49 protein-coding genes and 1 other RNA gene (2 of these 50 cut by a window edge) are annotated in these 55932 nt (G+C 69.0%); 18 read left to right on the top strand and 32 right to left on the bottom strand.

What is annotated here, in order from left to right; translation table 11 throughout:
• Positions 1-1514, top strand: the 3' portion of a protein-coding gene (locus EZ216_RS02630; protein WP_135248016.1) for a transglycosylase SLT domain-containing protein. Its footprint begins 10 nt before the window's first position; only the last 1514 of its 1524 coding nucleotides appear in the window; the start codon falls outside the window, past its left edge; its stop codon occupies positions 1512-1514.
• Between the two features lie 128 nt (positions 1515-1642).
• On the opposite strand, the gene EZ216_RS02625 is transcribed toward EZ216_RS02630, so the two are convergent.
• From EZ216_RS02625 to dnaX, 8 genes are all read right to left on the bottom strand, one after another.
• On the bottom strand, positions 1643-3103 hold the full coding sequence (locus tag EZ216_RS02625) for an MFS transporter (RefSeq protein ID WP_135248015.1): 1461 nt from the start codon (positions 3101-3103) through the stop codon (positions 1643-1645).
• Between the two features lie 185 nt (positions 3104-3288).
• The gene (locus EZ216_RS02620) at positions 3289-4128 is read right to left on the bottom strand and encodes an ABC transporter permease (protein ID WP_135248014.1); all 840 of its coding nucleotides are present in this window, start codon (positions 4126-4128) and stop codon (positions 3289-3291) included.
• A gap of 3 nt (positions 4129-4131) precedes the next feature.
• Positions 4132-4965: an ABC transporter ATP-binding protein gene (locus tag EZ216_RS02615; protein ID WP_135248013.1), complete on the bottom strand. Its 834-nt coding sequence runs from the start codon at positions 4963-4965 to the stop codon at positions 4132-4134.
• Positions 4966-5094: 129 nt separating this feature from the next.
• Positions 5095-6120: an ABC transporter substrate-binding protein gene (locus EZ216_RS02610; protein ID WP_135249095.1), complete on the bottom strand. Its 1026-nt coding sequence runs from the start codon at positions 6118-6120 to the stop codon at positions 5095-5097.
• Positions 6121-6234: 114 nt separating this feature from the next.
• Positions 6235-6648, bottom strand: a complete 414-nt coding sequence (locus EZ216_RS02605) for an MAPEG family protein (protein WP_135248012.1) — start codon at positions 6646-6648, stop codon at positions 6235-6237.
• A gap of 22 nt (positions 6649-6670) precedes the next feature.
• On the bottom strand, positions 6671-7258 hold the full coding sequence (recR, locus tag EZ216_RS02600; RefSeq protein ID WP_135248011.1) for a recombination mediator RecR: 588 nt from the start codon (positions 7256-7258) through the stop codon (positions 6671-6673).
• A 7-nt stretch (positions 7259-7265) separates the two neighbouring features.
• Positions 7266-7598 carry a YbaB/EbfC family nucleoid-associated protein gene (locus tag EZ216_RS02595; RefSeq protein ID WP_135248010.1) on the bottom strand — a complete coding sequence of 111 codons (333 nt, stop codon included), beginning with the start codon at positions 7596-7598 and terminating at the stop codon, positions 7266-7268.
• Positions 7599-7632: 34 nt separating this feature from the next.
• Positions 7633-9483 (bottom strand): DNA polymerase III subunit gamma/tau, encoded by a 1851-nt coding sequence (dnaX, locus tag EZ216_RS02590; protein ID WP_135248009.1) that lies wholly within the window; start codon positions 9481-9483, stop codon positions 7633-7635.
• A gap of 75 nt (positions 9484-9558) precedes the next feature.
• Here dnaX and ffs point away from each other — a divergent pair.
• Together ffs and EZ216_RS02580 are read left to right on the top strand one after the other, a co-directional pair.
• An RNA gene (gene ffs / locus EZ216_RS02585) (signal recognition particle sRNA small type) lies at positions 9559-9655 on the top strand.
• A gap of 202 nt (positions 9656-9857) precedes the next feature.
• Positions 9858-11099 (top strand): S1C family serine protease, encoded by a 1242-nt coding sequence (locus EZ216_RS02580; protein WP_135248008.1) that lies wholly within the window; start codon positions 9858-9860, stop codon positions 11097-11099.
• 162 nt (positions 11100-11261) lie between these two features.
• Here the strand turns inward: EZ216_RS02580 and EZ216_RS02575 are convergent, their stop codons facing one another.
• Genes EZ216_RS02575 through EZ216_RS02565 form a run of 3 tightly spaced genes read right to left on the bottom strand, consistent with a single transcriptional unit; the run spans position 11262 to position 13905 of the window.
• Complete coding sequence (locus EZ216_RS02575) at positions 11262-12299, bottom strand: NAD-dependent epimerase/dehydratase family protein (RefSeq protein WP_135248007.1); 1038 nt, start codon at positions 12297-12299, stop codon at positions 11262-11264.
• Positions 12296-12850, bottom strand: a complete 555-nt coding sequence (gene rfbC, locus EZ216_RS02570; RefSeq protein ID WP_135248006.1) for a dTDP-4-dehydrorhamnose 3,5-epimerase — start codon at positions 12848-12850, stop codon at positions 12296-12298. Before rfbC ends, EZ216_RS02575 begins: the two co-directional genes overlap by 4 nt.
• Positions 12847-13905, bottom strand: a complete 1059-nt coding sequence (locus EZ216_RS02565) for a hypothetical protein (RefSeq protein ID WP_135248005.1) — start codon at positions 13903-13905, stop codon at positions 12847-12849. The genes rfbC and EZ216_RS02565 overlap by 4 nt, the downstream gene beginning before the upstream one ends.
• A gap of 198 nt (positions 13906-14103) precedes the next feature.
• Here EZ216_RS02565 and EZ216_RS02560 point away from each other — a divergent pair, with 198 nt between their 5' ends.
• The 3 genes from EZ216_RS02560 to EZ216_RS02550 are packed head-to-tail and all read left to right on the top strand — an operon-like array spanning position 14104 to position 17464.
• Positions 14104-14832, top strand: a complete 729-nt coding sequence (locus EZ216_RS02560; protein WP_135248004.1) for an SDR family NAD(P)-dependent oxidoreductase — start codon at positions 14104-14106, stop codon at positions 14830-14832.
• Between the two features lie 20 nt (positions 14833-14852).
• Positions 14853-16139 carry a class I SAM-dependent methyltransferase gene (locus tag EZ216_RS02555; protein WP_239024256.1) on the top strand — a complete coding sequence of 429 codons (1287 nt, stop codon included), beginning with the start codon at positions 14853-14855 and terminating at the stop codon, positions 16137-16139.
• Positions 16136-17464: a DUF4910 domain-containing protein gene (locus EZ216_RS02550; protein ID WP_205959608.1), complete on the top strand. Its 1329-nt coding sequence runs from the start codon at positions 16136-16138 to the stop codon at positions 17462-17464. The genes EZ216_RS02555 and EZ216_RS02550 overlap by 4 nt, the downstream gene beginning before the upstream one ends.
• Here EZ216_RS02550 and EZ216_RS02545 read toward each other — a convergent pair.
• Both EZ216_RS02545 and EZ216_RS02540 read right to left on the bottom strand, forming a co-directional pair.
• On the bottom strand, positions 17434-18093 hold the full coding sequence (locus EZ216_RS02545; protein ID WP_135248003.1) for a PIG-L deacetylase family protein: 660 nt from the start codon (positions 18091-18093) through the stop codon (positions 17434-17436). The genes EZ216_RS02550 and EZ216_RS02545 overlap by 31 nt on opposite strands.
• Positions 18094-18102: 9 nt before the next feature.
• Positions 18103-18945 (bottom strand): glycosyltransferase family protein, encoded by an 843-nt coding sequence (locus EZ216_RS02540; protein ID WP_135248002.1) that lies wholly within the window; start codon positions 18943-18945, stop codon positions 18103-18105.
• A gap of 496 nt (positions 18946-19441) precedes the next feature.
• On the opposite strand from EZ216_RS02540, the gene EZ216_RS02535 reads away from it, so the two are divergent.
• The 5 genes from EZ216_RS02535 (at position 19442) to rho (ending at position 30764) form a co-directional block, all read left to right on the top strand.
• Positions 19442-26617 (top strand): HAMP domain-containing protein, encoded by a 7176-nt coding sequence (locus EZ216_RS02535; RefSeq protein ID WP_439126705.1) that lies wholly within the window; start codon positions 19442-19444, stop codon positions 26615-26617.
• 7 nt (positions 26618-26624) lie between these two features.
• Positions 26625-28376 carry a response regulator gene (locus EZ216_RS02530; RefSeq protein ID WP_135248001.1) on the top strand — a complete coding sequence of 584 codons (1752 nt, stop codon included), beginning with the start codon at positions 26625-26627 and terminating at the stop codon, positions 28374-28376.
• 163 nt (positions 28377-28539) lie between these two features.
• Complete coding sequence (locus EZ216_RS02525; RefSeq protein WP_135248000.1) at positions 28540-28827, top strand: hypothetical protein; 288 nt, start codon at positions 28540-28542, stop codon at positions 28825-28827.
• Positions 28828-28962: 135 nt separating this feature from the next.
• Positions 28963-29295 carry a thioredoxin TrxA gene (gene trxA / locus EZ216_RS02520; protein ID WP_135247999.1) on the top strand — a complete coding sequence of 111 codons (333 nt, stop codon included), beginning with the start codon at positions 28963-28965 and terminating at the stop codon, positions 29293-29295.
• 203 nt (positions 29296-29498) lie between these two features.
• The gene (rho, locus tag EZ216_RS02515) at positions 29499-30764 is read left to right on the top strand and encodes a transcription termination factor Rho (protein ID WP_135247998.1); all 1266 of its coding nucleotides are present in this window, start codon (positions 29499-29501) and stop codon (positions 30762-30764) included.
• A gap of 6 nt (positions 30765-30770) precedes the next feature.
• Here the strand turns inward: rho and EZ216_RS02510 are convergent, their stop codons facing one another.
• Both EZ216_RS02510 and EZ216_RS02505 read right to left on the bottom strand, forming a co-directional pair.
• Positions 30771-31547, bottom strand: a complete 777-nt coding sequence (locus EZ216_RS02510) for a PIN domain-containing protein (protein WP_167772808.1) — start codon at positions 31545-31547, stop codon at positions 30771-30773.
• On the bottom strand, positions 31544-31828 hold the full coding sequence (locus EZ216_RS02505) for a hypothetical protein (protein WP_135247996.1): 285 nt from the start codon (positions 31826-31828) through the stop codon (positions 31544-31546). The genes EZ216_RS02510 and EZ216_RS02505 overlap by 4 nt, the downstream gene beginning before the upstream one ends.
• Positions 31829-31997: 169 nt before the next feature.
• On the opposite strand from EZ216_RS02505, the gene EZ216_RS02500 reads away from it, so the two are divergent.
• The 3 genes from EZ216_RS02500 (at position 31998) to EZ216_RS02490 (ending at position 35389) form a co-directional block, all read left to right on the top strand.
• Positions 31998-32258 (top strand): type B 50S ribosomal protein L31, encoded by a 261-nt coding sequence (locus EZ216_RS02500; protein ID WP_135247995.1) that lies wholly within the window; start codon positions 31998-32000, stop codon positions 32256-32258.
• Positions 32259-32345: 87 nt separating this feature from the next.
• Positions 32346-34037 (top strand): glycosyltransferase family protein, encoded by a 1692-nt coding sequence (locus EZ216_RS02495; RefSeq protein ID WP_135247994.1) that lies wholly within the window; start codon positions 32346-32348, stop codon positions 34035-34037.
• Positions 34037-35389 carry an MATE family efflux transporter gene (locus EZ216_RS02490; protein ID WP_135247993.1) on the top strand — a complete coding sequence of 451 codons (1353 nt, stop codon included), beginning with the start codon at positions 34037-34039 and terminating at the stop codon, positions 35387-35389. The genes EZ216_RS02495 and EZ216_RS02490 overlap by 1 nt, the downstream gene beginning before the upstream one ends.
• Here the strand turns inward: EZ216_RS02490 and phoR are convergent.
• The 7 genes from phoR to pstS form a co-directional block, all read right to left on the bottom strand.
• The gene (gene phoR, locus EZ216_RS02485) at positions 35337-36695 is read right to left on the bottom strand and encodes a phosphate regulon sensor histidine kinase PhoR (RefSeq protein ID WP_135247992.1); all 1359 of its coding nucleotides are present in this window, start codon (positions 36693-36695) and stop codon (positions 35337-35339) included. The genes EZ216_RS02490 and phoR overlap by 53 nt on opposite strands.
• Positions 36696-36703: 8 nt before the next feature.
• Positions 36704-37420, bottom strand: coding sequence for a phosphate regulon transcriptional regulator PhoB (gene phoB, locus EZ216_RS02480; RefSeq protein WP_135247991.1), 717 nt, complete (start codon positions 37418-37420; stop codon positions 36704-36706).
• Between the two features lie 7 nt (positions 37421-37427).
• The gene (gene phoU, locus EZ216_RS02475; RefSeq protein WP_135247990.1) at positions 37428-38129 is read right to left on the bottom strand and encodes a phosphate signaling complex protein PhoU; all 702 of its coding nucleotides are present in this window, start codon (positions 38127-38129) and stop codon (positions 37428-37430) included.
• A gap of 74 nt (positions 38130-38203) precedes the next feature.
• Positions 38204-38980, bottom strand: coding sequence for a phosphate ABC transporter ATP-binding protein PstB (pstB, locus tag EZ216_RS02470; protein ID WP_135247989.1), 777 nt, complete (start codon positions 38978-38980; stop codon positions 38204-38206).
• A 12-nt stretch (positions 38981-38992) separates the two neighbouring features.
• Entirely contained in the window at positions 38993-39895 is a 903-nt protein-coding gene (gene pstA, locus EZ216_RS02465) for a phosphate ABC transporter permease PstA (RefSeq protein WP_135247988.1), read from the bottom strand.
• Positions 39892-40854 (bottom strand): phosphate ABC transporter permease subunit PstC, encoded by a 963-nt coding sequence (gene pstC / locus EZ216_RS02460; RefSeq protein WP_135247987.1) that lies wholly within the window; start codon positions 40852-40854, stop codon positions 39892-39894. Before pstC ends, pstA begins: the two co-directional genes overlap by 4 nt.
• Before the next feature lie 133 nt (positions 40855-40987).
• Positions 40988-42025, bottom strand: coding sequence for a phosphate ABC transporter substrate-binding protein PstS (gene pstS / locus EZ216_RS02455; RefSeq protein WP_135247986.1), 1038 nt, complete (start codon positions 42023-42025; stop codon positions 40988-40990).
• Positions 42026-42197: 172 nt separating this feature from the next.
• On the opposite strand from pstS, the gene EZ216_RS02450 reads away from it, so the two are divergent.
• From EZ216_RS02450 to EZ216_RS02435, 4 genes are all read left to right on the top strand, one after another.
• Entirely contained in the window at positions 42198-42680 is a 483-nt protein-coding gene (locus tag EZ216_RS02450; RefSeq protein WP_135247985.1) for a fasciclin domain-containing protein, read from the top strand.
• Between the two features lie 32 nt (positions 42681-42712).
• Positions 42713-43855, top strand: coding sequence for an ABC transporter substrate-binding protein (locus EZ216_RS02445; RefSeq protein ID WP_135247984.1), 1143 nt, complete (start codon positions 42713-42715; stop codon positions 43853-43855).
• Between the two features lie 61 nt (positions 43856-43916).
• Positions 43917-45398: a Ppx/GppA phosphatase family protein gene (locus EZ216_RS02440; RefSeq protein ID WP_135247983.1), complete on the top strand. Its 1482-nt coding sequence runs from the start codon at positions 43917-43919 to the stop codon at positions 45396-45398.
• 66 nt (positions 45399-45464) lie between these two features.
• Complete coding sequence (locus tag EZ216_RS02435; RefSeq protein ID WP_135247982.1) at positions 45465-45860, top strand: hypothetical protein; 396 nt, start codon at positions 45465-45467, stop codon at positions 45858-45860.
• Positions 45861-45864: 4 nt separating this feature from the next.
• Here EZ216_RS02435 and EZ216_RS02430 read toward each other — a convergent pair whose 3' ends face one another.
• The 10 genes from EZ216_RS02430 to EZ216_RS02385 all read right to left on the bottom strand — a co-directional run.
• Positions 45865-46326: a SixA phosphatase family protein gene (locus EZ216_RS02430; RefSeq protein WP_135247981.1), complete on the bottom strand. Its 462-nt coding sequence runs from the start codon at positions 46324-46326 to the stop codon at positions 45865-45867.
• A complete protein-coding gene (gene ppk1 / locus EZ216_RS02425) occupies positions 46317-48422 on the bottom strand; it encodes a polyphosphate kinase 1 (RefSeq protein WP_135247980.1) in 2106 nt (701 codons plus the stop codon). Before ppk1 ends, EZ216_RS02430 begins: the two co-directional genes overlap by 10 nt.
• 36 nt (positions 48423-48458) lie before the next feature.
• A complete protein-coding gene (locus tag EZ216_RS02420; RefSeq protein WP_135247979.1) occupies positions 48459-49541 on the bottom strand; it encodes a glycosyltransferase family 4 protein in 1083 nt (360 codons plus the stop codon).
• Complete coding sequence (locus tag EZ216_RS02415) at positions 49541-50416, bottom strand: UDP-2,3-diacylglucosamine diphosphatase (protein ID WP_135247978.1); 876 nt, start codon at positions 50414-50416, stop codon at positions 49541-49543. Before EZ216_RS02415 ends, EZ216_RS02420 begins: the two co-directional genes overlap by 1 nt.
• Positions 50417-50422: 6 nt before the next feature.
• Entirely contained in the window at positions 50423-51247 is an 825-nt protein-coding gene (locus EZ216_RS02410; protein WP_135247977.1) for a GNAT family N-acetyltransferase, read from the bottom strand.
• Between the two features lie 98 nt (positions 51248-51345).
• Positions 51346-52095, bottom strand: coding sequence for an alpha/beta fold hydrolase (locus EZ216_RS02405; protein WP_135247976.1), 750 nt, complete (start codon positions 52093-52095; stop codon positions 51346-51348).
• Positions 52092-53105: a M14 family zinc carboxypeptidase gene (locus EZ216_RS02400; protein WP_239024255.1), complete on the bottom strand. Its 1014-nt coding sequence runs from the start codon at positions 53103-53105 to the stop codon at positions 52092-52094. The genes EZ216_RS02405 and EZ216_RS02400 overlap by 4 nt, the downstream gene beginning before the upstream one ends.
• A gap of 312 nt (positions 53106-53417) precedes the next feature.
• Positions 53418-54752, bottom strand: a complete 1335-nt coding sequence (gene glmM, locus EZ216_RS02395; RefSeq protein ID WP_135247974.1) for a phosphoglucosamine mutase — start codon at positions 54750-54752, stop codon at positions 53418-53420.
• Positions 54752-55597, bottom strand: coding sequence for a dihydropteroate synthase (gene folP, locus EZ216_RS02390; RefSeq protein ID WP_135247973.1), 846 nt, complete (start codon positions 55595-55597; stop codon positions 54752-54754). The genes glmM and folP overlap by 1 nt, the downstream gene beginning before the upstream one ends.
• 32 nt (positions 55598-55629) lie before the next feature.
• Positions 55630-55932, bottom strand: partial view of an IclR family transcriptional regulator gene (locus EZ216_RS02385; RefSeq protein WP_135247972.1) — the end only. 462 nt of this gene lie beyond the right edge of the window; only the last 303 of its 765 coding nucleotides appear in the window; the start codon falls outside the window, past its right edge; its stop codon occupies positions 55630-55632.

Here is a 55932-nt window from a genome sequence, read left to right as displayed (position 1 = left end):
TGCTCCAGGCCGCCGGCCTAGCGTTGGCGCTGCTGCTGGCCGGCTGCGCGAGCACCCCTCCTTCCGGGTCCGAGGGCTCCGCGCCCGTGTCCACCGCCATCGGCGAAGGCCAGTCCGTCTCGCGGCCCGCCGGCCCCGCCGCCGTGCCCAGCGGGCCGCTCAAGCCCATCGAGCCCGCGGCCTCCACCGGCACCACCAGCGTCGCGGCGCTGGAGCCGCCCGCCGACCTGTGGGAACGCATCCGCCGCGGCTTCGCGATGCCCCGCCTGGACAACGACCTGGTGCGCCAGCAGGAGCAGTGGTACGCCAGCCGGCCCGACTACATGCAGCGCATGACGGACCGCTCGCGCAAGTACCTGTTCCACATCGTCGAGGAACTGGAGCGCCGCGGCATGCCCAGCGAACTGGCGCTGCTGCCCTTCATCGAAAGCGCGTTCAACCCGCAGGCCGTCAGCAGCGCGCGCGCCGCGGGCATGTGGCAGTTCATGCCGGGCACCGGCCGCGACTACGACCTGAAGCAGAACTTCTTCCGCGACGACCGCCGCGACGTGCTGGCTTCCACGCGCGCCGCGCTGGACTACCTGCAGAAGCTGTACGGCATGTTCGGCGACTGGCACCTGGCGCTGGCCGCGTACAACTGGGGCGAAGGCAGCGTGGGTCGCGCCATCGCGGCCAACCAGCGCCGCGGGCTGGGCACCAGGTACACCGACCTGAACATGCCCAACGAGACGCGCAACTACGTCCCGAAGCTGCAGGCGGTGAAGAACATCATCGCCAGCCCCGACCAGTTCCGCGCCGACCTGCCGGTGATCGAGAACCACCCGTACTTCGACGTGGTGAGCATCGACCGCGACATCGACCTGCTGCTGGCCGCCAAACTGGCCGACGTGCCGGTGGAAGACTTCAAGGCGCTGAACCCGCACCTGAACCGGCCGGTGATCCTGGCCGCGGGCACGGGCCAGATCCTGCTGCCGTGGGACAACGCCAAGGTGTTCTCGCGCAACCTCTCGGCGTACAGCCAGGGCCAGTTCGCCAGCTGGACCGTGTGGACCGTGCCCGGCACGATGAGCGCCACCGAAGCCGCGCGCCGCGTGGGCTGGAGCGAAGCCGAACTGCGCACCGTCAACACCATCCCACCGCGCATGCTGATCAAGGCCGGCTCGGTGCTGGTGGTGCCGCGTTCGCCATCCAAGCAGGAAGACGTGGCCGGCGACGTGGCCGACAAGGGCCAGCTGGCGCTGGCGCCGGAAGTGACTCTGCGCAAGTCGACCATCAAGGCCGGCAAGCACGACACCGTGACCACCATCGCCAGGCGCATCCACGCCACGCCCGCTCAGGTGGCCGAGTGGAACAACGTCGGCGTAAGCGCGGCTTTCCGCGCCGGCCAGCAGGTGGTCGTCTACACCCAGGTGCGGACCCGCGTGTCTGCCGCCCACTCGACCAAGCGCGCCGCGCCGCGCGCGGCTGCGAAAGCGCCGGCGCGCAAGCCGGCGCAGAAGGCCAAGCGCCGCTGAATACGGGGTCCGCAACGCAGAGGACGCGGAGCAAGCGCAGAGGACGCAGAGAACACGAAATCACTCTCGGAATTTCATCTCTGTGTCCTCCGAAATCTCTGCGTTCTCTGCGCTGCGGACCCCCGAATTCACTCTGCCCCCGCGCGTTCGCGCTTGATGAGGTCCATCCGTGGCGCGCGGGTCGCGGCGAAGGCGCCCGCGGCTGCGTAGATCGCGGCGACACCGAACACGATGTGGAAAGCCTGGGCCACGCGCTCGGGCGGCAGGCCGTCCAGGCGCAGCGTCGCCCCTTCGCCTCCGCCGGCGCTGACATTGAGCAGCGCGAAGGCCAACCCGCCGAACGCGGCAGTGCCCAACGCGGCACCTGTCGAACGAGTCAATGACAGCAGCGCTGCGGCAGCGCCAAGCCGTTCGCGGCCGGCCAGCATCTGCGTGGCGATCTGCGCGCTGGGCATGACGGTGCCGAAGCCCATGCCGCAGACCGCCGAGGCAATGGCGATGCCGGCCGGCGACGGCGGCATGAACGCCAGCGACAGCAGCGCGAGCGACGCCGCGCCCAACCCCCACGGCGGCAGGATGCCGCTGCGCTGAACGCGCGAGCTGAAGCGCGCATTGAGCGTCGAGCCCGTCACCATGCCCAGCGTCAGCGGCAGCAATTGCAGGCCAGCCCCCGTCGCGCTGCTGTGGTGCGCCACCTGCAGGTAGATCGGCAGCAGGAACACCAGCGCGAACATCGTCCCCGAGAAGCCGATCACCGACAGGCAAACCCAGCCGACGCCGCGGATGCGCAGCACGTCCAGCGGCAGGAACGGATGGGCATGCCGCCGTTGCTGCCAGGCCAGCAGCGCGCCGGACGACAACGCCAGCACCAGCAGCACGGCACTCGCGGGGGACACCACAGGGAACCGGTGCCCCGCCAGGCTCAGCCACAGCAACGCGCTGACCGCGCACAAGGCGAACAGCACGACGCCGGCCGGGTCGTAAGGCGCGTCGCGCAGCGCCGAGCGCGTGGGCCGGGGCAGGCTCGATACGCGCCAGAAGGCCAGCACCGCCAGCGGCAGGTTGGCCCAGAACAGCCAGCGCCAGTCGCCATGGTTGACCACCACGCCGCCGATCACCGGCCCGCCCACGCTGGACACCGTGAACACGGCCGCGAAGTAGCCCTGGTAGCGCGGCCGCTCCGACGGCGGCACCAGCTCGCCGATGAGCGCCTGCGACATCACCATCAGCCCGCCGCCGCCCAGCCCTTGCAGCAGTCGCGCGGCGATGAGCGTGTGCATGGTGGGCGCCAGCGCGCAGGCGGCCGAACCGACGGCGAAGATGGTCAGCGCGACCAGCAGCACGCTGCGCCGCCCGAATCGGTCGCCCATGCGGCCGTACAGCGGTGCGGTGATGGTGGCGGCCAGCAGGTAGCCGACGGCGATCCACGAGGTGTCGGCCAGGCCGCCCAGGTCGTGCGCGATGCGGGGCGTGGCGGCGGCCAGCAGCGTCTGGTCGACCGCGGCCATGAACATGGGAAGCATGACGGCGCTGAAGAGCGCGCCAAACCCGGCCGGCACCGCGCGGCCGGGCATCGGAACACTGGACATGGCCGAGGATGCTACGCGGGCTGGACGCCGCGCCTTGTCGGAGGCAGCAGAAAGCGGACTCCCTTACGCAGAGGACGCGGAGCAAGCGCAGAGGTCGCGGAGAAGGCAAAGAAAGCTTTCATGGGTTTCTCTGCGAACTCTGCGTCTCCTCTGCGGACTCTGCGCAAGAGTGTCCGCTCCCGAATTCAGAGCTTCTCGGTCTCGCCCTGCCGCGGCTGCCACTTCATCAGGCGGCGCTCGATGCCGCCGACCAGGCCGTCGAGCACCAGCGCGAAACCGGTGAGCACGACGATGCCGGCGAAGACGGTGTTGACGTCGAAGGTGCCTTCGGCCTGCAGGATGAGGTAGCCGACGCCGCGCGCCGAGCCCAGGTATTCGCCCACCACGGCGCCGACGAAGGCCAGGCCGACCGACGTGTGCAGGCTGGAGAACACCCAGCTGGTGGCGCTGGGCAGGTACACGGTGCGCAGCAGCTGGCGCTGGCCGGCGCCCAGCATGCGCGCGTTGGCCAGCACCACGGGGCTGACCTCCTTCACGCCCTGGTAGACGTTGAAGAACACGATGAAGAACACCAGCGTGATGGCCAGCGCCACCTTGCTCCAGATGCCCAGGCCGAACCACAGCGCGAAGATCGGCGCCAGGATCACGCGCGGCATGGAGTTGGCGGCCTTGATGTAGGGATCGAGGATGGCGCTGGCCGTGGGCGCCAGCGCCAGCCACAGGCCGAACGCCAGTCCCATCATCGTGCCGATGACGAAGGCCAGCACGGTCTCGATCAGCGTGATGTACAGGTGGATGTAGATGTCGGCCCGGCCTTCCAGCCCTTCCGGGAACAGCACGTTGGGCGGCACCGCGAACGGCATGAACCACGACCAGATGCGGCCGGCCACCTTGATCGGTTCGCCGAGGAAGAACGCGGTCTGCTCGTTGCGCGACAGCGCGTGCCACAGCACGAGGATGGCGATGAGCACGCCCACCTGCCAGGCGCGCAGGTTCTTTTCGCTGGGACGAATGGCGGACCACATGCCTCAGGCCGCCCCTTCGACGCTGCTCAGGACAGGCTTCTTCAGTTGTTGCGCATAGCCCTTGAGCACTTCGTCGCGCAGCACGGCCCAGATGTCGGCGTGCAGCTGCACGAAGCGCGGCTGGTTGCGCACCTCCGCCACGTCGCGCGGGCGCGGCAGGTCGATGCCGAACTCGCCGATGGGGTGCGTGGCCGGCCCGGCGGACAGCACCACCACGCGGTCGCTCATGGCGATGGCTTCGTCCAGGTCGTGCGTGATGAACAGCACCGCCTTGCGCTTGGCGGCCCACAGGGCCAGCACTTCGTTTTCCATCAGCTGGCGCGTCTGGATGTCGAGGGCGGAGAACGGTTCGTCCATCAGGATGATGTCCGGGTCCAGCGCCAGCACCTGCGCCAGCGCGGTGCGCTTGCGCATGCCGCCGGACAGCTGGTGCGGGTAGCGGTCCTCGAAGCCGGACAGGCCCACGCGCGCCAGCCAGCTGCGCGCCTGGTCGCGCGCGTCGGCTTCCGGCACGCCACGGTACTGCAGGCCGACCATCACGTTGGCCAGCGCGCTGCGCCAGGGCATCAGCGCTTCGGCCTGGAACATGTAGCCCGCGCGGCGGTTGATGCCGGTGAGCGGTTCGCCGAACACGCGCACCTGGCCCGACGAAGCCTGCAGCAGCCCCGCGCCGATGTTCAGCAGCGTGGACTTGCCGCAGCCGGTGGGCCCGACCACCGACACGAACTCGCCGGCGCCCACTCGCAGCGTGGTGTCGGCGACGGCGGTGTAGCGCTGGCCTGGGTCGTCCTTCGAGCGGAAGGTGACCGTGATGTCCTGCAGTTCAAGCGCGTTCATGACGCGCTCGCTCCGCTTCGCTCAATGACTGCGGCGCTGCGCGCCGGCGATGACGAATGACAGGGGAACGTCATTTGTCATGCGAGCGCAGCGACGCGGTCATCCCGCCGCGCAGCAGCGAGTCATCCGTCATGCCTTGAACCGTTCCTTCGCCTTGCGGGCGAAGTCGTTGGTGTAGGTCTTCGCCAGGTCGATCTTGTCGGCCTTGACCGCGGGGTCGAAGCTGGCCAGCGCCTTCAGCGCCGTGCGCGTGCCCTCTTCCGGGATGACGCCGTCCAGCGAGATGGCTTCGCGGACCTTGTTGAACGAAGCCAGGTACAGCGCGCGGTCGCCCAGCAGATAGGCGTCGGGCACCGTCTTGATGATGTCGCTGGGGCCGGCCGTCTGCAGCCACTTGAGGCCGTGCACGATGGCGTTGGCCAGCGCCTGGCAGGTGTTGGGGTTCTTCTGCACGAATTCGGCGTGCGTGTACAGGCAGGCCGCGGGCATGGGGCCGCCGAACACTTCCTGCGTGCCCTTGAGCGTGCGCGTGTCGCTGATGATCTTCACGTCGCCCTTCTGCTCCAGCATGGTCATCACCGGATCGGTGTTGCTCATGGCGTCGATCTGGCCGGAACGCAGCGCGGCCAGCGCGCCCGACGCCGTGCCCACGCCGACGAAGCTGACGTCGGCGGGTTTGAGGCCCGCGCGCGCCAGCACCAGGTTGGCGATCATGTTGGTGGAAGAGCCCGGCGCCGAGACGCCGATCTTCTTGCCCTTCAGGTCGGCCAGCGTCTTGTAGCCGGCCATGTTCTTGGTCGACACGCCGATGGCGATCTGCGGCGCGCGGCCCATCAGGACGAATTCCTGGATGAACTGGTTCTTGGCCTGCAGGTTGATGGTGTGCTCGTACGCGCCGCTGACCACGTCGGCCGAGCCGCCCATCAGCGCCTGCAGCGAGCGCGCGCCGCCGGCGAAGTCGGAGATCTCGACGTCCAGGCCCTCGGCCTTGAAGTAGCCGAGCTGCTCGGAGATGGTGAGGGGCAGGTAGTAGAAGGCCGCCTTGCCACCCACGGCGATGGCGAGCTTGGTCTTTTCCAGCTTGGCCTGTGCGAAGGCCGGTGCGGCCAGGGTGGCGGCGGCCGCGACGCTGAACGCGCGGCGGGTGATGGGCATGCTTTTCATGGGTACAGGTGTCCTCTCAGGCGCTCTGGCACGAGCGTACCGGCGCCCGTTGTGCACCGCATCAGGACCATCCCGTGCGGGTTTCCACGTAAAGCGCAAGTGCGCTCAGCGCAACGCCGAAAGCAGGATGCCGATGTTGACGAGGAAGGCGGCGACCCACACCGCGGAGCGCACGGTGGCCAGGCCCGCGACGTACATCGCGATGTAGATCACGCGCAGCGTGACGAAGAGCACGGCCAGGATGTCGACGCGGCCCTGCGGGGCGCCCAGCTGGTGGGCGATGATGAGCGCGCCGATGAAGAACGGCAGCGCCTCGAAACTGTTGGCCTGCGCCGAATTGGCGCGCGCCTGCCAGTCGGTCTGCTTGGCCAGCCACGCGCGCGGGTCGTTGTTGTCGAAGCCGCCCTGCTTGCGCGGCTTGCCCAGGCCGGAGGACTTCGCAAGGTACGCGCAGGCGTATGGCAGCAGCACGGCGATCAGCACGCACCAGTAGGCGATGGTGAAATGGGTCGGTCCCATGGGCTCTCCTCTTGTTCTTGTCTCAGCGCCGGTCCACCAGCGCATGCGCGATGGTGCCCAGGTCCACGTACTCCAGCTCGCTGCCCGCGGGCACGCCGCGCGCCAGGCGCGTGACCTTCAGCCCGCGCTGCTTCAGCGTTTCGCCGATGACGTGCGCGGTGGCCTCGCCCTCCGCCGTGAAGTTGGTCGCGAGGATCACCTCCTGCACCACGCCGTCGAGCGCGCGCTCGAACAGCTTGGCCAGGCCGATGTCGCGCGGGCCGATGCCGTCCAGCGGGCTCAGCTTGCCCATCAGCACGAAGTAGCGCCCGCGGTACGCCGCCGTGCGTTCCACCGCCGCCTGGTCGGCGGGCGTCTCCACCACGCACAGCTTGGTGGCGTCGCGCTGCGGATCGAGGCAGGTGGGGCACACCTCCTGCTCGGTGAACGTGTTGCACAGGCTGCAGTGCCGCACGCGCGTGGTGGCTTGCTGCAGCGCCTGCGCCAGGTGCTGCGCGCCTTCGCGGTCGTGCTGCAGCAGGTGGAAGGCCATGCGCGAGGCGGACTTCACCCCCACCCCGGGCAGGCGCCGCAGGGCTTCGATCAGGGCGTTGAGCGACGCGTCGGCCAAGCGATCCCTAGAACGGGAACTTCATGCCGCCGGGCAGGCCCGGCATGCCGGCGGTGAGCTTGCCCATTTTCTCCTGCGAGGTTTCCTCGGCCTTGCGCACCGCGGCGTTGAACGCGGCGGCGACCAGGTCTTCCAGCATGTCCTTGTCGTCGGCCAGCAGGCTGGGGTCGATCTCCACGCGGCGCACGTCGTGCTTGCAGGTCATGGTGACCTTCACCAGGCCGGCGCCGGACTCGCCGCTGACCTCGATGTTGGCCAGTTCGTCCTGCGCCTTCTTCAGGTTGTCCTGCATGGCCTGGGCCTGTTTCATCAGGCCGGCCAGCTGTCCCTTGTTGAACATGTCGATTTCCTTGCGAATTTTTCGGGTGGGCCCGTCAGGCGGGCTTGATGCTGCCAGGCACGATTCTCGCGCCAAAGTCCCGCATCATCTGCTGCACGAACGGGTCGTTCTGGATGGTTTCCTCGGCCTCGCGCTGGCGCTGCGCGGCAGCGGCGGCGTTGCGGCGCGCCGGGCTGTCCGTGACGGCGCCCAGCTCGACCGACAGCGTGACGCCATGGCCGGCGCCCTGCAGCGCGGTCTGCAGCCTTTCGCGCGCGGCCGGCTGGTTGAGCGACTCGCGCTCCACGCGCAGCAACCAATGGCCTTCGTCGCGCGCGACCAGCTGTGACTGCAGCGCGAGTTCGCGCACCAGCGCCGTGACGGCTTCCGCATCGACCAGGGCCTTGACCGTGGCGAACCAGAAGTCGCCTTCCGGCGTCGCCGTGAAGCTGGTGGCAGGCGGCGCGGTGTCGCGGGCCGATTCGGGCGGCGTGCGCACGGGCACGCCGAGCACTTCGCCGTTGGCGGCCGGGCGCGGACGCGGCTGCATGGCCGGTTCGCCTCGCGATGGTGGATCGACGACGGGCAGCACCTGGCCCGGGGGCGCGCCGGGCGGCAGCGGTTCGGCACGCGCGATGGGAGCGGCGGCCGCAGGCGCTGGGGCACGCGCCGGCGTGGGTTGTGCGATGGCTGGTGCGGCGGGCTGAACCGCCTGTTGCACAGGCCTGGCGGGTGCCGCCGGACGGGCTTCAGGCGCGCGCTGCGGCGCGTTCAGAGTTTTTTTTTCAGCCGAGGTGCCGACTGCACCGGGCTTGAACGCCAGCAGCCGCAACAGCACCATGGTCAGCGCGGCGTACTCGTCCGGCGCCAGGCCCAGTTCCGTGCGGCCGTGCAGCGCCATCGTGTAGAGCAGCTGCGTCTCGTCGGCCGGCAGCAGGCCGGCCAGGCGCTCGATCTCGGCGTTGTCGGGGTCGGAGGCATCGCCGCCGGCGCCGGGCACCGCCTGCATCACGGCCATGCGCTGCAGCACCGCCGCCATCTCTTCCAGCGCACCGCCGGCCGACAGGCCGTGCAGCCGCAGGCCCTCGGACACTTCCACCACCGTGCGGCCGTCGCCGGCGGCCAGTGCCTCGATCAGCTGGAACACGTGGCTGCGGTCCACGCTGCCCAGCATCTGGCGCACCGAAGCTTCCTGCAGCGCGCCGCCGCCGTAGGCGATGGCCTGGTCGGTGAGCGACAGCGCGTCGCGCATGGAGCCGCGCGCCGCGCGCGAAAGCAAACGCACCGCGCCGCCGTCGGCCTGAACGCCTTCCGCCCGCAGCACGTGGGTGAGATGCTCGAACACCGTCTCCGGCGCCATCGGCCGCAGGTTGAACTGCAGGCAGCGCGACAGCACCGTGACCGGCACCTTCTGCGGGTCGGTGGTGGCCAGCACGAACTTGAGGTACTCGGGCGGCTCTTCCAGCGTCTTGAGCATCGCGTTGAACGCGTGCCCGGTGAGCATGTGCACCTCGTCGATCATGAAGACCTTGAAGCGCCCCTGCACCGGCTTGTAGACCGCCTGCTCCAGCAGCTGCTGAACCTCGTCCACGCCGCGGTTGGACGCGGCGTCCAGCTCGGTGTAGTCGACGAAGCGGCCGCCGTCGATCTCGGTGCAGGCCTGGCACACGCCGCACGGCGTGGCCGTGATGCCACCCTGCCCGTCCGGGCCCTGGCAATTGAGCGACTTGGCCAGGATGCGCGACACCGTGGTCTTGCCCACGCCGCGCGTGCCGGTGAACAGGTAGGCGTGGTGCAGCCGCTGCTGGGTCAGCGCATTGGAAAGCGCCTGGACCACGTGCTCCTGGCCCACCATCTCGCCGAAATTCTTCGGCCGGTACTTGCGGGCGAGCACGAGGTAGGACATCGCGGCGATTCTAAAGGCGCGGCCGCGGCAAGCTCATCGAGGAAAGCGCCCCTTGCGTCACCTACAATCGCAAGTGACGGGCCTCCCCGCATGGTGAAGCGGCCAACCGGGTCAGGTGGGGAACCAAGCAGCCCTAACTGTGGAGCCAGTGCCGGGGGTAAGGCTCGTCAGATCACCCCAAGCAGCGCCTCGCGGATCGAAGACTCAGCTTGTGCTGAGCCTTCCCGCCAGGCGGCCTGCGCCCCCAGGTCCGGAGCATGCCGTCGGTGGCATCGACCGTCCGCCTGTTCCGCGAGCGACCTGTCCACCCAAGATAGCCCGGGATCGCGCCGCTCCCCGAATGGTAGAGTCAGCCGGCCGTTCCAGGAGGGGTGATGGGAAGAGTTTGGGCTGCCGCTCTCGCATTGTTGCTGAGCATTGCGCCATGGCCAGCTCGGGCACAGCTCACGGCCGAGGAACTGTACGAAAAGCTCTCGGCGAGCGTCTGGCTGGTGCAGGTTCGATTGGAGCGGGGCAGCGCACTCGGCAGCGCAGTGGTCATCGCGCCCGAAACCTTGATCACCAATTGTCACGTGATCGCAGGAGGTTCGGAGATTTTCGTCCGGCACGACGCGGTGCGCCTGAAGGCACAGCTGGTCCACCGTGACCCATGGCGCGACCTCTGTGAAATCCGTGCGCCTGGCCTGGACGCGCCCGCAGTCACCATTGGCGACTGGCGACGCTTGCGGATTGGCGCGAGGCTGTTCGCCATCGGCAACCCGGGTGGTTTGGAATTGACCCTTTCCGACGGCCTGCTGTCGGGGATTCGGCGTGGGCGCGGTTCGGTCGAAGCCCTGCAGTTCACGGTACCGATCTCAAAAGGATCCAGTGGCGGCGGCTTGTTCGACACGAACGGGCACTTGGTCGGCATCACCACAAGCATCTTCCGGGACGCACAGAACATCGGCTTCGCTTTGCCGGCAACGTGGATCGGTGAACTGCGCTCTCGAGCCGGTGCACGGGACCCACTGCCGATCCAGACGGCTTACGCGCCTGGCTCGGTGGCGCCTCCGGCGAACGAAGACGCTCCTGCCACGCTGGACACGTTCGAATATGTCTTGCGCGACCGGCTGACCGGCGTGTCGCGAAAGGTCGTGTATCGGGTCGACCGCCGGGAGGGCTCGCTTGTCGTCCTCAATGGCGGCAGTCGTATCGAGGATGGTGAAGGCCGAGTGGTTACGCTCACCGCCGCCCCGGGAGGAGAGTTCGAACAGGCCATGCCTCCGGGCGGGTGGTTCCCGGGCACGGGGGGTGGACAGCGCCTCAGCCGCTACCAGGCTTTCGGCGATGGTTCGCCGTTCATCATGGAACTGAGGGCCGAAAGCGAGTCGGAGGAGATGATCGAGCTGGCGGGAGTCTCGATGCGGACAGTTCGTGTCCATTTCACCGGAATCTCGCAGCGCGGACTCAGCGCCGTTCGTGGCACCTATCGCGCGACCGTCTGGTACGCGCCCGAACTTCAAAGGATCGTGCGGTTCGAGGCACAGGGCCGCGGCGGCGTCGGAAGCACGGCTTTCGTTGTCGATGAAGTCCTGGAGCTGGTGAACGCAAGCACCCGACCCACGAACTCCCAATAGCGCGCGAATCACGCCAGACGCAAGGTCGATGAGGTAACGCATGCCCGACATCAAGACGCTGTACGAAAAAGCGCTGGCCGACCAGGCGGCGGGAAAGAACACCGGCCTCGCCGTCGACGTCTAGGCAACGCCCACCGCCGGCCGTTGCACTGAACAGCGCGCTCAGACCCGCCAGAACAGCCGCTCGTCCACCTGCCCGGTCGAACTCAGGTACTTCAGCTGCTTCAGCCGCGTGAACGGCCGCGCGTCGAATCCGGCACGGTCCAGGCCGATGCGCGTGAACACGTCGTACAGCTGCTGCGCGCCGCGCCGCGCATCCCAGTTGCACCGGAAGCCGGGCAGCTGCCGGTGGATCTTGGCGAAGCTCACGCGGTAGCTGCGGTTGTCGCCACCGCTGGGACCGAAACTCAGCTCGCAGCCCGGGTACACCCCCGCGACGATCTGCGCAATCTCTCGCACCTGGTAGTTGTCGGCGTCGTGCCCGACGTTGAACACCTCGCCACGCACCGCGTCGGCCGGCGCCTCCAGCACGCAGGCGATCGCCTCACAGATGTCCAGCACGTGCACCAGCGGCCGCCAGGGCGTGCCGTCGCTCGTCATCACGATGCGGCCCGCGGTCGCCGCGACGCCGCACAGGTTGTTCAGCACGATGTCGAACCGCATGCGCGGCGAGGCGCCGTACGCGGTGGCGTTGCGCAGGAACGTGGGGATGAAATCGGCCGACGCCATCGCGCCGACGTCCCGCTCCACCAGCGTCTTGCACACGCCGTACGCCGTCTGCGGGTTGACCGGCGACTGCTCCGTCATCGGTTCGGCGCCGTCGGCCACCCCGTACACGCTGCACGATGAGGTGTAGACGAAGCGCCGCACGCCGGCCTCGCGCGCCAGTTGCGCCAATCGCACCGACGCCTGGTGGTTGATCTGGTGCGTGAGCTGCGGATCGTTTTCGCCCAGCGGGTCGTTCGACAGCTCTGCCAGGTGCACGACCGCGTCCACGCCCTCCAGGTGTGCGGGCTGGATCTCGCGGATGTCGCCGTTGATCGTGCGCGGGAAGTGCGGCACCAGCGCGCGGTCGCTGAACAGCCAGCCGTCGCGGTAGAAGCCGGTGTCGTAGCCAACCAGGTCGTGGCCGCGTGACTGCAGCAGTGGCGCAAGCAGGCAGCCGATGTAACCCTCCACGCCGGTGACGAGCAGCTTCATGCGGAGCTCCTTTCCTGAGCATTGCCGGCGAAGTCCGGCCAGGCACGGTCCTTGTCCGCGATCAGCCGGATGGGCACCGGCCAGTCGATGCCGAATGCGGGATCGTCGTGTCGCGCGCCGCGCTCGGTGCCGGGCGCGTGGAACTGCGACACGTGGTACAGCACGCTGGCGTCATCGGTCAGCGTGACGAAGCCGTGCGCGAAGCCCTTGGGCACGAGCAACATGCGGTCGCCGGCCCCGCCCAACTCGACGCCGAACCAGCGGCAGTACGTCGGCGACCCGGGCCGGATGTCGACGATGACATCCCAGATGGCGCCCTGCAGGCAGTGCACGAGCTTGTCTTCCTCGTGCGGGGCCGCCTGCCAGTGCATGCCGCGCAGCGTGCCCGCCCGCCGCGTGAAGGAGACGTTGGCCTGCACCATTCGGCCGGGCAGCCCGTGTTCGGCGAACTCGCGTTCGCAGTAGATCCGCTCGAAGAAGCCGCGCTCGTCCTCATGCGGCTGCAACTCGACCAGCATGGCGCCGGGCAGCGGCGTCGCGTTGAACTTCATGGGCGCAACAGCCCGCCGCTGGGAGCGAAGTCGCCGGGCTGCCCGGCCGCGTCATGGACCGCCTCGTGGGCCGCGGCCGGGATCCGCGCCGGAACGCGCGGCCGTGCCCCCCAAGGCGTGGAGATCCCCGCCAGTTCACGCAGCACCCGTACGCGGACGGGCGCCGCCGGATCGTCGGGAAACTTGCGGCCGAAAAAGGCGTGCGTGCCGCGCAGCGATTCGAGATCGGCTTCCGTGTACCAGCCGGCATGCGCGCCTTCGAAGCGCTTGACGGCGTGGTTCAGCGGGCCGTGCACCGGCGCCAGCTCGGCGAGCATCGTCGGCAGCAGGAACTCCTCCGCGATGCGCAGCCGGCTGAAGTAGTCGCGCACGCCGGGACGATCGAAGAACTCCACCATGCCGGCGACGACTTCGCGCCGCGCGCCGAACCACGCCGAGCCGTAGTACGGGTGCAGGCCGCTGCCGAACGGATGGCGGCCGATCGACGGCCGGCTCAGCGTCTGGATCACGCCGCCCATGGCGCGCGAGACCACACCCCGGCCGCCGCCCGACCGCAGCCAGATGCCCGCTTCGTCGCGCCGCGCCGTGGAACCGCCGAAGTAGATGTCGCTGGCGCGCCGCGCCAGGCGGTGCCTCCAGCTGCCTTCGGGCGTGAACGCGCGGTAACCCACGTTCATCAGCGCATCGCGGTCCGCCAGCAGGTCGATGCCGTCGAAGTGCGCCAGCTGTCCCTCGGCCACGTGCGCCTCGAACCTCGCCATCGGCTTGAGCGGCAGGCAGGTTGGGCTGAGCAACTGCAGGTAGTCGAAGGCCAGGTGCGACAACGCGTACTGCAGCGAATGGAAGATGCCTTCGATGAAGCCGAAGTGCGCCCAACCGGTGCGCCGGGGTTCGGGCACGAAGCGCACGTTCGGCGACGTGAGCGGGAAGTCCGGGGACTGCGAGAAGTCGTGGTGCACCAGCACCGTGTGCGGCACGAGTGAGCGGGCGAGCTGGTCCACCGTCTGCGGCCTGCTGACGGCCGACATCACCAGAAAAGCGATCCGCGGCTGCATCGCTGCTCTCCCGTGCGTGCGGCGCGCCCGGGCGTGATGGCCGGGCTTGCGCGTTGGCGCACTATAGGAAAGCGGCAACTCGGCACTTGCGCACGGCCGTGCAATTGGATTTCGTCCTACGCGCGCGCGGGCCCCGGGACTACGCACGCCGGAACTGCCGTGCAACACCGCTTCCGGCCGAGGCAGTCCAATGCGTGCATGGGCGAACTGCAGGGACAGGTGGCGGTGGTCACCGGCGCGAGCAGCGGCATCGGACGGGCGATCGCGATCGCGCTGGCTGCGCAGGGCGCATGCGTCGCCCTCGTCGGCCGCAGGCTGGAAGCGTTGAGGCAGGTGGCCGCGGCCTTCCCGGCCGGCGCCCTGCCCGCCTCGCATCACTGCGCGGACCTCGCGGCCGGCGACGAGGTCGAGCGGCTGGCACGCGAACTGCGCGGCGGCCATGAGCGCATGGCCGTGCTCGTGCACGCGGCCGGCATCCACGCCATGGGTCCCACCGCGCAGGCCGCGCCTGCGCTGCTCGACGAGCAGTACCGCGTGCACATGCGCGCGCCGTACGTCCTCACGCAACAGCTGCTGCCATCGCTCATCGCCGGACGTGGACAAGTGGTCTTCGTGAACTCCTCGGCCGCGCTGGCTGCGAGGGCCGGCGTTTCCCTGTACGCGGCCACCAAGCTGGCACAGAAGGCGCTGGCGGACGGGCTGCGCGCGGAAGTGAACGCGGCCGGCGTGCGGGTGCTCAGCGTGTTTCCCGGCCGCACGGCCACGCCCATGCAGGCCGCCGTGCACGCGGCGGAAGGCCGCACCTACGACCCGGCCGTGCTGATGCAACCGGAGGACGTCGCGGCGATGACCTTGCATGCGCTGGCCCTGCCCCGCACGGCCGAGGTGACCGAGATCCACATGCGGCCGATGGCCAGGACCGGCTAGGCCACGCACCAGGAGGCGTCATGGGAACCATCATGGAACTGCACCGGCCCGCGGCCCCGGCCCACGCGCACACCGGCCACGCGACCTGCCGCATCTGCGGTTCGCGCCTGCGCCACACGTTCGCGGACCTGGGCATGTCGCCGCCCTGCGAGCGCTTCCTGCCGGCCGACCAGCTGGACCAGATGGAGCCTTTCTACCCGCTGCACGTGCAGGTGTGCGAGCGCTGCTTCCTCGTACAGCTGCAGGAATACGTCAGCCCCAAGGACATCTTCACCGAGTACGCCTACTTCTCCTCGTACTCCGACAGCTGGCTGGCGCACGCGAGGGCGTACACCGAGCGCATGGCCGGCCGCTTCGGCCTGGGACCCGACAGCCTGGCGGTGGAAGTGGCCAGCAACGACGGCTACCTGCTGCAGTACTTCGCCCAGCAGGGGATCCCGGTGCTGGGCATCGAGCCGGCCGCCAACGTCGCCAGGGTCGCGGTCGGCAAGGGCCTGCCCACGCTCGTGCGCTTCTTCGGCAAGGAACTGGCCGCGGAGCTGGTGCGCCAGGGCACGCGGGCCGACCTGATCACGGCCAACAACGTGTTCGCGCACGTGCCCGACGTGCGCAGCTTCACCGCCGGCCTGAAGCTGCTGCTCAAGCCGCGAGGCGTGGTCACGCTGGAGTTCCCGCATCTGATGCGGCTGATGGAAGGCAACCAGTTCGACACCATCTACCACGAGCACTTCTCGTACTTCTCGTTCCTCACCGCGTCCCGGCTGCTGGCCCAATTCGGCCTCACGGTGTTCGACGTCGAGGAACTGCGCAGCCACGGCGGATCGCTGCGCGTCTATGCACGCCACGACGACGATGAGTCGCGCCCCATCGAAGACAGCGTGGGCGAACTGGCGCAACGCGAGGAAGCCGCCGGGTTCACGCAACTGGAAACCTACAGCGCGTTCGACGAGCAGGTCCGCCGCACCAAGCGCCGCATCCTGGAGTTCTTCCTGCAGGCCAGGCGCGAAGGCAGGACCGTGGCCGGCTACGGCGCGCCCGGCAAGGGCAACACGCTGCTGAACTACTGCGGCATCCGCACCGACCTGCTGGACTACACGGTGGACCGCAACCCGTACAAGCACGGCAAGTTCCTGCCCGGCACGCACATCCCGGTGTTCCCGCCCGGCAAGCTGGACGAGACGCGGCCCGACTACGTCTTCATCCTGCCGTGGAACCTGAAGGACGAGATCCGCAAGCAGCTGTCGTACATCCGGGAATGGGGCGGCCGCTTCGTGGTGCCCATCCCGGACGTCGAGGTTTTCGAGTGACGCCTGCGGCAGGCGACGCGGACGACTTCGCCGCGGCCGGCCGCGACATGCACGCGCTGGTGCGCGAGCTGTACCCCATCTGCCGCAGCATCACCGGCGACGGCGTGCGCGCCACGCTGGCTCGCGTGCAGCGTGAGATCCCGCTGCAGGTGCACGAAGTGCCCAGCGGAACGCCGGCATTCGACTGGACGGTGCCGCGCGAATGGAACATCCGCGACGCCTGGGTGAAGAATCCGCGCGGCGAGCGGGTCATCGACTTCCGCCGCCACAACCTGCACGTGGTCAGCTACAGCGTACCGGTGCGCGCCCGCATGACGCTGGAGCAGCTGCGCCCTCACCTGCATTCGCTGCCGCAACAGCCGGACCTGATCCCCTACCGCACTTCGTACTACCGCGAGGATTGGGGCTTCTGCCTTGCGCACCGCGACCTGGAGAGCCTGCCCGAAGGCGAGTACGAGGTGTGCATCGACTCGACGCTGGCCGACGGCCACCTCACGTACGGCGAGTGCTTCCTGGCGGGCACGTCACGGGACGACGTGCTGTTCTCGTGCCACGTGTGCCATCCCTCGCTGTGCAACGACAACCTGTCGGGCATCGCGGTCGCCACCTTCCTGGCGAAGGCGCTGGCCGCGGCGCCACGGCGGTTGTCGTACCGCTTCCTCTTCATCCCCGGCACCATCGGGTCGATCACTTGGCTGAGCCGCCATGAGGAGCAGGCCCGCCGCATCCGGCACGGGCTGGTGCTCACCGGCATCGGCGATGCGGGCGCGTTCACCTACAAGGCCAGCCGTCGCGGCGACGCCGCGATCGACACCGCGGTGCGCCACGTCTTGCGGCATGCGGACCCGGGGCACGCGTGGCGGCCGTTCTCACCGTACGGCTACGACGAACGCCAGTACTGCTCGCCGGGGTTCAACCTGCCCGTCGGCTGCCTGATGCGCACGCCTCACGGCGAATACCCGCAGTACCACACGTCCGGCGACAACCCGGACTTCGTGCATGCAGGACAGTTGGCCGGCTCGCTGCGGGCTCTGCTGGCCATCGCGGATGTGCTCGAGCACGACGCCACCTACCGCAACACGCAGCCGATGTGCGAACCGCAGCTGGGCAAGCGCGGCCTTTACGGTGCGATGGGTGGCAACGGCATCCGCGACCTGGAGATGGCAATGCTGTGGGTGCTGAACCTGTCCGACGGCGGCGCCAGCCTGCTGGCGATCGCCGAGCGCTCCGGCCTGCCCTTCGGCACGATCCACGCCGCGGCGCGGCTGCTGCTGGCGCACGGGCTGCTGGCCCCTCAGGGCGAAAACACCGCCTTGCGGCAGTAGAAGGCCTCGGCAAAGCCCTCCGCCGCGCCGCACTCGATGCCGCGCAGGCGAGCCAGCGCGGTGAAGGTGTCTTCGGTCATCCACGGCTTGCCCGCTTCCGAGCGGAACACCTCGCAGATCGCCCTCGCCTTCTGCATGCAGGTCTGGCGGCTGAGCGGGCTGTACAGGTTCGGGCGCCCCAGGTCGCCGTCGTACTTCGGCACCTCGTACTCCAGCACCAGGTGCCGCCGCCAGGTGTTCCAGGCCAGGTCGCTGATCGTGCGGTGGTCCTGGTGGCGGTCGTCGCGGTAGTGCGTGAACACGGCGTCGGGGTCCATCCGCGTGCGCAGCGCATCGAAGCATTCCTTGATGCGTGCGCCCTCGTACGGAAAGTAGCCGTCGCGGAACCTGAACACCTGCACGTCGGCGCGCGCCGCACCGCCGAGGAACAGCGCGGCGGCGGCGCGGGCCTCCTGCTCGCGCGCTTCGGTCGCGCTGAACACGACCCAGGACACCTCGGTGTCCGGCCGCGCGGCGAGCAGTTGCAGCAGGGTGCCGCCGCAGCCGATCTCGATGTCGTCGCAATGCGCGCCCAGGAACAGCAGTTTCAGTGGCCAGCCCGCGTCGCGCGGCAGCAGCAGGGACAGCATGGCCCGCGCTCAGTGCACCTGCGCGGCCGCATCCGCGGCGACCGGCGTGAGCACGGGCGCGGCGCTGGCCGCCGGCTGCACCTTCCAGGGCTGCCACGCGGCCGCACCGGCCGTGTACAGGCTTTCCAGGTGCTGCTTGTCCTTCAGGGTGTCCATGCTGGCCCAGAAGCCGTCGTAGCAGTGCGCCAGCAGCAGCTTGTCGCGCGCGAGCCGCAGGAAGGGCTGCTCGACCAGTTCCTCCCCCTCCCGCATGTACTCGAAGATCTGCTTGCGGAAGATGAAGTAGCCGCCGTTGATGCGCATGTCGCCGTTGGCGATGGGGTGGATGTCGGCGACGAGTTCGCTGCCCGGACGCAGCGCCACCACGTGGTAGCTCAGGTTGGGCCGCACGCACATGAAGCTGGCCACCGCCTGGTGGCGCTCGAAGTGCTGCAGCTGCTGCGGCAGCGGCAGGTCCGTCAGGCCGTCGCTGTAGTTGGCCAGGAACACCTCCTCGCCTTCCAGGTACTTCTGCACCGCCCGCAGGCGCTGGCCGATGTTGGACGACACGCCGGTGTCGACGAAAGTGATGCGCCAGTCCTCGATGTCGCGGCTCATCAGCTCCAGCGTCTTGCCGCCGCCCGACAGCACGAAGTCGTTGGACACGCATTCGTTGTAGCGAAGGAAGTAGTCCTTGATCGCCTCCGCGCGGTAGCCCAGGCAGAGGATGAAGTCTTTGTGCCCGTAATGGGCGTAGTACTTCATCACGTGCCACAGGAGCGGGCGGTGCCCGATGTGCACCAGCGGCTTCGGCAGGTTCTCGGCGTCCCGGATGCGCATGCCCAGGCCACCGCAAAACAAAACGACCTTCATGCCAGCCTCCCGCAGGTTGGAGGCTCCGCGGGGGCGGAGCTTGCGATGGCGACAGTGTGGTGGGTTCGGCGCCGCACGGAGCGTGGCCGAGCCAGCCCTTTCAAGGCTTACGTCCTGCAAACATAAGACTGACATCAAAGGCCGGGCATGGGAAAGCGCACGGCCGAGCAGGCGTCCGTCAATAGGTGGTTGGAGGGCGTGACGCTTCGCAACGTCGGGAACGGCCCGGCGCTGAGCTGCATGCCTTTGCGGCTGTGGCTTTTGCATGGTTGAGGTCTCGCGAACGCCACAACGCAGAGTGGCCTAACACGACATCGGCGACGGATGCGCGACCGCGTCTCAAGTGTCGGCGCCGTCCTACGCCATCCGTGTGAGTCCCTGCCCACACTACTGCTCCGCTGCAAGCTGCTGAGCTTGCGCGCAGTGCAAGAGATTTCCCGGGCGCGGCGTGGTCCGCCCATCCGGCCCAGGGAAGCGGATACAGGAACAAGCCTCCATGGACCAAGCGCTCCAGAACGGGACCAGGAAAAAGACTTCCAAGGCCGCCGGCAACGCGGCCCTCAAAACCCCGGAGCCGCCGGTCGGCCGCATCCGGACCCGCAGTACCGCTGCGGACACCCTGGCCGAAGCCCAGTCGCGCGAGATCCTCGCGGCGCTGATGGCCTTCTCCCACGGCGACTTCAACGCCCGGCTGCCGGCCAGCTGGACCGGCACCGAGGCCCGCATCGCCGAAGCGTTCAACCAGTGCATCGCCAACGCCGACCGCATCACGCAGGAAGCGGCGCGGCTGTCCAACACGGTCGGCAAGGAAGGCCGGCTGTCGCAGCGCATCTCCAATCCCGGCGCGGTCGGCGGCTGGGCGGCCCAGGTGGACTCGCTCAACACGCTGATCGACGACCTGGTGCGCCCCACCAACGACATCTCGCGCACCATCGGCGCCGTGGCCAAGGGCGACCTGGGCCAGTCGATGGACCTGCAGGTGGACGGCCGGCCGCTGAAGGGCGAATTCCTGCGCTCGGCCAAGCTGGTCAACACCATGATCGAGCAGCTGTCCGTGTTCACCTCCGAAGTGACGCGGGTGGCGCGCGAGGTGGGTACCGAAGGCAAGCTGGGCGGACAGGCCCAGGTGAAGGGCGTGTCGGGCGTGTGGAAGGACCTGACCGACTCGGTGAACCAGATGGCCGGCAACCTGACGGCCCAGGTGCGCAACATCGCCGAGGTGACCATCGCGGTGGCCAACGGCGACCTGTCCAAGAAGATCACCGTGGACGTTCGCGGCGAGATCCTGCAGCTGAAGGAAGCCACCAACACCATGGTGGACCAGCTGCGGTCGTTCGCCTCCGAAGTGACACGCGTGGCGCGCGAGGTGGGCACCGACGGCCGCCTGGGCGGCCAGGCCGTGGTGCCCGGCGTGGCCGGTACCTGGAAAGACCTGACCGACTCGGTCAACTCCATGGCCAACAACCTCACCTCGCAGGTGCGCAACATCGCGACGGTGACGACGGCCGTGGCGCGCGGCGACCTCTCGCGCAAGATCACGGTGGACGTGAAGGGCGAGATCCTGGAGCTGAAGGAAACCATCAACACGATGGTCGACCAGTTGAACGGCTTCGCCTCCGAAGTGACGCGCGTGGCGCGCGAGGTGGGCACCGAAGGCAAGCTGGGCGGCCAGGCCGTGGTGCCCGGCATCGCGGGCACGTGGAAGGACCTGACCGACTCGGTCAACTCCATGGCTTCGAACCTCACGGGCCAGGTGCGCAACATCGCGGACGTGGCCACGGCCATCGCCCGGGGCGACCTCTCGCGCAAGATCACCGTGGAGGTGAAGGGCGAGATCCTTCAGCTGAAGCAGACCATCAACACCATGGTCGACCAGCTGAACGCCTTCGCGGGCGAAGTGTCGCGCGTGGCGCGCGAAGTGGGCACCGAAGGCAAGCTGGGCGGCCAGGCGGTCGTGGAAGGCGTGGCCGGCACCTGGAAGGACCTGACCGACAACGTGAACTTCATGGCGAACAACCTCACCGGCCAGGTGCGGAACATCGCCGAGGTGACCACGGCCGTGGCCAACGGCGACCTGTCCAAGAAGATCACGGTGGACGTGCGCGGCGAGGTGCTGGAGCTGAAGAACACCATCAACACGATGGTCGACCAGCTCAACGGCTTCGCCTCCGAAGTGACGCGCGTGGCACGCGAGGTAGGTACCGAAGGCAAGCTGGGCGGCCAGGCCCAGGTGCCGGGCGTCGCGGGCACGTGGAAGGACCTGACGGACTCCGTGAACTTCATGGCGTCGAACCTCACGGGCCAGGTGCGCAACATCGCGGAAGTGACCACGGCCGTGGCTCGCGGCGACCTGTCCAAGAAGATCACCGTGGACGTGCGCGGCGAGATTCTCGAATTGAAGAACACCATCAACACGATGGTGGACCAGCTGAACGGCTTCGCGGGCGAAGTGTCGCGCGTGGCGCGTGAAGTGGGTACCGAAGGCAAGCTCGGGGGGCAGGCCCAGGTGCCCGGCGTGGCCGGCACGTGGAAGGACCTGACCGACAACGTCAACTCGATGGCGTCGAACCTCACGGCCCAGGTGCGCAACATCGCCGACGTGGCGACGGCCGTGGCCAACGGCGACCTGTCCAAGAAGATCACGGTGGACGTGAAGGGCGAGATCCTGGAGCTGAAGAACACCCTGAACACCATGGTGGACCAGCTGAACGGCTTCGCTTCCGAGGTGTCGCGCGTGGCGCGCGAGGTGGGTTCCGAAGGCAAGCTGGGCGGCCAGGCCATCGTGCGAGGCGTGGCCGGCACCTGGAAGGACCTGACCGACAACGTCAACTCGATGGCGAACAACCTCACCGGGCAGGTGCGCAACATCGCCGAAGTGACGACGGCCGTGGCGCGCGGCGACCTCTCGCGCAAGATCACGGTGGAGGTGAAGGGCGAAATCCTGGAGCTGAAGAACACCATCAACGTGATGGTGGACCAGCTCAACGGCTTCGCGTCCGAGGTGACGCGCGTGGCGCGCGAGGTGGGTACCGAGGGCAAACTCGGCGGCCAGGCTCAGGTGCCCGGCGTGGCCGGCACCTGGAAGGACCTGACGGACAACGTGAACTTCATGGCGTCCAACCTCACCGGCCAGGTGCGCAATATCGCGGACGTGGCCACGGCCATTGCCCGCGGCGACCTCTCGCGCAAGATCACCGTGGAGGTGAAAGGCGAGATCCTGGCACTGAAGGAAACCATCAACACGATGGTGGACCAGCTCAACGGCTTCGCTTCCGAAGTGACGCGTGTGGCGCGCGAGGTGGGTACCGAAGGCAAGCTGGGCGGCCAGGCTCAGGTGCCCGGTGTGGCCGGCACGTGGAAGGACCTGACCGACAACGTCAACTCGATGGCGTCCAACCTCACGGGCCAGGTGCGCAACATCGCGGAAGTGACCATCGCGGTGGCCAACGGCGACCTCTCCAAGAAGATCACCGTGGACGTGCGCGGCGAAATCCTGGAGCTGAAGGAAACCATCAACACCATGGTGGACCAGCTGCGGTCCTTCGCGGCCGAGGTGTCGCGCGTGGCGCGCGAAGTGGGCTCCGAAGGCAAGCTGGGCGGCCAGGCCGTGGTGCCGGGCGTCGCGGGCACGTGGAAGGACCTCACGGACAACGTGAACTCCATGGCCAACAACCTGACGGCGCAGGTGCGCAACATCGCGGACGTGGCCACCGCCATCGCCCGCGGCGACCTGGGCCGCAAGATCACGGTGGACGTGAAGGGCGAAATCCTTCAGCTCAAGGAAACCATCAACACGATGGTGGACCAGCTGTCGTCCTTCGCTTCCGAGGTGACGCGCGTGGCGCGCGAGGTGGGCTCCGAAGGCAAGCTGGGCGGCCAGGCCGCGGTGCCCGGCGTGGCCGGCACGTGGAAGGACCTGACCGACAACGTCAACTCGATGGCGTCGAACCTCACCAACCAGGTTCGCAACATCGCCGAGGTGACCATCGCGGTGGCCAACGGCGACCTTTCCAAGAAGATCACCGTGGACGTGCGCGGCGAAATTCTTCAGCTGAAGGAAACCATCAACACCATGGTGGAACAGCTGCGGTCGTTCGCCTCCGAAGTGACGCGCGTGGCGCGCGAAGTGGGCACCGAAGGCCGCCTGGGCGTGCAGGCCGTGGTGCCCGGGGTAGCCGGCACCTGGAAGGACCTGACCGACTCGGTGAACACCATGGGCGCCAACCTCACCAGCCAGGTGCGCAACATCGCCGAGGTGACGACGGCCGTGGCGCGCGGCGACCTGAACCGCAAGATCACGGTGGAGGTGAAGGGCGAAATCCTGGAGCTGAAGAACACCATCAACACGATGGTCGACCAGCTCAACGGCTTCGCCGGCGAGGTGACGCGCGTGGCGCGCGAGGTGGGCACCGAAGGCAAGCTGGGCGGCCAGGCCCAGGTGGCCGGCGTGGGCGGCACCTGGAAGGACCTGACCGACAACGTGAACTTCATGGCTTCGAACCTCACGGAGCAGGTGCGCGGCATCGTGAAGGTGGTGACGGCCGTGGCCAACGGCAACCTGACCCAGCGCCTGACGGTGCAGGCCAAGGGCGAGGTGGCGGCGCTGGCCGACACGATCAACAACATGACCGACACGCTGGCCACGTTCGCCGACCAGGTGACCAACGTGGCGCGCGAAGTGGGCGTGGAAGGCCGGCTGGGCGGCCAGGCGCACGTGCCGGGCGCCGCGGGCACGTGGAAAGACCTGACCGGAAACGTGAACCTGCTGGCCGCCAACCTGACGACGCAGGTGCGCGCCATCGCCGAGGTGGCCACCGCGGTGACCAAGGGCGACCTGACGCGGTCGATCCAGGTGGAAGCGCGCGGCGAAGTGTCCGAGCTGAAGGACAACATCAACACGATGATCTCCAACCTGCGCGAGACGACCGAGTCGAACCGCGAGCAGGACTGGCTCAAGACCAACCTGGCGCGCTTCACCGGCATGTTGCAGGGCCAGCGCGACCTCGCGACCGTGGGCAAGCTGCTGCTGTCGGAGCTGGCGCCGCTGATCCACACGCACCAGGGCAGCATCTACCACAACAGCCAGATCGAGGACTCGGGCGACCGCCGCCTGGTGCTGCTGTCCAGCTATGCGCAGGCCGGCGCCGTGAAGCTCCCTCCCACCCTCACCCTGGGCGAAGGCCTGGTCGGCCAGTGCGCGGTGGAGAACCGCCGCATCCTGCTGACCGACGTGCCGAGCGACTACGTCACCGTGGCGTCCAGCCTGGGCCAGGCCCGGCAGGTGTCGGTGGTGGTGATCCCGGTGCTGTTCGAGAACCAGACCAAGGCGGTGATCGAACTCGCCTCGCTGCATCCGTTCACCGCGGTGAACCTGAACTTCCTGGACCAGCTGGCGCTGGGCATCGGCGCGGTGTTCAACACCATCGAGGCGACGATGCGCACGGAAGGCCTGCTGACGCAGTCGCAGCAGCTGACGGCCGAACTGCAGGCCCGCCAGATCGAACTGCAGCAGACCAACGAGGAGCTGGGCACCAAGGCCCGCCTCCTGGCGCAGCAGAACGAGGAGGTGGAGCGCAAGAACTCCGAAGTGGAACAGGCCCGCCGCGCGCTGGAGGAAAAGGCGTCCGAGCTGGCGCTGACGTCCAAGTACAAGTCGGAGTTCCTGGCCAACATGTCGCACGAGCTGCGCACGCCGCTGAACTCCATCCTGATCCTGTCGCAGCAGCTGGCCGAGAACGCGGCCGGCAACCTGAACGGCAGGCAGATCGAGTTCGCGCGCAACATCAACTCGTCGGGCTCGGACCTGCTGAACCTGATCAACGACATCCTGGACCTGTCGAAGATCGAGTCCGGCACGGTGACGGTGGACGTCGAGGAGATAGCCTTCCACTGGCTGCGCGACTCCATCGATCGCAACTTCCGCCACGTGGCCGAAGCCAAGAGCCTGCCGCTGCACGTGCGCTTCGGCGACGACCTGCCGCGGTCCATGGACAGCGACCCCAAGCGCCTGCAGCAGATCCTGAAGAACCTGCTGTCCAACGCGATGAAGTTCACCTCGCAGGGCCACGTGGAAGTGCGGGTGGGCCTGGCGTCGGGCGGCTGGTCGCCCGACCACCCGGTGCTGTCGCAGACCCAGCACGTGCTGGCCTTCTCGGTGGAAGACACCGGCATCGGCGTGCCGCCGGAGAAGCAGCGCCTGATCTTCGAAGCGTTCCAGCAGGCCGATGCCGGCACCTCGCGCAAGTACGGCGGCACGGGCCTGGGCCTGGCCATCTCGCGCGAGCTGGCGGTGCTGCTGGGCGGCGAGATCAAGCTGCAGTCGGTGCACGGCCAGGGCAGCACGTTCACGTTGTACCTGCCGCTGCACTACTCGGGGCCGGACTCGAACACGGCGATGCGCAGCGTCAAGGGCCCGGCGGACGCGTCCATGCCGGTGCTGGCGCTGCCGGTGGCGCGCGAGGAGCACGTGGCCGACGACCGCGAGAGCATCGCGGAAGGCGACAACGTGCTGCTGATCGTCGAGGACGACCCGCACTACGCCCGCATCCTGCTGGGGCTGGCGCGCGACAAGGGCTTCAAGGGCCTGGTGGCCAACAAGGGCGCGATGGGCCTGTCGCTGGCCCGCCAGTACCACCCGTCCGCCATCTCGCTGGACATCTTCCTGCCCGACATGCTGGGCTGGACGGTGCTCAACCAGGTGAAGCTGGACCCGGCGCTTCGGCACATCCCGGTGCAGATCATCACGCTGGAAGAAGAGCGCCAGCACGGCCTGTCGCACGGCGCTTTCGCGTACCTGCTGAAGGAGCCGACCACGGCCAACCTGGAAGCCGCCTTCGACCGCCTGAAGGAATTCACCGTGCCGCGCACCAAGCGCCTGCTGGTGGTGGAGGACAACGACATCGAGCGCGACGCCGTGATCGAACTGCTAGGCTACGACGACATCGACATCGTGTCGGCCGGCAGCGGCGAAACCGCGCTGAACCTGCTGCGCAACCAGCGCTTCGACTGCGTGGTGCTGGACCTGCGCCTGCCGGACATGACCGGCTTCGAGCTGCTGGAACAGCTGCAGCAGGAGCCGGCGCTGGCGGCGGTGCCGGTGGTGGTGTTCACCGGCAAGGACCTGAACCACGACGAGCAGGCGAAGCTGAACACGATGGCCAAGAGCATCGTGCTGAAGGACGTGCGCTCGCCCGAGCGGCTGCTGGACGAGACCGCCCTCTTCCTGCACCGCGTGGTGACCCAGCTGCCGGTGGAGAAGCAGGCCATGCTGGAGAAGCTGCACAACTCCTCGGAGGTGCTGCATGGCCGCAAGGTGCTGGTGGTGGACGACGACGCGCGCAACATCTTCGCGCTGACCTCGGTGCTGGAGAACCACGACGTCGACGTCATCAGCGCCACCAACGGCCGCCAGGCGATCGACATCATCAAGGAGACGCCCGACCTGTCGATGGTGCTGATGGACATCATGATGCCGGAGATGGACGGCTACGAGACGATGCGCGAGATCCGCAAGGACCCCGCCTTCCGCACCCTGCCGATCCTGGCGCTCACCGCCAAGGCCATGAAAGGCGACCGGGAGAAGTGCCTGGACGCGGGCGCCAGCGACTACATTTCAAAACCGGTGAACACCAACCAGCTGCTGTCGCTGATGCGGGTCTGGCTGTTCCGCTGATCCGGCAATGAGCAATCTCCCCCTTGACCCCCTGGCCGGCCACGACGCCGGCGCGGTCAACATCCTGATCGTCGACGACGAGCCGAAGAACCTGCTCGTGCTGGAGACGGTGCTGAACGACCCCGGCTACCGGCTGGTGCGCGCGACCTCCGGCGAGGAAGCGCTGCTGGCGCTGATGGCCGAGGAGTTCGCGGTGCTGGTGCTGGACGTGCGCATGCCCGGCATGAACGGCTTCGAGGTGGCCCAGCTGGTGAAGGAGCGCAAGAAGACCTCGCGCCTGCCGATCATCTTCCTGACCGCCTACTACAACGAGGACCAGCACATCCTGGAAGGCTACGGCACCGGCGCCGTCGACTACCTGCACAAGCCGGTGAACCCTTCTGTGCTGCGATCCAAGGTCGCGGTGTTCGCCGAACTGCACCGCCGCGGCCGCGCGCTGGAGACCGCCAACCGCCTGCTGCTGGGCGAGGTGGCCGAGCGCCGCAACGCCGAGCAGCGCCTGTCGGAGCTGAACGAATCGCTGGACCGCCGCGTGACCGAGCGCACCAGCGAGCTGCAGGACAGCGAGGCGCGTCTGCTGGACGCGCACCGCCGCAAGGACGAGTTCCTGGCGACGCTGGCGCACGAGCTGCGCAACCCGCTGGCGCCGGTGCGCAACGCGGTGGAGCTGCTCAAGCGCAAGCCGGACGACGCCGAGCGCGTGCTGTGGGGCTCCAACCTCATCGACCGCCAGGTGCGCCTGCTCAGCCGGCTGATCGACGACCTGATGGACGTCAGCCGCATCAACCGCGGCCGCATCGAGCTGCGGCGCGAGGTGGTCGCGCTGAACGACGTGCTGGCCGATGCGCTGGAAGCCATCCGCCCGCTGGCGCAGGACAGCGGCCACGAACTGGCGGTGCTGTTGCCCGACCGGCAGCTGCTGGTGAACGCCGACCGCACGCGGCTGGCGCAGGCTTTCACCAACCTGTTGAACAACGCCGTGAAGTACACCGATCCGGGCGGCCGCATCGAGCTGGGCGTGATGGTGGAACGCGAACAGGCCGTGGTCACCGTGCGCGACACCGGCATCGGCATCCCGTCGGACCGGCTGGACGAGGTGTTCGAGATGTTCTCGCAGGTGGAGTCGGCGCTTTCGCGCTCGCGCGGCGGCCTGGGCATCGGCCTGTCGCTGACGCAGCGGCTGGTGCAGATGCACGGCGGCAGCATCAAGGCGCACAGCGAGGGCGTGGGCCGCGGCAGCCGCTTCCATGTCTCGCTGCCGCTGTCCATCGGCGAACAGCTGCCGCAGGAGGAGAGCCCCGCGCCCGCGGCGGTGGCGCCCGGCTCGCTGCGCATCCTGGTGGCGGACGACAACAACGACGCGGCGGAGACGTTGGCCGCCCTGCTCTCGGAATTCGGCAACGAGGTGCGCCAGGCCCACGACGGCGAACAGGCCGTGCAGATCGCCGCCGCCTTCGACCCGCAGCTGGTGCTGCTGGACATCGGCATGCCGCGCCTGAACGGCTACGAGGCGGCGCAACGCATCCGCCTGCAGGCGGGCGGCGCGGCGCGCATGCTGGTGGCCGTCACCGGCTGGGGGCAACCGCAGGACCTGCAGCGCTCGCGCGAAGCGGGCTTCGACCATCACCTGGTCAAGCCGATCGACCCCAAGGTGCTGCCGTCGCTGGTGGAAAGCGCACGCGCGCGCGCTTCGATGCCGGTGCCTGGGCAGCAGCAGTCCCAGCCTCTGGCACCTTCCCGGCCTGGCGGTGGCGGATGACAGCCTCCGCTGCCGGCGTCCCACAGCGCGCGGCCCGGCGGCGGCCGGACACTCCGATCGAGATTCGAGGGAGTGTGCGATGCGACACCAGTTGTTGTGGGTTGCTTTCGGTTGTTGCGCCGCGGGCGCCGCTCACGCGCAAGCGGATGCGGACGGCGTGTTGATGGCGGTGAACACGGCGAGCTCCCCTGCCGCATCGGCCGCTGCGCAAGGCCCGGTGCAACAGGCCGAAAGGCTGCTGGTGGACATCACCCAATGGCGCCGCGACAAGCCGGCGCGGCCGGATGCGCTGTCGCTGGTGCGCCAGCGCGAACCGCAGGCCGCCCGCGAAACCGTGCTGCCGCCTTCCCGCGGCGTGGTCACCGAGATGAAGGCGATCGGCATGGAGCTGGACAACGGCGGGAAGATCCTGTTGCGCGGCCGCAAGCTGACCTACCGCAGCCAGTTCTGACCATCGGGCAAGGGCCGCGCCGCTATCACATCCATAGCGTCAAGCCACTGCCCCAAGCCCGGCGGGGTGGCTTGCTTTCTGCCACAATGGACCGAACTGAGAGCGGCACCGTTGCCAGACAGAAAGGAAACCGCCATGGCCAGCGACCTCATCAAGCACATCTCCGACGCCAGTTTCGAATCCGACGTCCTGCAGGCCGACAAGCCCGTGCTGGTCGACTACTGGGCCGAGTGGTGCGGCCCGTGCAAGATGATCGCGCCCATCCTGGACGAGGTCTCTTCGGCCTACAAGGACAAGCTGCAGGTGGCCAAGATGAACGTGGACGAGAACCGCGACATCCCCGCCAAGTTCGGCATCCGCGGCATCCCCACGCTGATGCTGTTCAAGGACGGCCAGCTGGCGGCCACCAAGGTGGGCGCGATGAGCAAGGCGCAGCTCACGGCCTTCCTCGACCAGCAGCTGGCGTAAGCGCCTTATCGCTTTCCCTCCCCAAAGGCCCGCCCCCGCGCGGGCCTTTGCTCCTATAATCCCTTCCTGAATCGCTGACCTGCCCCACGACGGCAGGCAGTTCGACCCCCGGTCAGCCCGGCGCCTCAGCCGCGGCACAGGACCTTCCCCCCAAGTTCGACAACAAAACGCCCGCCACGGGCGCATCCAACGCAGTCGCAGCCATGCATCTGAACGAACTCAAGGCGCTCCACGTCTCCGAAGTCCTCAAGCAAGCCGAAGAGCTGGAGATCGAAAACACCGGCCGCATGCGCAAGCAGGAGCTGATGTTCGCCATCATCAAGAAGCGCGCGCGCAACGGCGAGCAGGTGTTCGCCGACGGGGTGCTGGAAATCCTGCCCGACGGCTTCGGCTTCCTGCGCAGCCCGGACACCAGCTACACGGCCAGCACCGACGACATCTACATCTCGCCCAGCCAGGTGCGCCGCTTCAACCTGCACACCGGCGACATGATCGAAGGCGAGGTGCGCACGCCCAAGGACGGCGAGCGCTACTTCGCGCTGACCAAGCTGGACAAGGTCAACGGCCTGCCGCCCGAGCAGAACAAGCACAAGATCATGTTCGAGAACCTGACGCCCTTGTTCCCCAAGGAGCAGATGAAACTCGAGCGCGACGCGTTCAAGGGCGACGAGAACATCACCGGCCGCGTCATCGACATCATCGCCCCCATCGGCAAGGGCCAGCGCGCGCTGCTGGTGGCGCCGCCCAAGAGCGGCAAGACGGTGATGATGCAGCACATGGCACACGCCATCGCCACCAACTACCCCGACTCCATCCTCATGGTGCTGCTGGTCGACGAGCGCCCCGAGGAAGTGACCGAGATGCAGCGCTCGGTGAAGGGCGAGGTCATCGCCTCCACCTTCGACGAGCCCGCCGCGCGCCACGTGCACGTGGCCGAGATGGTCATCGAGCGCGCCAAGCGCCTGGTGGAACTGAAGAAGGACGTGGTGATCCTGCTGGACTCCATCACCCGCCTGGCCCGCGCCTACAACAACGTCGTGCCCTCCTCGGGCAAGGTGCTGACCGGCGGCGTGGACGCCAACGCGCTGCAGCGCCCCAAGCGCTTCCTGGGCGCGGCGCGCAACGTGGAGGAAGGCGGCTCGCTCACCATCATCGGCACCGCGCTGATCGACACCGGCTCGCGCATGGACGAAGTCATCTTCGAGGAGTTCAAGGGCACCGGCAACAGCGAAATCCACCTGGACCGCCGCCTGTACGAGAAGCGCGTCTTCCCCTCCATCCAGCTCAATCGCAGCGGCACGCGCCGCGAGGAACTGCTGCTGGCGCCCGAGATCCTGCAGAAGACCCGCATCCTGCGCCAGTTCATGTACAACATGGACGAGATCGAGGCGATGGAGATGGTGCTGAAGTCGATGAAGGCCACCAAGACCAACGTCGAGTTCTTCGACATGATGCGCCGCGGCGGCTGACGCCGTTCAGCGCTTGCGGGTCGCGTCCAGCGTCACGGACGCGATCACCTCTTCCCACTTCTTGTGCGCGCCGCGCGCCACGGCGCGCGTGCCCGGGAACGATGCCTTCAGCAGGCGCACCTGGCTCATCTTCGCCGGGTCCAGCGTCTTCCACTTGCCCGATTCCTCCACGCCGTTGCGGCTGCGGCCCCTGGTCTGGAAGAAGTTGAGCCGGCGCTCGCCGCCGATCAGGCCGTAGTCGTGAGGTTCGCCCTCCTTGGGGCGGCCTTCGTAATGGAACGAGATCAGGCGCCTGTGCGCGATGGCTTCGCGCAGGACTTCGTCCACTGCCTCGGGCGTGGAAGCCTGCAGGTAGGCGGTGGACGGCTCGTGAATTTCGCGCCGGAACGGATTCACGATCTCCACACCGGCAATGGTGCGGCCATGCTGCATGTCCTCGGAATACACGGTCGAACAGCCTGCCTGCGCCGCGCTGAGGACGATGACCGCGTCCCAGTAGTGCATCGAGTGCTGCTGGTGCAGGTCGATCGCTCGAAGGACCAACTCCGGCGTGATGGTCACGATTTCATTGGCCGACAGGTCGAGAACCGCGGCCGCCGCTTCCTGCTGCGTCAGCATCCGCTTGCGCAGGACCGTGGTGTAGAACTCCTGCAGCACCTGCGTGCTGAGAACAAGCGTGCGACTGGCCGATGGCTCACGAAGCAGCCGCTGGGCAATTGGGCGCTTGACCGGCTCTCGCCGGTCCACGGCGTACACGAGGATGTTGGAGTCGGCGAAGATCACTTCTTGCCCGCCAGCCAGGTCCTGAGCCGGTGGTTCATCACGTCCTCGTACAACTTCTCGCGGCCTTCCCAGGCGGGGCCTTCGGTATCCCGCGGCGGCAACGCGTCGATGCGGGCCATCATGTCATCGAAGCGGCGCAGGCGCTCTTCGTAGGTGTCCACCTTCGCGTATTGCTCGATCGCCTTGCGGCAGATCTCGTTGATGCTGGTGCCCTCGTTCGCGGCCCGCGCGCGCGCCGCCCGCAGCAGGGCGTCGTCGATGGAGAGGGTCAGGTTGGCCATGCGCCCACTTTACACGGGTTACGTGCAACGAACCCCTCAAACGGATGGGAACCCGCCGCCGCGATGGCCGTTCATGCCCTCTTTGAAGGTAGAATGCCGGGTTTTCCGCGGAAAGTAGCCTGGAATCGTCCGGGGCCGGCTGCCGCAGCGACCGAGAAGAGGAATCACCATGGCCAAAGAAGGCATCCACCCCAACTACCGCGAAGTGCTCTTCGTGGACCTGTCCAACGGCTTCAAGTTCGTCACGCGTTCGTGCGTCCCGACCCGCGAAATGGGCAAGACGGACGACGGCCGCGAGCTGCCGCTGTACAAGCTGGACACCTCCAGCGAGTCGCACCCGTTCTACACGGGCACCCAGAAGTCGGTGAACGACATGGGCGGCCGCGTCGACAAGTTCTTCAAGAAGTTCGGCAAGACCGCCGCCAAGTAAGCGCGTCTACCGCCGGCAAAAAGGCAGCCCGGGCGACCGCGCTGCCTTTTTTCTTGGCCCGCCGCCCCGCATGACACACTCGCGCGCGTGAACCAGCCCACCCCCGCGATCGTCGCCCAGAGCGCCGTGCGGCGGCTGCCGCGCGCGGCGCTGCTGCTGTTCTGCGCGGCGTACGTCGTGCCGGGCTTCGTGGGCCGCGACCCGTGGAAGAACGCCGACGTCACGGCGTTCGGCTACATGCACGAACTGGCGCTGGGCGGCGCCAACTGGCTGGCCCCCACGCTGCAGGGCCAGCCGCCGGAATTCGACGCGCTGCTGCCTTACTGGCTGGGTGCGTGGGCGATGCGCCTGGCACCCGGTTTCGTGCCGGGCGATTTCGCCGCCCGCCTGCCCTTCGTCGCGCTTCTCGTGCTGGCGCTGCTGGCCGCCTGGTACGGCATCTACTACCTGGCCCGCACGCCGCGCGCGCAGCCCGTGCCTTTCGCCTTCGGCGGCGAGGCGCAGCCCAAGGACTACGCGCGCGCCATCGCCGACGGCGGCCTGCTGGCGCTCATCGGCTGCCTGGGACTGGCGCAGCTCTCGCACGAAACCACGCCGGCGCTCGCCCAGCTGGGCTTCACCACGCTGGCCTTCTACGGCATGGCCGCGCTGCCGCTGCGCATCGCCATGCCCTCCGCCGCCGTGGTCATCGGCCTGGCGGGACTCGCCCTGAGCGGCGCGCCCACGACGGCGGTGCTGCTGGGCCTGGGCGGGGCATTCGTCACCGCGGTCGATCCGGCCACCAATGGCGAGAGAACGCTTTCGCGCTGGCCCTGGGTCGCGCTGATGCTCGCCACCGCCATCGCCGCCGCCCTGCTCGCCAGTGCCCTGGACCTCTGGCGATGGCGGTTGATGTCTTCCGCCGAACCGCGCGACTGGCGTGCGCTGGGCAAGCTCCTGCTGTGGTTCACCTGGCCGGCCGGCCCGCTGGCGGCCTGGACGGTCTGGCGCTGGCGCCGCCAGCTGGGGGCGCGTCACGTGGCGCTGCCGCTCTGGTTCGCGCTGGTGGCCATCGCGTCCACCGTGCTCACGCGTTCGTCCGACCGCTCGCTGCTGCTGGGCCTGCCCGCGCTGGCCACCCTTGCGGTCTTCGCGCTGCCCACGCTGCGCCGCGCCGTCTCTTCGCTCATCGACTGGTTCACCCTGCTCTTCTTCTCCGGCTGCGCGGTGGTGATCTGGGTCGTGTGGATCTCCATGCAGACGGGCGTGCCGGCCAAGCCCGCCGCCAACGTCGCGCGGCTCGCACCCGGCTTCGAACCCAGCTTCTCGCTCATCGCTTTCGCGGCCGCGCTGGCGGGCACCATCGCCTGGGGCTGGCTGGTGAAGTGGCGCACCGCGCGCCACCGCGCCGAGATCTGGAAGAGCCTGGTGCTGCCCGCCGGCGGCGCCGCGCTGTGCTGGCTGCTGCTGATGACGCTGTGGCTGCCGGTGCTCGACTACGCGCGCAGCTACTCGGCCGTGGTGCGCGGCGTCACGCAGGCCATGCCTGACGGCGGCTGCGTGGAAACCTTCGGCCTCAACCGCGGCCAGTTCGCGGCCTTCCGCTACCACGGCAGCCTGGACCTGCGCGCGGCGGCCACGACGGCCGAATGCCCCTGGCTGCTGATGCCTTCCGAGCTGCAACCCGCCGCCAGCGCCGCGCTGGACATGAAGCAGTGGCGCCTGGCCGCCACCGTGCGGCGTCCCACCGACGCGCGCGACAACGTCCTGCTGTTCTCGCGCGAACCGCGGGCGCGCTGATGTCCGAGCGCGGGACCATCGCCCGCCATGCGGGCACAGTGTTCGTCGGCCAGCTGGCCACGATGGCTTTCGGCGTCACCGACACGGTCATCGCCGGCCGCTACGCGCCCGAGGCGCTGGCCACGCTGTCGGTGGGCTCCGCCGTCTTCATCACCGTCTTCGTCGCGCTGCAGGGCATGGTGCAGGCGCAGTTGCCCATCTGGGCCGAACTGCGCGGCGCGGGCCGCGGCGGCGAGGTCGGCCGCTCCGTGCGCCAGGCGCTGTGGTTCGGCCTGGCCGCGGTGGCGATCGGCCTGGTCGCTCTGCTCTCCCCCGGCCCGCTGCTGCATTGGGCGCAAGTGCCGCCGGCGCTGCAGGCCAGGGTGCAGGACTACCTCGCGATCCTGGCCCTGGCCTTGCCGCCGGCGCTGCTGTTCCGCGGCTTCTCCACGCTGAACCAGGCGCTGGGCAAGCCGGTGCTGGTGACGTGGCTGCAGGCGGTCTCGCTCGCCGCGAAGGTGCCGCTGTCGCTGTGGCTCACGTTCGGCGGCCTGGGCGTGCCCGCCCTCGGCCTGGCCGGCTGCGCGTGGGCGACGGTCATCGTCTACTGGCTGCTGGTGGGCCTGGCGGTCTGGTTCCTGCGGCACAGCCCGCTGTACAGGCCCTACGCCATCTGGGCACGCGTCGAACGCCCGGACTGGGCCGTGCTGCGCGCCTTCGCGCGCCTGGGCGTGCCGACCGCGCTGGCGGTGATGGTGGAAGTCACCTCGTTCACGCTGATGGCGCTGTTCATCGCGCGGCTCGGCACCGTCGCGGCGGCCAGCCACCAGGTGGCGGCCAACCTCACCGCGGTGCTGTACATGATGCCGCTGTCGCTGGGCCTGGCCACCAGCTCGCGCGTGAGCTACTGGCTGGGCGCGCGCGACGAGCGCATGGCCCGCGCCGCGCTGTGCACCGGCCTGCAGCTGGCGCTGATGCTGTCGTGCGGCAGCGCCCTGCTCATCGCGCTGGCGCACGGCCACGTGGCTCGCCTCTATGCGGGCGACAACCCGGCGGTCGTGGAAGTCGCGGGCCACCTGCTGCTGTGGGTCAGCGTGTACCACGTGGCCGATTCCACGCAGGCGCTGTGCGTGTTCCTGCTGCGCAGCTACGGCGTCGCGGGCCGGCCGCTGGTGGTCTATTGCGTGCTGCTGTGGGGCGTGGGCCTGGGCGGCGGCTACCTGCTGGCCTACCAGGGCGTCGGGCAGTGGGCGCCGATGCGGTCGCCGGCCGCCTTCTGGGCCGCGGGGGCCGTGGCGCTGGCGCTCACGGCCGCGGCCTTCATGGCGCTGCTGTGGCGGGTCGTGCGCTCGCGTCGTTCGCCGCCCGCCTGACCATGCGCAGGCGCGCGGCGGGAAAGGCGATGGCGAAGGTCGATCCCGCGCCCAGCGTGCTGTCGATGCGCAGCTCCGCGCCGTGGCGCTGCACCACGTGCTTGACGATCGCCAGCCCCAGGCCGGTGCCGCCGGTTTCGCGCGAGCGGCTGCGGTCCACGCGGTAGAACCGCTCGGTCAGGCGCGGCAGGTGTTCCGGCGCGACGCCAGGGCCCGTGTCGCGCACCGCGAACTCCGCGCGCCCGTCCGCCAGCGCCCGCCACACCACCTGGATGCGGCCGCCGGCCGGCGTGTAGCGCACCGCGTTGCTCACCAGGTTGGACATGGCGCTGAGCAGCTCGCTGGGCGAGCCGGCCAGTTCCGCGTCTTCCGCGACGTCGAAACTGAATTCGTGCGTGGCCTTGCCCAGCACCGCCGATAGCGCGCGGGCTTCCTGCTCGCACTGCGTCATGAGCTGCCGCACCGGCGTCCAGTCGCTCAGGCCCGGCAGCGGGCTGCCTTCCAGCCGCGACAGCGTGAGCAGGTCGCTCACCAGCGTCTGCATGCGCTGCGCCTGCTGCGCCATCAGGTCCAGGTAGCGCGCCCTGTCCACCTCGGGCAGCGGCAGGTTCTGCAGCGTCTCGATGAAGCCGCCCAGCACCGTCAGCGGCGTGCGGATCTCATGCGACACGTTGGCGACGAAGTCGCGCCGCATCGCCTCGGCCTGTTCCACCGAAGTGACGTCGCGCGACAGCAGCAGCTTGCGGCCATGGCCGTACGGATGCAGCTGCACCGACACGCGCAGCGGCCGCGAAGGCGAGCTGTCGCGCCCCGTCACGACGACGTCGCGCGAGTAGTCGGCCTGCCCCTGGTAAGCCGCGAACGCCGGGTCGCGCAGCAGGTTTCCGATCAGCTGCAGCAGGTCGCGCTGCGGGTCGATGCCCAGGTGCGCGCCGGCGGTCTCGTTGCACCACTCGATGCGGCCCTCCGCGTCCAGCAGCACCACGCCGTTGGGCGAAGCCTGGATGGCCGCGAGGAACGCCTGCAGCCTTTCGCCGGCCTCCTGCGTGGCGCGGTCGCGCGCGCGCAGCGCCTTGCGCACCCGCTCGCCGGACTCGCCCCACAGGCCCGAGCGCACCGGCACCTCGCTTTCGGCGCCGCGGCGCAGCCAGCGCAGGAAGCGCGCGGCCCGCAGCAGGTCGAACACGAACCACGTGACGCCACCCAGGATGATGCCGACCTCCGCGCCCGCGTCGCCGGCCAGCCACCAGCCGGCGAGGCCGCCCACCAGCTGGCAGAACAGGAAGCTGGCGACGCGCCAGAACATGGGCGGGTTCAGCCTGCCGTGCGGACGGCGGCGGGTTGCGGTTGCGCGGTCAGGCGGTAGCCCGCGCCGCGGACGGTTTCGACCATGGTGCCGGCCAGGCCCAGCGCTTCGCGCAGGCGCTTGACGTGCACGTCCACGGTCCTCTCCTCGATGAACACGTGGTCGCCCCACACCTTGTCGAGCAGCTGCGAGCGGCTGTGCACGCGCTCGGGGTGCTTCATCAGGTAGTTGAGCAGCTTGAACTCGGTCGGGCCCACCTTCAGCGGCTGGCCGCGCCAGTTGACGCGATGCGTGGCCGCGTCCAGCACCAGTTCGCCGATGGTCACGGTCTCCGCGTCCTGCTCCGGCGCGCGGCGGCGCAGCACGGCGCGGATGCGTGCCAGCAGTTCCTGCGTGGAGAACGGCTTGGTGATGTAGTCGTCGGCGCCGGCGTCCAGCCCGGCCACCTTGTCCGGTTCGTCGCCGCGCGCGGTCAGCATCAGGATCGGGATGGCCTTGGTGCGCGAGGACGAGCGCCACTTGCGCGCCAGCGCCAGGCCGCTCTGCCCGGGCAGCATCCAGTCCAGCAGGATCACGTCGGGCAGCACGGCGTCCAGCTCGCGCTGGGCCGAGTCGCCGTCTTCCGCCCACACCGGCTGGAAGCCGTTGTGGCGCAGGTTCACGGCCACCAGTTCGGCGATGGCGGGTTCGTCCTCGACGACCAGGACGCGGGGCACGTTCTTCATCGTTGCTTCACTGCAGGGCCGATTCGATCTGCGCCATCGAGCTGTGGCGCACGTCTTCGCCCTTGACGACGTAGATGATGAATTCGGCGATGTTCTTGGCGTGGTCGCCGATGCGCTCCAGCGCCTTGGCCAGGAACAGCAGGTCCAGGCTGGGCGAGATGGTGCGCGGGTCTTCCATCATGTAGGTGATCAGCTTGCGCACGAAGCCGTCGAATTCCTTGTCGATCAGGTCGTCCTCTTTCAGGATCGACAGCGCGGTGGCCGTGTCCAGGCGCGCGAAGGCGTCCAGCGCCTTGCGCAGCAGGCCCGAAGCCAGGTCGGCCGCCACGCGCAGTTCCGAAGCCGGCAGCGTGCGCGAATTGCCGCTGTCGATGATGGAACGCACCATGCGGGCGATCTTCGCCGCCTCGTCGCCCACGCGCTCCAGGTTGGCGGTGGTCTTGGAGATCGCCATCAGGAGGCGCAGGTCGCGCGCCGTGGGCTGGCGGCGTCCGATGATGGAAGCCAGCTCGCGGTCGATGTCCACTTCCATCGAGTTGACGCGGGTCTCGGTTTCCAGGACCTGCATCGCCGCGTCGGCGTTGAACTGCGCCAGCGCATAGACGGCCTGGCGGATCTGCGACTCGACCAGCCCGCCCAGCTCCATCACGCGGGACGAAACGCCGTTGAGCTCGCTGTCGAACTGGGTGCTGAGGTGTTTGTCAGGCATGGTTCGCTCCTTCTCCCGTTCGCCCTGAGCCTGTCGAAGGGCTTCGACAGGCTCAGCCCGAACGGGTATTTGCTTCAGCCAAATCGGCCAGTGATGTAGTCCTCGGTTTCCTTGCGCTTGGGCTTGAAGAAAATCTGCTCGGTCTCCCCCACCTCCACCAGGTCGCCCAGGTACATGTACGCCGTGTAGTCGCTGCAACGCGCGGCCTGCTGCATGTTGTGCGTGACGATGACCACCGTGTAATCGTCCTTCAATTCGGCGATCAGCTCCTCGATCTTCGCGGTGGAGATCGGGTCCAGCGCCGAGCAGGGCTCGTCCAGCAGCAGCACTTCGGGCTTGATGGCGATGCCGCGCGCGATGCACAGGCGCTGCTGCTGGCCGCCCGAAAGGCCGGCGCCGCTCTGGTCCAGCTTGTCCTTCACCTCGTTCCACAGCGCGGCCTTGCGCAGTGCCCATTCCACGCGCTCGTCCATGTCGCTGTTGCTCAGGTTCTCGAACAGGCGCACGCCGAAGGCGATGTTGTCGTGGATGGACATCGGGAACGGCGTGGGCTTCTGGAACACCATGCCGACCTTGGCGCGGATCAGCGCCACATCCTGCTTCGACGTCAGCAGGTCCTCGCCGTCCAGCACGATCTCGCCTTCGGCGCGCTGCTCGGGGTACAGCTCGTACATGCGGTTGAAGGTGCGCAGCAGCGTGGACTTGCCGCAGCCCGAGGGGCCGATGAAGGCGGTGACCTTCTTCTCCGGGATGTCCAGGTTGATGCCCTTCAGGGCGTGGAACTTGCCGTAGTAGAAGTTCAGGTTCCTGACCGAAAGCTTGGGACGCTGCGCGATGGCGGTGGCGGTCATGTCGCTCTTTCCTTAGATCTTGGTACGCGTCAGCACGCGCGCGAGGATGTTCAGCCCCAGCACGGCCAGCGTGATGATGAAGACGCCGGCCCACGCGAGCGACTGCCAGTTCTCGTACGGGCTCATCGCGAACTTGAAGATGGTCACCGGCAGGCTGGCCATGGGCTCGCCCAGGCTGGAGGTGAAGAACTGGTTGTTCAGCGCGGTGAACAGCAGCGGCGCGGTTTCGCCGCTGATGCGGGCGACGGCCAGCAGCACGCCCGTCACCACGCCGGCGCGGGCGGCGCGCAGCGTGATGCTCATGATCACGCGCCACTTCGGCGTGCCCAGCGCGTAGGCCGCTTCGCGCAGGCCCGCGGGCACCAGCGCCAGCATGTTCTCGGTGGTGCGGATCACCACCGGGATCACGATCAGCGCCAGCGCCACGATGCCGGCGGCGGCCGAGAACTTCCTGTACTGCGCCACGACCACGGCGTAGACGAACAGGCCGATGACGATGGAAGGCGCCGACAGCAGGATGTCGTTGACGAAGCGCGTCAACGAGCCCAGCCAGCCCTTGTGGTCGTACTCGGCCAGGTAGATGCCGGCCATGATGCCGATGGGCGTGCCGACGAAGGTGGCCAGCGTCACCATCAGAAACGAGCCCCACAGCGCGTTGGCGATGCCGCCCGCCTCGTTGGGCGCGGGGGTCATCTCGGTGAAGGTGGCCCAGGCCAGGCCGCCGACGCCCAGGCGCACGGTCTCGACCAGGATCCAGATGAGCCAGAACACGCCGAAAGCCATGGCGGCCAGCGACAGCGCCAGCGCGACCTGGTTGGTGCGCTTGCGCGAGGCGTATTTGCGCTGCGCGACGGCGGCCGCGTCGGCCTCGCGCAGCAGGCGCGCGCCGGTGCCGGAAGAAGCGGGCGCGTTCATGCGCGCGCTCCCTCGCCCTTGCGCAGGCGAGCCAGCAGCACCTTGGACAGCGACAGCACGACGAAGGTGATGAAGAACAGGACCAGGCCCAGGTACATCAGCGCCGCCTGGTGCAGGCCGCTGGCGGCCTCGGCGAACTCGTTGGCCAGGGCCGAGGTGATGGAGTTGGCCGGCGCGAACAGCGACAGCGAATCCAGCTGGTTGAAGTTGCCGATGACGAAGGTGACGGCCATGGTCTCGCCCAGCGCGCGGCCCAGGCCGAGCATCACGCCGCCGATGACGCCGCCCTTGGTGTAGGGCAGCACGACCTTGAAAACCACTTCCCAGGTGGTGGAGCCCAGCGCGTAGGCCGACTCCTTGAGCATGGGGGGCGTCACCTCGAACACGTCGCGCATCACGGCGGCGATGAACGGGATGATCATGATGGCCAGGATGATGCCGGCCGACAGGATGCCGATGCCCACCGGCGGGCCCGACACCAGCGCGCCCAGGATGGGCACGCCGCTGAACACGGCCTGCAGCGGCTGCTGCACGAAGGTCGCCAGGATGGGGCCGAACACCAGCAGGCCCCACATGCCGTACACGATGGAAGGCACGGCGGCCAGCAGCTCGATGGCGGTGCCCAGCGGGCGCTTCAGCCAGGCGGGCGACAGTTCGGTGAGGAAAAGCGCGATGCCGAAAGAAACCGGCACGGCGATGATGAGCGCGATGAGAGAGGTGGCCAGCGTGCCGTAGATCATCACGAGGCCGCCGAACTCGCCGGCGACCGGGTCCCACACGCTGCTGGCCAGGAAGCCCAGGCCGTACTTCTGGATGGCGGGCCAGGCGCCGCTGACCAGCGAGCCCAGGATGCCCAGCAGCAGGGCCAGGGTGAGCAGCGCCGCGCCGCGGGCCGCCCAGCCGAACAGCCGGTCGACCAGCGCGTTGGCGCCCCTGCCGCGGCCGGGCGGAGGAGTCATCTCCCGCTCGCCGCCGCGCGCCGCTCGCGCTGGAAACGTGGCCTCATGGGCCGGAAGTGTAGAGGACACGTCGGGCCCCTCCAGGATCGTTTTCGTCGCCGCGGCGGCATCGCTGCCGCCGCGGATGGCCGTCTTACTTGAAGGCGACGGTCTTGCCCGAACCGTCCTTGATCTCGGTGGACCACAGCTTGTCGATCTGCTGCTTCACCGCGGCCGGCATCGGCACGTAGTCCAGGTCGTCGGCGGTCTTGTCGCCGTTCTTGTAGGCCCAGTCGAAGAACTTCAGCACGGCGGCGGCCTGCTGCGGCTTGTCCTGCACCTTGTGCATGAGGATGAAGGTGGCGCCGGTGATGGGCCAGCTCTCGGCACCGGGCTGGTTGGTCAGGATCTGGTAGAAGCTCTTGCTCCAGTCGGCGCCCGCGGCGGCGGCCTTGAAGGCCTTGTCTTCCGGCGCGACGAACTGGCCGGCGGCGTTCTGCATGAGCGCGTACGTCATCTTGTTCTGCTTGACGTAGGCGTACTCGACGTAGCCAATGGCGTTGGGCAGGCGGCCCACGAAGGCGGCGACGCCCTCGTTGCCCTTGCCGCCGGCGCCCGTGGGCCAGTTGACGGCGGTGCCCTCACCCACCTTGCTCTTCCACTCGGCGTTCACCTTGGAGAGGTAGTTGGTGAAGATGAAGCTGGTGCCCGAGCCGTCGGCGCGGCGCACCGGCGCGATGGCGGCGTCCGGCAGGTTCAGCGACGGGTTCAGCGCCTTGATCGCCGGGTCGGTCCACTTGGTGATCTTGCCCAGGTAGATGTCGCCCAGCACCTGGCCGTTCAGGCGCAGCTGGCCGGGGGCGATGCCCTTGATGTTCACGACCGGGATCACGCCGCCGATGACGGTGGGGAACTGGATCTGGCCTTTCTTGGCCAGCTCGTCGTCCTTCAGGGGCGCGTCGGAGGCGCCGAAGTCCACGGTCTTGGCGTCGATCTGGCGGATGCCGGCGCCCGAGCCCACGGACTGGTAGTTGATCTTGGCGCCGGTGGCCTTGTTGTAGTCGGACGCCCACTTGGCGTACAGCGGCGCCGGGAAGCTGGCGCCGGCGCCGGTGATTTCCTGGGCGGCGGCCAGGCCGGCGAACGAGACGGTGGCAAGGCCGATGGCGGCCAGGCGGAGGGTGGTGTTCATCGCTTCGAAGTCCTCTTTGGATGGGAACTGCCGCGGATTCTGGAAACGGTCCATGACAACCCTGTGACACAGCCCCACGCGGCGAAATGCGCGTCATCCGGCCGTCACCAATCTGTCACGGCCTGTCACTACGCTCCGCGCCGAACCCAACACACCCTGGAGGATGAAGAAGATGACCACCCGCCGACTCGCCCTTGCCGTGATCGCCGCCGCCGCGCTGGCCACCGGCTGCGCCACCACGTCCGCCCCGGTTTCCGTGGCCGACACCATCGCCCGCGACCCGGAGCTGAGCACCCTGAACGGCCTGGTCCAGAAGGCCGGCCTGGCCGACTCGCTGAAGTCCGGCGGCCCCTACACCGTGTTCGCGCCGACCAACGAAGCCTTCAAGGCCGTGCCGGCCAAGACCATGGAAGAGCTGTCGCACGACCCGGCCAGGCTGAAGGCCGTGCTGCAGTACCACGTGCTGCCCGCCAAGGTGACCTCATCGGAGGTCAGCAACAAGAACGCCAAGACCGCCCAGGGCGGCGAGCTGGCCCTGTCGAAGTCGGGCACGTTCGTGACCGTGGAAGAAGCGATGGTGCAGCAGGCCGACATCACGGCGACCAACGGCGTGGTCCACACCGTGGACCGCGTGCTGATGCCCCCGCGCCGCTGACCGGCCGCCGAGACCAGCAAGGGAGGCCCGCCATGCCCCTGCGCGATGCGTTCGCGCTGCGCCGCCGTGCGCTCGTCGTTTCCACCGCGGCGGCGCTGACTGCGCCCGCCGTGCTCGCCCAACCCGGCCGCCCGGGCGGCAAGCCGATCGCGGTCGCGCAGCTCGCCGACATGTCGCCGCAGCAGCAGGACGTCTCGCGCGACTTCCTGGTCGGCTCGCGCGCGGCCTGGCAGGACATCAATGCCAAGGGCGGCGTGCACGGCCGGCCGGTCCAGCACCTGTCGCTGGAAGTCGACGGCTCCGCCGCCGCCGTGAAGGCCGCCCTCGCCTCGGCGCGCGACAACGCGGCCTGCGTCGCCTTCTCGGGCACCTGCGGCGACCCGGTGGCCGGCGAGCTGGTCGCCCAGCTGCGCGCCGACAGCACCGCCCTGGCCCACGCCGCGCCCTGGCTGCAGAACTCCAGCCTGGACGTGGACGAGCGCACCTTCCCCATCTTCGCCGCGCGGCAGGAGCAGATCGGCCATGCGCTGAAGTCGCTGACGCTCGTCGGCGTGCGCGACCTGGCCGCCATCTACGCCACGCCGGCCGACTGGCGCCTGTACCGCGAGGACGTGGAGCGCAGCTCCTCCGCCATCGGCATGAAGCTGCAGAGCTTCCGTGCAGAAGGCAACCTGTCCAAGCTGGCGCAGCGCCTGAACGCGGCCACGCCGCCGATCGTGCTGTTCGTCGGCGGCACGCCGGAACTGATCGAATTCACGCAGGCGCTGGAGAAGCAGCCGCGCCAGCGCTACGTCATCGCGCTGGCCGACGTGAACATGCAGACGCTGCAGCAGCTGGGCGGCGCGCGCAACAACACGGCGGTGATCGCCACGCAGGCGGTGCCGCTGGTGACGGCCAGCATGCCGGTGGTGCGCAACTACCGCGACACGCTGGCGCGGCTGTTCGACGAGCCGCCCTCGCCGCTGTCGCTGGCCGGCTTCATCGCCGCGCGCTACACGTACGAAGTGCTGAACGACATCGACGGCGCCATCACGCGCTCTTCGGTGCTGGCCGCGTTCCAGCGCCGCGGCGCGCTGGACGTGGGCGGCTTTCGCGTCGCCTTCGATTCGCGCCGCCGCAGCGTCGCGTTCGTCACGCAGAGCATGCTGACCCAGGATGGCCGTCTCGTGGGCTGAGCCCGCGGCGGCCGTGCGGCGGCCCGCGCGCGGGCCCGCCGTTTGCTATGCTGGACCGCGAATGGACAATGGGATTCTCCTGGCCGCGGTCGACCTCGGCTCCAACAGTTTTCGGCTGGAGATCGGCCGCTTCGACCACGGGCAGATCCAGCGCGTGGAGTACCTGAAAGAAACGGTGCGCCAGGGCGCGGGCCTGGACGAAGCGCGCAACCTCACGCCCGAAGCGATGCAGCGCGGGCTGGATTGCCTGGCCCGCTTCGCCGAGCGGCTGGCCGGCTTCAAGCGCCGCCAGGTGCGCGCGGTGGCCACGCAGACGCTGCGCGAAGCGCGCAACCGCGACGAATTCCTCGCCCGCGCGCACAAGGTGCTGGGCTTTCCCATCGACGTGGTGTCCGGCCGCGAGGAAGCGCGCCTCATCTACGAAGGCGTGGCGCGCCTGCTGCCGCAATCGGACGAGCGCCGGCTGGTGGTGGACATCGGCGGCCGCTCCACCGAGCTGATCCTGGGCCACGAGTTCGAGGCGCTGGAAACCGAGAGCTACCGCGTGGGCAGCGTCGCCTGGTCGATGCGCCATTTCCCGCAAGGCGATTTCACCGCCGCGGCCTTCGAGCGCGCGGAAGTCGCCGCGCAAGCCATCCTGGACGAAGCCGCGGGCCGCTATGCGCCGGACGGCTGGGACGTGGCTTACGGCTCCTCCGGCACGCTGGGCGCCATCGGCGACATCCTGCTGGCCGCCGGCTGGAGCGACATCTCGCGCGACGGCCTGGCCTGGCTGAAAGCGCAGCTGATCTCGGCGCGGCACGCCGACCGCGTGCGGCTGGAAGGCCTGAAGGACGACCGGCGCGCCGTCATCGGCGGCGGCCTGTCGGTCACGCTGGCGGTGTTCGACGTGCTGGGCATCGACCACATGCAGGCGGCCGCCGGCGCGCTGCGGCACGGGGTGCTGTACGACCTGCTGGACCGCGAGCAGACGGCGGGCGACGTGCGGTCCAGCACCGTGCAGCGCCTGGCATCGCGCTTCGGCGTCGACCTGGCGCAGGCGCGCCGCGTGGGCGACACCGCCGCGGCGCTGCAGCGGCAGCTGATGGCGGGCGAGCGCGACACCGAGCTGCTGCGGCGCCAGGAACGCAAGCTGCGCTGGGCCGCGATGCTGCACGAGATCGGCAGCCTGATCTCGCACAGCGACTACCACAAGCACGGCGCCTACATCCTGGACAACGCCGACGCGCCGGGCTTCGACCAGGCCGAGCTGCACCGGCTGGGCATGCTGGTGCTGGGCCACCGCGGCAAGCTGCGCAAGCTGGACCTTCAGCTGGAAGACGAACCGTTCGTGCGGCAGCTGATTTGCCTGCGCCTGGCGGTGATCCTTTGCCACGCCCGCCGCGATCCGGACCTGCAGGGCCTTTCGCTGCGGATCCAGGGCCGCACGGCCGCCCTGTCGGTGCGGGCCGACTGGCCTGCCCGCTACCCGCAGTCGGCCCACCTGCTGCGCGAGGAGGTCCTGGCGTGGCAGAAGACCGAGTGGGGCCTGGCGCTGTCATAAAAATCCGGGGGGTGGCGGTCTAAACTGTATATACCGTTTCCCACGAACGACCCCGAGGAGGACACCATGGCCACCACCCGCAAGACCACGACCACCGCGCGCAAGCGCCCTGCCCCCAAGACCGCGGTGAAGCCGGCGGCCAGACCCGCCGCCGCCCCGGCCAAGGCTCCCAAGCCCGCCGCCAAGCCTGCTCCGCAGAAAGCCGCCAAGCCCGCGAAGGCCCCCAAGGCCGACAAGCCGAAGAAGCCCAAGCTGGTGCGCGACAGCTTCACCATCCCCAAGGCCGAATACGCGGTGCTCGAGGAACTGAAGGCGCGCGCCGCCAAGGCCGGCGCGCCGTCGAAGAAGAGCGAAGTGCTGCGCGCCGGCATCAAGGCGCTGGCCGCGTTGTCCGATGCGGCCTTCGCCGCGGCGATGAGCGCCGTGCCGGCCGTGAAGACCGGCCGTCCGGCCAAATCCTGAGCGACTAAGCCGCGTCCGGCGACTGCACGGCGACGACGATCGTCTGCCGGTCGCCGGCCCGTTCGCGGGTGCGCAGCCACCACGCGCTGCCCTTGCGCACCGCGCAGCTGCCGCCCGTGATGTCCATCAGCGAGGCGACCAGTTCGCCCAGCACCGGCTGGTGGCCCACCAGCACCACCGGCTGCCGCGCCACCGGCCACTGGGCCACTTCCAGCAGCTGCTGCACGGTGGCATCGGGCGCGAGTTCGGCCCGCACCTTGTACTTGCGCCCCAGCGCCAGCACGGTCTGCTCGCAGCGCCGCGCCGGGCTGCACAGGATGCGCGCGCCGTCCGGCAGCTGGCGGTCCAGCCAGGCGCCGATCCGCGCGGCCTGCTTCTCGCCGCGCGGCGTCAGCGACCGCTGCAGGTCGTCGGCGCCGTCCACCGGATCTTCGGCCTCGGCGTGCCGCCACAGGATCAGGTCCACAACACCTCCTCGGCCGTACGGCCCCGACCCTGGTAGCGCGCCATCAGCGCGGATTGCGCGCCGTGCCCCTTGGGCTGCTCGGCGCCCTTCACGCGCCGGTACTGCCCGTCTTCCATCAGGTCCCAGGCGTCGCGGTTGTCGTGCAGGTACGCGACCAGGCATTCGTCGATGATGCGCTGGCGCAAGTGCGGATCCAGCACCGGCCAGGCCAGCTCGATCCGCCGCAGCATGTTGCGGTTCATCCAGTCGGCGCTGGAGAGGTACAGCTCCTCGTCGTGCCCGGCGCTGAAATAGAACACGCGCGAGTGCTCCAGGAAGCGCCCGATGATGGACCGCACCCGGATGTTCTCGGTCAGCCCCGGCAGGCGCGCGGGCAGCATGCAGGCACCGCGCACGATCAGGTCGATCTTCGCGCCGTGCCGCCCCGCGCGCACCAGCGCGTTCATCAACAGCTCGTCGGTCAGCGCGTTCATCTTCAGCACGATGCGCGCCGGCAGCCCGCGCGCGGCCGCCTCGCCCATCACGTCGATCTTCTCGATCAGCCGCCGGTGCAGGTGGAAAGGCGCCATCAGCGCCAGGTTCATCCGCGGCAGCTTGGTCTGGCTGGCCAGGTGCACGAAGATCGCTTCGATGTCCGCGGTGAGTTTCGGGTTGGCCGTGAGGTGGCTGATGTCGGTATAGAGGCGCGCCGTGCGCGTGTTGTAGTTGCCCGTGGACAGGTGCGCGTACCTCACCATGTGCCGCCCCTCGCGCCGCGTGACCAGCAGCATCTTGGCGTGCGTCTTCAGGCCCACCACGCCGTACACCACCTGCGCGCCGATGGACTCCAGCTGCTCGGCCCAGTTGATGTTGGCTTCCTCGTCGAAGCGGGCCTTCAGTTCCACCACCGCCATCACTTCCTTGCCGCGCCGCACCGCCTCGCGCAGCAGGTCCATCAGCGCCGAATCGGAGCCGGTGCGGTAGATGGTCTGCTTGATGGCGAGCACCGAAGGATCATTCACCGCCTCGCGCAGGAAAGCGAGCACGCCGTCGAAGCTTTCGAACGGCTGGTGGATCAGCACGTCGCCCCGCTTCAGCTGCTCGAAGATGGGCGTGCCCGGCTGCAGCCCCGAGGGGTACGAAGGACTGTACGGCGGGAACAGCAGGCGCGGCGCGTCGACCAGGTCGATCAGCTGCTGCAGCCGAACCAGGTTCACCGGCCCCGGCACGCGGTACAGCGCGCCCGGCGGCAGGCCGAACTGCTGCAGCAGGAAGCTGGCGAGGAACTCCGAGCAGCCGGACGACACCTCCAGCCGCACCGCCTGGCCGTAGTGCCGATGCTGCAGGCCCAGCCGCAGCGCGGTGCGCAGGTTGCGCACGTCGTCCTCGTCCACCGCCAGGTCGGAGTGGCGCGTCACGCGGAACTGCGAGAACTGCCCCACCTCGCGGCCGGGAAACAGGCTCTGCAGGTGCGCGCGGATCACGCTGGACAGCGACACGAACAGCGCCTTCTTGCCCGACACCTTGGCCGGCATGCGGATCAGCCGCGGCAGCACGCGCGGCACCTTGACGATGGCGATCTCGTTCTCGCGGCCGAAGGCGTCGGCGCCGCCCAGCCGAACGATGAAGTTGAGCGACTTGTTGGCCACCTGCGGGAAAGGGTGCGCCGGGTCCAGCCCCACCGGCACCAGCAGCGGCCGCACCTCGCGCTCGAAGTACTCGACCACCCAGCGGCGCTGCGCGGCGTTGCGGTCGCCATGCGAGACGATGGCGATGCCTTCCCTGGCGAAAGCCGGTGTCAGCTCGTCGTTGAACAGCACGTACTGCTGCTCCACCAGGCGGTGCGCGGCAACGGACAGCGCTTCGAAGCTTTCGGCGGTGTACAGCCCCTTGCGCTCGCCGTTCTGCACCGCGGTCAGGTGCGGCGCGGCGCGCACCTCGAAGAACTCGTCCAGGTTCGAAGACACGATGCACAGGTAGCGCAGCCGCTCCAGCAGCGGCACGTCCTTGCGCCGTGCCCAGTCCAGCACCCGCTCGTTGAAGGCGAGGATGCTGTGGTCACGGTCCAGAAACGGGATCTCCGTGCCTTCGGGCGCGGGTTTGGCCGCCGGTGTCATCGATTGGTTGTCATATGACGCAATGATGACGAGTGTTCACGTCCCGGATGACAGTTTCGTGACGCTCATCGGCAGCGGCCGGGCCGCTTTTGCGGGCACCAGATGGCCGGCGAAGACCCGCGCGGCATGCGACCAGCTGAAGTCTTCGGCGCGGCGGCGGGCTTCGGCGCGTGGCACGGCCAGCGCGGCGTGGCACGCCTGCGCGAGGTCCTCATCCATGGCGCCGCCCAGCGGGCGGTCTTCTTCCGGATGCCGGCGGCCCAGCACTTCCAGCGGTCCATCCACCGGGTAGGCCGCCACCGGCGTGCCGGTGGCCATCGCCTCCACCATCACCAGGCCGAAAGTGTCTGCATGGCTGGGGAACACGAAAACATCGGCCGCACCGTAGAGCTGGGCCAGCACGTCGCGCGGCAGCAGCCCGACCCAGCGAACTTCCGGGAACCGGGCCTTGAGCGAAGCCTCCACAGGGCCTACACCGCACACCACCTTGCTGCCGGGCAGCGGCGTGTCCAGGAAAGCCTGGATGTTCTTCTCGTAAGACACGCGGCCGACGAACAGCCACACCGGACGCGGCAACTCGCCGAGCTGCGGGAAGATGCCCGGCCGCTCGCGCAAGCCGAACAGCGAGGTGTCCACGCCGTGGGTCCACTCGCGCAGGTTGGAGAAGCCGCGCCGCTGCAGCATCTGCAGCACGCTGTGCGTGGGCACCATCACGCCCGACGAGGGCCGGTGGAAGTGGCGGAACAGCGCGTAGCCCCAGGACACCGGCACCTTGACCGCCGCGTTCACGATCTCCGGGAACTTGGTGTGGAACGCGGTGGTGAAAGCCAGCCCGTTCTTCAGGCAGTACTTGCGCGCGGCCCAGCCCAGCGGGCCTTCGGTCGCGATGTGGATCGCGTCCGGCTGAAATGCGTCCAGCTTGCGCACCACGTCGGGGTACGGCCGCACGGCCAGGTCGATGCCCTTGTAGCCCGGACAGGGCCGCGTGCGGAACTGGCTGGGCTCGACCACCAGCATCTCGTGCCCTTCGGCGGCCAGCTCGCGCTGCAGCTCGACGAGCGTGGTGACCACGCCGTTGACTTGCGGTTTCCAGGCGTCGGTGACGAGGGCGATCTTCATCAGGCGGTCTCCAGGGTTTTACGCGGAATCCCGGGATGGCGGCCGGGAACGGGATGGTCGACGGCGCCCCACTGCACCAGCTCCAGCCGGCCGTCCAGGTGTTCCACCAGCGCGGTGCGGCTCTCCACCCAGTCGCCGTCGTTGCAGTAGAGGATGCCGTTCACCTCGCGCATCTCGGCGCGGTGGATGTGGCCGCAGACCACGCCGTCGTGGCCGCGCCTGCGCGCTTCGGCGGCGACGGCTTCCTCGAAGCTGTTCACGTAGTTCAGCGCCCGCTTCACCTTGTGCTTCAGGTAAGCGGACAACGACCAGTACGGCAGCCCCAGCCAGCCGCGCAGGCGGTTCAGGTGCCGGTTCACCTTCAGCGTGAACTCGTAGAGGTGGTCGCCGACGTGCGCCAGCCACTTGGCGCACTGCACCACGCCGTCGAACAGGTCGCCGTGCAGGATCCACAGCTGCTTGCCGCCGGCGGTGGTGTGCACCGCCTCTTCCATCACCTCGATGCCGCCGAACGCGTGGCCGGCGAACTGGCGCGCGAACTCGTCGTGGTTGCCCGGCACGAACACCACGCGGCAGCCCTTGCGCGCGCGGCGCAGCACCTTCTGCACCACGTCGTTGTGCGCCTGCGGCCAGAACCATCGGCGGCGCAGCGCCCACCCATCGACGATGTCGCCGACCAGGTACAGCGTCTCGGAAGGATGGTGCTTGAGGAAGTCCAGCAGCGCCGCGGCCTGGCAGCCGGGCGTGCCCAGGTGAATGTCGGAGACGAACACCGCGCGCAGGCGGGGCGTCTCGGCTTCGTCGTCGGGGATGTCCGCAGCGCCGGAGGCGACACCTCCAGCCAGTGAACCGAAGGTGTCGAGGGCGTCGCGCATGGAACGTCAGCGTCCGAGGAAGTGCTTGCGGTAGCGCGGGGGCAGGTCGGCGATGCGCATCAGCATCGGCAGGTCCGCCGTGTTGAAGTCCGGGTCCCAGGCCGGCGCGCCCAGCACCTTGGCGCCCAGGCGCAGGTAGCCCTTGATCAGGGCGGGCGGTTCCACCGGCAGCGTGTCGTCCAGCCGCTCCACCGGCAGCGGCAGGCGCGGGCGCACGTGGTATTCGATCGGCGCGAGGTGCGTCTCGCGCACCTGCCGCCAGATGCTGGCCGCGGCGTGGCCGCTGACCACGCCTTCGTGCAGCATCGGGATGCTGGCGCAGCCGATCATGGTGTCCAGCTGGTTGCGCACCATGAACTCGGCCAGCGCACCCCACAGCGCCAGGATCACGCCGCCATGGCGGTGGTCCGGGTGCACGCAGCTGCGGCCCAGTTCCACCATGCGCTCACGCAGCGTGCGCAGCCGCGTGAGGTCGAACTCCGTGTCGCTGTAGGTGCTGCCGACGCGGCGCGCCTGCGCGGGCGTCAGCACGCGGTAGGTGCCCACCACTTCGCCGCTGGCGCTGTCGCGCACCAGCAGGTGCTCGCAGAAGTCGTCGAACAGGTCCACGTCGTGGCCGGGCACGGGCGTGTCCAGCCGGGCGCCCATCTCGCCCGCGAAGACGTCGAACCTCAGGCGTTGCGCCTGGCGGACCTCGTCGGCATGGCGGGCCCAGGCCACCGTAACCGCGCCACGCTCAGCCGCAGGCTGCGCTGGATCAGGTCGATGAAGCGACCCCCGGGGCAGCGAGACCGGTGAAAGCGGCATCGTCGGGTTGGGCAGTTCGTTCACGCTCATCCTCCTGCTGTACGGATGTGCGGCAGTGTGCAAATCCACAGTGACTCGCCCATGGCAGAGCCGTGGCAGTTCGGTGACAGCCGCGCCGCGCCTCAGCGCGCGAAGGAGCGCCCCGCTTCCGCCGCTTCGCGCAGCACCCACAACGGGTCGTCCAGCGGCAGGTCGTGGCCGGCCCAGGGGTGCAGCTTCAGCGGCAGGCTCCAGCGCGCGGCCAGGCGGCGCGAGCATTCCGGCGACACCAGCCGGTCGCCTTGCGATGCGAGCAGCACGATGGGCACCGCGGGCGCTTGACGCGGCGCACTCCATCGGGCCGCGGCCCACAACTGCCGCACCGCGTTGCCGGGCGCGACCGGGTGCTGGCGCGCCAGCACCGCCCAGCCGCGCGCGGCGCCCGCGTGCGATTCGGACCGCGCGCTGGTCATGCGCAGCACGCGCTGCTCGCGCTCGACGGCGTTCAGTCCGGGCAAGGCCAGGCGGCCCAGCACGGGCCAGTTGTGCGGCTGCAGCCGCTGCCACGGCCAGCTGGCACCGCCGGCGCTGGTGTTGATGAGGACACAGCCGGCCAGCTCCTGCGGTGCGGTGCGCGCCCATTCCAGCGCGACCATCGCGCCCAGCGACATCGCGACGACGACGGTGGGCTCCTCTCCTGCGGACCACGACCGGCGCATGCAGGCGAGCGTCGCAGCCACCGTCGCTGGGCTACGCTCGCGCCACAGCTCGCCGTTGCCCGGCAAGTCCAGGCAGCGCACCGGCTCGCCGGTGCGGCGCGCCAGCGCCGAGGCAAACCCGCCCCAGTGGCCCGATTCGCGGGCCAGGCCCCGAAGCAATAGCCAACGCCTCATGACGGGCGGTACCAGCGTTCGAGCGCGCGATGGCGCAAGGCCCCGCGCTGCGCTTCCGCGGGCAGCCAGCGCGCCGAACCGATGGCGGCGCGCACCAGGAATTCCAGCAAGGGGAAGTGCCGCCGCAGCACGCGCTCGTGCCGGTGCGCCAGCATCGGGTTGAAGATGCCGGAGCGCGAAAACAACTGGCGCGGGTTTTTCTTCACCCACAGCCACGAGCCCATCTCCAACGTCAGCGGCAGGAACACTGTCCGCGGCGAAGCGCGCAGGTACAGGTGGTCCCACAGGTCGCCGTGCGCCAGGTACTGGCGGCTTTGCGGTTCGAAGACATACGGATGGTTGGGATGGCTGCTCTCCAGGATGGCGTGCAAGGCTTCCAGTTCCGCCAGGTGGCCGATCGGCCGCGCGGTATGGGCGAACGGAAACCACAGGCGGTCGTGCAGGCCGAAGCCGGAGTGGCAGTCGATCGCCAGGCTGAAAGGCCGCGGATGCAGTTCGCGTTCCACCACGGCACAAAGCGCGGCGCTCTCCGGCTCCATGGTCGCGCCCGCACGGCCCCGGTACCAGGGCAGGCCCGCGCTGAGACGCTGGCCGCCCACCATCGGCGCGACGCGGTCCTTCGCCTCCACCGGCGAGTTGCGCATCAGGTCCACGCCGGCCGGGTTGGCGCGCGTGTGGCGCAGCGTGCCGCCGGGGTTCACGAGCGGCATGAACACCAGGCGCACGCATTCCAGCTGCCGGTGCAGCGTGTCGTCCCAGGAAAGGCGCGCCAGCAGGCTCTGCAACCATGCGATGACCACCTGCGCGCCGATGCGCTCCAGCCCGTGCACGCCGCCGAAGAAACCGACTGCGGGCGCTTGCGGCGATGACGTGCCCAAGGCGATCTCGTACACGGGCAGCACCGGCTCGCCTGCGCAATCGGTGCAGCGGATTTCCACCCCCGGTGGCGCGCCGTCGAGCAGGCGCTCGAGCACGGTGAGTTCGGCAGGCGGACGGGGATGCTCGGGCACGGAAGGCCAGCCTAGCGCCGCCGTGTGACACGGATTTGTCATGCGCGCGCGGCAGCATGCGCCTCATGCGCCTGCCGCCTCATCCCTTCGCGATCGCCGCCGCCCTGCTGGCGGGCCTGGGCGAACTCGCCGCCTTGCAAGGCTGGCGGCTGCGCCGCCGCTTCGCGCGACGCTAATCCATCAACGTCATCCCTGCGGAGGCAGGAATCCATGGCGTCCGCATTCGCGGACTGCCAGGGACGGGAGCGGTGGATTCCCCGCCTCCGCGGGGATGTCGGGAACTGCGGGAGATGTCGGGAAGTGCCGTGGGACTTAACCCGCCTGGATGGCGTCGGCCAGGCGCTGCGCGCCCTGCTTCGCCAGCGCCTCGTCCTGCGCTTCGACCATGACGCGCACGACGGGCTCGGTGCCGCTGGGCCGGATGAGGATGCGGCCGCGGCCGTCCAGGCTTTTCTCCAGCGCCGCCTGCGCGGAAGGCAGGCCTTTCGCCAGCTGCCAGTCCTGGCCCTTCTGCAGGCGCACGTTGACCAATGTCTGCGGGTAGAGCTTCACGTCTTCCAGCAGCTTGCCCATGGTCTTGCCGCTGCGCGCGCAGGCCTTGAGCACCTGCAGCGCGCTGACCAGGCCGTCGCCGGTGGTGTGCTTGTCCAGCGCCAGCAGGTGGCCCGAGCCTTCGCCGCCCAGCAACCAGCCGCGCTTGCCCAGTTCCTCCAGCACGTAGCGGTCGCCGACCTTGGCGCGGACGAAGTCGATGCCGCGTTCGCGCAGCGCCACTTCCACCGCCATGTTGGTCATCAGCGTGCCGACGGCGCCGGGCACCTTCTCGCCCGCGGCCAGGCGGTCCATCACCATCAGGTACAGCAGCTCGTCGCCGTTGTACAGGCGCCCCGCGCGGTCGACCATCTGCAGCCGGTCGGCGTCGCCGTCCAGCGCGATGCCGAAGTCCGCGCCCTGCTCACGCACGGCCTTCACCAGCGTTTCGGGATGCGTGGCGCCGCAATCGCGGTTGATGTTCTGGCCGTCGGGCGAGACGCCGATGGCGCGCACATCCGCGCCCAGCTCGTGGAACACCTTGGGCGCGATGTGGTACGCCGCGCCGTTGGCCGCGTCCACCACGATGGACAGCCCGCGCAGCGTCAGGTCGTTGGCGAACGTGCTCTTGCAGAACTCGATGTAGCGGCCCGCCGCGTCGTCCAGCCGCTTGGCCTTGCCCAAGGTGGCGGAGTCGGCCCACGAAGGCGGCTGGTCCAGCATCGCCTCGACGTCCAGTTCCCACTGGTCGGGCAGCTTGCTGCCCTGCGCGCTGAAGAACTTGATGCCGTTGTCGGCGAACGGGTTGTGGCTGGCGCTGATGACCACGCCCAGGCTGGCGCGTTGCGCGCGCGTGAGGTACGCGACGCCCGGCGTGGGCAGGGGGCCCAGCAGCATGACGTCGACGCCGGCCGAGTTGAAGCCCGATTCCAGCGCGCTTTCCAGCATGTAGCCCGAGATGCGCGTGTCCTTGCCGATCAGCACCAGCGGGCGGTCTTCCTTGCGCTTGAGCACGCGGCCCACCGCGTGCGCCAGGCGCAGCACGAAATCCGGCGTGATCGGCGACTGGCCGACCGTGCCGCGGATCCCGTCGGTGCCGAAATATGTCCTGCTCATCAGGCTTTTTCCCTTCCCTGTTCGATGGTTGGCGCGGCCGCCCAGACTTTCAGGGCCGCCGCCGTCTCGCGCACGTCGTGGACGCGGACGATGCGGGCGCCGCGCTCGACGGCCAGCAAGGCCGCCGCGACGCTGGGCACGAGGCGCTCCTCCACCGGCAGCCCGGTGGCCTGGCCCAGCGACGACTTGCGCGACCAGCCTATCAGCAAAGGATAGCCGCCCAGCAATTCCCGCTGGCGGGACAGTAACGCGAAGTTCTGCGCCGGGGTCTTGCCGAAGCCGATGCCGGGATCCCAGCAGATGCGGGACCGCTCCACGCCGCGCGCCACCAGCGCCGCCGTTTGCCGGTCCAGGAACCCGCGCACCTGCGACACGGCATCGCCTTCCATCGGCGAGCGCTGCATGGTCTGCGGCTCGCCGTGCATGTGCATCAGGCAGACGCCGCACGACGCATGGGCTGCCACGGCGTCCAGCGCGCCGGGCTGCCGCAGCGCCCAGATGTCGTTGACGATGTCCGCGCCCAGGTCCAGCACGCGGCGCATCACCTCGGGCTTGTACGTGTCCACCGAGATGGGCACGCCGAACCGCACCGCGCCCTGAACCACCGGCACGACGCGCCGCAGCTCCTCTTCCAGCGGCACCGGCGGCGTGCCGGGCCGGGTGGACTCGCCGCCGATGTCCAGCAGCTCGGCGCCGCCGTGCAGCAGGCTTTCGCAATGCGCCAGCGCCGCCCCGGCGTCGCCCAGCCGCCCGCCGTCCGAGAACGAATCGGGGGTGACGTTGACGATGCCCATCACCCGGGGGCGCGAGAGATCGATGCGAAAGCGCGACGTCTGCCAGTGCATGGGACTGGATTGTCCGCCAGCTGCGCCGCCGCTCATTCGCTGCCCAGCGTGCGTCCGAGGGCGCGGGCCGCGTCGGAGAGGCGCCCCAGGTGCTGCAGCGCCCGCGCCAGCGGCATGCGCGCGGCAGGTGCCTGCACCGCGACCGCGCAGCGCACCGCGTTCTGCCCCGGCGCGAGCACCGGCACGGCGACGCAAACCAGGCCCTGCACATACTCCTCGGCATCCACCGCGTGGCCGCAGCCGCGGATGCGCTCGAGCTCCTCGTCCAGCGCCTGGCGCGTGGTGATCGTCTGCGGCGTGTGGCGTTCGAGCGCCACGCCGTCCAGCAGCAGCTG

The organism is Ramlibacter humi, from assembly GCF_004681975.1.
Classification (GTDB): Bacteria; Pseudomonadota; Gammaproteobacteria; order Burkholderiales; family Burkholderiaceae_C; genus Ramlibacter; species Ramlibacter humi.
The sequence above is the reverse complement of the archived record's forward strand: the minus strand, read 5'-3'. Positions and strand labels throughout refer to the sequence as shown.

What these genes read in the sequence shown, in the direction of transcription:
- EZ216_RS02625 (WP_135248015.1), bottom strand. Translation starts at nt 3,103, where the DNA reads ATGTCCAGTGTTCCGATGCCCGGCCGCGCGGTGCCGGCCGGGTTTGGC.
- EZ216_RS02620 (WP_135248014.1), bottom strand. Translation starts at nt 4,128, where the DNA reads ATGTGGTCCGCCATTCGTCCCAGCGAAAAGAACCTGCGCGCCTGGCAG.
- EZ216_RS02615 (WP_135248013.1), bottom strand. Translation starts at nt 4,965, where the DNA reads ATGAACGCGCTTGAACTGCAGGACATCACGGTCACCTTCCGCTCGAAG.
- EZ216_RS02610 (WP_135249095.1), bottom strand. Translation starts at nt 6,120, where the DNA reads ATGCCCATCACCCGCCGCGCGTTCAGCGTCGCGGCCGCCGCCACCCTG.
- EZ216_RS02605 (WP_135248012.1), bottom strand. Translation starts at nt 6,648, where the DNA reads ATGGGACCGACCCATTTCACCATCGCCTACTGGTGCGTGCTGATCGCC.
- EZ216_RS02595 (WP_135248010.1), bottom strand. Translation starts at nt 7,598, where the DNA reads ATGTTCAACAAGGGACAGCTGGCCGGCCTGATGAAACAGGCCCAGGCC.
- dnaX (WP_135248009.1), bottom strand. Translation starts at nt 9,483, where the DNA reads ATGTCCTACCTCGTGCTCGCCCGCAAGTACCGGCCGAAGAATTTCGGC.
- EZ216_RS02580 (WP_135248008.1), top strand. Translation starts at nt 9,858, where the DNA reads ATGGGAAGAGTTTGGGCTGCCGCTCTCGCATTGTTGCTGAGCATTGCG.
- EZ216_RS02575 (WP_135248007.1), bottom strand. Translation starts at nt 12,299, where the DNA reads ATGAAGCTGCTCGTCACCGGCGTGGAGGGTTACATCGGCTGCCTGCTT.
- rfbC (WP_135248006.1), bottom strand. Translation starts at nt 12,850, where the DNA reads ATGAAGTTCAACGCGACGCCGCTGCCCGGCGCCATGCTGGTCGAGTTG.
- EZ216_RS02565 (WP_135248005.1), bottom strand. Translation starts at nt 13,905, where the DNA reads ATGCAGCCGCGGATCGCTTTTCTGGTGATGTCGGCCGTCAGCAGGCCG.
- EZ216_RS02560 (WP_135248004.1), top strand. Translation starts at nt 14,104, where the DNA reads ATGGGCGAACTGCAGGGACAGGTGGCGGTGGTCACCGGCGCGAGCAGC.
- EZ216_RS02555 (WP_239024256.1), top strand. Translation starts at nt 14,853, where the DNA reads ATGGGAACCATCATGGAACTGCACCGGCCCGCGGCCCCGGCCCACGCG.
- EZ216_RS02545 (WP_135248003.1), bottom strand. Translation starts at nt 18,093, where the DNA reads ATGCTGTCCCTGCTGCTGCCGCGCGACGCGGGCTGGCCACTGAAACTG.
- EZ216_RS02540 (WP_135248002.1), bottom strand. Translation starts at nt 18,945, where the DNA reads ATGAAGGTCGTTTTGTTTTGCGGTGGCCTGGGCATGCGCATCCGGGAC.
- EZ216_RS02535 (WP_439126705.1), top strand. Translation starts at nt 19,442, where the DNA reads ATGGACCAAGCGCTCCAGAACGGGACCAGGAAAAAGACTTCCAAGGCC.
- EZ216_RS02530 (WP_135248001.1), top strand. Translation starts at nt 26,625, where the DNA reads ATGAGCAATCTCCCCCTTGACCCCCTGGCCGGCCACGACGCCGGCGCG.
- EZ216_RS02525 (WP_135248000.1), top strand. Translation starts at nt 28,540, where the DNA reads ATGGCGGTGAACACGGCGAGCTCCCCTGCCGCATCGGCCGCTGCGCAA.
- trxA (WP_135247999.1), top strand. Translation starts at nt 28,963, where the DNA reads ATGGCCAGCGACCTCATCAAGCACATCTCCGACGCCAGTTTCGAATCC.
- rho (WP_135247998.1), top strand. Translation starts at nt 29,499, where the DNA reads ATGCATCTGAACGAACTCAAGGCGCTCCACGTCTCCGAAGTCCTCAAG.
- EZ216_RS02505 (WP_135247996.1), bottom strand. Translation starts at nt 31,828, where the DNA reads ATGGCCAACCTGACCCTCTCCATCGACGACGCCCTGCTGCGGGCGGCG.
- EZ216_RS02500 (WP_135247995.1), top strand. Translation starts at nt 31,998, where the DNA reads ATGGCCAAAGAAGGCATCCACCCCAACTACCGCGAAGTGCTCTTCGTG.
- EZ216_RS02490 (WP_135247993.1), top strand. Translation starts at nt 34,037, where the DNA reads ATGTCCGAGCGCGGGACCATCGCCCGCCATGCGGGCACAGTGTTCGTC.
- phoR (WP_135247992.1), bottom strand. Translation starts at nt 36,695, where the DNA reads ATGTTCTGGCGCGTCGCCAGCTTCCTGTTCTGCCAGCTGGTGGGCGGC.
- phoB (WP_135247991.1), bottom strand. Translation starts at nt 37,420, where the DNA reads ATGAAGAACGTGCCCCGCGTCCTGGTCGTCGAGGACGAACCCGCCATC.
- phoU (WP_135247990.1), bottom strand. Translation starts at nt 38,129, where the DNA reads ATGCCTGACAAACACCTCAGCACCCAGTTCGACAGCGAGCTCAACGGC.
- pstB (WP_135247989.1), bottom strand. Translation starts at nt 38,980, where the DNA reads ATGACCGCCACCGCCATCGCGCAGCGTCCCAAGCTTTCGGTCAGGAAC.
- pstA (WP_135247988.1), bottom strand. Translation starts at nt 39,895, where the DNA reads ATGAACGCGCCCGCTTCTTCCGGCACCGGCGCGCGCCTGCTGCGCGAG.
- pstC (WP_135247987.1), bottom strand. Translation starts at nt 40,854, where the DNA reads ATGACTCCTCCGCCCGGCCGCGGCAGGGGCGCCAACGCGCTGGTCGAC.
- pstS (WP_135247986.1), bottom strand. Translation starts at nt 42,025, where the DNA reads ATGAACACCACCCTCCGCCTGGCCGCCATCGGCCTTGCCACCGTCTCG.
- EZ216_RS02450 (WP_135247985.1), top strand. Translation starts at nt 42,198, where the DNA reads ATGACCACCCGCCGACTCGCCCTTGCCGTGATCGCCGCCGCCGCGCTG.
- EZ216_RS02445 (WP_135247984.1), top strand. Translation starts at nt 42,713, where the DNA reads ATGCCCCTGCGCGATGCGTTCGCGCTGCGCCGCCGTGCGCTCGTCGTT.
- EZ216_RS02440 (WP_135247983.1), top strand. Translation starts at nt 43,917, where the DNA reads ATGGACAATGGGATTCTCCTGGCCGCGGTCGACCTCGGCTCCAACAGT.
- EZ216_RS02435 (WP_135247982.1), top strand. Translation starts at nt 45,465, where the DNA reads ATGGCCACCACCCGCAAGACCACGACCACCGCGCGCAAGCGCCCTGCC.
- ppk1 (WP_135247980.1), bottom strand. Translation starts at nt 48,422, where the DNA reads ATGACACCGGCGGCCAAACCCGCGCCCGAAGGCACGGAGATCCCGTTT.
- EZ216_RS02420 (WP_135247979.1), bottom strand. Translation starts at nt 49,541, where the DNA reads ATGAAGATCGCCCTCGTCACCGACGCCTGGAAACCGCAAGTCAACGGC.
- EZ216_RS02415 (WP_135247978.1), bottom strand. Translation starts at nt 50,416, where the DNA reads ATGCGCGACGCCCTCGACACCTTCGGTTCACTGGCTGGAGGTGTCGCC.
- EZ216_RS02405 (WP_135247976.1), bottom strand. Translation starts at nt 52,095, where the DNA reads ATGAGGCGTTGGCTATTGCTTCGGGGCCTGGCCCGCGAATCGGGCCAC.
- glmM (WP_135247974.1), bottom strand. Translation starts at nt 54,752, where the DNA reads ATGAGCAGGACATATTTCGGCACCGACGGGATCCGCGGCACGGTCGGC.
- folP (WP_135247973.1), bottom strand. Translation starts at nt 55,597, where the DNA reads ATGCACTGGCAGACGTCGCGCTTTCGCATCGATCTCTCGCGCCCCCGG.